We start from the raw sequence: 42,506 nt of genomic DNA on the forward strand, positions 1-42,506 counted from the left end.
TGCGGGAATTCCGACAAACCGTCCTCGACGTCCTGCACCCGGCCGCTGCGGACGATGTTTTCCGGCATCCGCTCGTCCGGCTTCCAGAACGTGGTCTCGTTCACCCAACAAGCTTCCTTCAGGACGCGCTCGCTGAATCCGAAGGCGTGGAACATCTCCATGGTGCGGCATGCGATGCCATCGGCCTGCCCGACCAGCAAGCGATCCGGCTTCTGCTCGACGATGCAGGTCTTGATGTCAGCAAACTGCGCAAGCTGGGCAGCGAGCGTCAGGCCCGCAGGGCCACAGCCGACGATGAGGACATCGACCTCGTCAGGAACGCCCCCCGTTGTGCCCGAAGCCTGAATGCGCGTGGCGGGATCGGCGATTTCAGGGTCGCCCGGCTGAAATCCATTGAGATGGAATTGCATGAGCACCTCTCCCGGAAACGTTCTGTTTGGATATTGCTCAGTATGCTGACTATCAGTATACTTGTCAACGATCCCGGCCGTCCTGCCCCAACGGAGAAATTCGGTGAAAGACAACAACGACATGCCCGGACATCTGGCGCGCCGGTTCCAGCAGATCGCGGTCGCGGTGTTTCTGGCCGAGGTCGGGGATGCCGGCTTCGACCTCACGCCGGTGCAATACGCCGCACTCGCGACCATCAAGGCCAATCCGGGGCTCGACCAGGTGACGCTCGCAGGATTGATCGCCTACGACCGCACCACCATCACCGGCGTGATCGACCGCCTCGTGCAGAAGGGGCTCGCGGAGCGCCGCGCCTCGCCCCGCGACCGTCGTGCCCGCGAGCTCGAGATCACCGACGAAGGCCGCCGCACGCTGCGCAAGATCACGCCGGCCGTCGAATCCGCGCAACGCATCATGCTGCGCGGCCTCAGCGCGAAAGAAAGTGTGGATCTGATGCGGCTGTTGCACAAGGCCATCGCCGCCGGCAACGAGCTCAGCCGCGCCCCGCTGCGCGAAGTGCAGGCCTAACCCCCCGTAATTCTACCGGTCGTTGTCGCAGTGTCGCGAAACCAGGAACTAACCTTCCCCTGTTACGGTCCGCCGCATTCGGCGTTTAACGCGCGATTAACTTTGCCGGTCTGGAGTTTCGGATGTTCAGGTTCCTCATTGCGGCGGCGGCGATCGCGCTCTCGACCGCTCCTGCGCTCGCGAACGGCCATGGCGGCGGCGATGCCCCTCCTCCGCCGAAGCCCGCGACCTCACCGGCGAAAGTCATCCTGACCAAGCAGGGCCCCACGCTCGTCGACCTCAACGGCATGACGCTCTACTATTACGAGCGCGATACCACCGGCAAGACGTCGAACTGCAACGGCAAATGCGTCGAGAGCTGGGTGCCGCTGTCCGCAACGGCCGATGCCAAGGCGATCGGCGATTTCACCGTGATCAACCGTAACGACGGCAGCAAGATGTGGGCATATCGCTATCGCCCGCTCTACACCTCGCCGGCCGACAAGGCGCCGGGCGAGGCCAATGGCAATGCCACGACGCTGCAATGGCGCATTGCCCGTCCCGAGAATTAGGGCGACCTACCCGCGCCAGCTGGGCTGCGCTTCGACTTGCGCGTTCTGTCCGGGCGGCAGCACCACGACCGTTGAATTGAGCTTCACCCGGTCATAGAGATCGATCACGTCCTCGTTGCGCATCCGGATGCATCCGGACGAGATCGCCTGCCCGATATATTCCGGCTGGTTGGTGCCGTGGATGCGGTAGAGCGTGTCCTTGTTGCCAGCATAGAGATAGATGCCGCGCGCACCCAGCGGATTGGCGGGACCACCGGGCACGCGCGCCGGATAGGGTCCGAGCCGCGCCTGAATATCCGCCGTTGGAACCCAGTCCGGCCATTCCGCTAGACGGCCGACCCGCGCGACACCGGAGAACGCCATGGCTTCCTCGCCGACCGCGACGCCGTAGCGGATCGCCTTGCCGTCGGGCAGCACGAAATAGAGATAGCGCGCATCGGTATCGACCAGGATCGTGCCCGGCTGCTCCTTGCGCGGATAATCGACGATATGACGAAGATATTGCTCGGGCACGTTCGCTTGCGCGTAAGGCGTATGCGCCAGCAACTGCCGGTCGCGCGGCGTCATGCTCGCATCTGTCGATGGCGAAAGCGTTGTCTGCATGCAGCCGCCCAATGGAAGCATGGCAACAACGAATAGAACGAATAAGGATCTTGGCACCGCCGGCCCCGATAGCGATAGCAGCACCCCCAGCAACACCAGATGCTGCCAAAATCGTGCTGAAAACAAGGCATTATGGAACACGTACGCGTGTTTTCTGAGGCGGGTTCCATCACCACAAAGGGCGCAAGAGCGTCGCACAGTCTCCATCCCCTCGCCTTGCTTTGGTCAAACCCGGCTGGACTCGTGCGTCATGGCTTGGGCCTCGGGGAATTGGACGGGCTCACCTCAACGGATCTGCTCGCGCGAATGCGGACGGCCAACACTTCAACTACTCAACGCCCGGGCTTCAAACCACCCGGGCTTCAAAGGAGCTGCGATGCTCGCGACGCTGAACTCTCGGCAAATCGTCGATGAGATCGTGAAGGACACGGTCACGAACAACGACCCGCACGACGCGGTGCAGATTTCGCCTGACATTGTGCTGGCCTCGCGCCCTCTCAGCGTCGCGCCCGCGCTCGCGCCTGAGATCACGGCCCGCCCGGAACCCAAAATAGATCCGGCGTTCACGCTGAAGTCCAGAATGAATCCGGAGCCGAAGTTCAGTCCCGTCGCGGAGCCGCAGGCGGCAGCGCCCTCGGTCGACACTGCCGTGCGCGTCGCGGCCGGTGATGGTCTCAGCCGGCAGAAGCGCTCCTCGGCTGGCAAATGGCTGCGCGGCGCGTTCGTCACGATGCTGTTTGCGGGCGGAAGTGCGGCCGCCACTATCGCTTGGGAGAAACACGGCGACACCGCAAGACAGATGCTCGCCGAATGGACGCCGGTATTGGCGTCGCTGCTGCCTTCGACCTCGCAGACGGCACCGGTCGCCGCCGCGCAGGCCGCGCCACCTGCGGACCAGGCCGCAACGGATCAGGCCGCAACGGATCAACCGACAGATCAATCTGCGGCTCCGCCCGCAACCCAGGTTGCAGCAGCGGTGCCCACGGCAACACAATCCGATCCTGCACAATCGGTGCAGTCGATGACGCGCGATCTCGCCGCGATGGCGCAACAGATCGAGCAGCTCAAGGCCAACATCGCCGAGTTGAAGGCCGGGCAGGAGCAGATGGCACGCGAGATGACGAAGCCGCCCGCGCCGAAGCCGGTGGCCGATGCGAAGCCGCGCGTCGATCCGCGCGCGCAAATGTCCGTGCTGCCGCCGCGGCCTGCGACGGCGCCGGTTCGCAAACCGAAGCCGGTCGTGTCGCACACCTACATGCCGGCTTATTCGCCCGCGCCGCTCGCTCCGCCGCCGCCGTCGCAGGCTGCCGCGGTCCCACCGCCAGCTGCACCTGTGACAACGACGCAAGCCGTTGCCGACGACGATGGACCTGTCGTACGCCCGCCAATGCCGCTGCGCTGAACCATCGTCACGCGAGGACACGACGCGTCGCGCCAGCGATGGTGTCCGAGTCGATGTGGCGTGTTGAATCCGGGTGACTACGGGGAAGCGATGCTTCCATCGTTTTCCATCAAGAGAAAAGGCCGTCGGGATCTATGCCGGCGGCCTTCTCTTGCAGCTGCCGGTTCCCGGAGCCCGGTTCTGCTGCAATTCCATGCCTGATGATCACGCCGACATATTTAATAAAATCTTAACACGCTTGAATGCTGCACATCATTTCTGCGCCATAAGCACAGAGATTGCGCGCGCCTTTCATTCGATAAACATCGACTCAGTGGTACCATCAGTCATGTGTTGAAAGCCGAAGCTCAATTCGTCACACCGGGGAATTCGGATGCCTTACTATTCCTTCGATCTCGTGGTTGGTGAAGAGTTCAAGAACCAGGGCGGTATCATCCTCGAAGACATCGAGGTCGCCTCCGATCGCGCCGTCCAACTGGCCACCGAGCTGTCGCAGGTGAAGCCCGAGTTGCAAAGCAAGGGTTGCGCTGTGCGCGTCACCGACCGCGATCACAACGAGGTCTACCGCACGCCGCTCGATCCGGTGCCGGCCTGGCGGCGCTAGCTCGCCGGCCGTCTTCGCGGCCGCACGCTATCCCCATTGCGGAGCGGCGCGGCAGCCGCTAGCCTTCCCGAAAATTCGGGGAGGTACCAAGGATGCGGACTGGTTTTCTAATGACGGCGCTATTGCTGCTGGCGGCGCCGGCCCAGGCGGCCGACCATCCACGTTCGACCTATGTCACCTTGGTCTTGCAGGCCTTCGCCGCCAAGGTCGAATGTCCGGGCACCGATATCGTCTACCAGGATCTGGTGCAGAAGGCGGAGCAGATGCAGCTGCCCGAAGGCACCACCGAGAAGGTCCGCAAGGCGATCGCCTGGATGCACACCGGCGGCAAGTTGGGCGAGAAGCAGGACGACGATCTGATGGCCGAGGTCGCGGTGGCCACCCAGGCGACCGACCTCAACCAACGCCGCCTCGGCATGCCCAGCTGGTGCGAGGCCCAGAAGACCAACCTCGCCGGCCTGATCCGCAGCAAGGGCGGTTAGCGCTCATCGCGCGGCGTTAAGCACGCTGTGCCGGAACTTTTGCTTCGGCCAATAATCGTCACAATCCTCGCCAGCATGCGGCTCTCTTCGAATTCGAACAGGGGAGCCCCATGCGGATCAACCATGTCCTCCTTACCGTCGCGTTTGCCCTCGCAACGGTGACGACCGCGCCCGTGCTGGCGAAGAGTTCCGACGCCCAGAAGGGCGAGGACAAATCGACCTCGTCCTCATCGTGTAGCGCCTATCAGCAGGCGCCGGACGGCTCGTGGGAGCCGCTCCCCTGCAAGGAGACGGGCGAGCGCTCACAGCCGCAGACGCAGCATCGCACGTCGCCGCAGGGCGCCGACCGTGGGGAGCGTTGAACGCGCGAGGGTGTCAGCTCTGGTGCGGACCGCGGATGATCTTCATCGCGTCGGCGATGTGACGCCACTCTTTGGCCTCATCGCCCTCGCCGCGGCCGTCACAAGCCCTGGCCTGTTCGGCGGCCTTCGCGATCGCAGCAAAACCATGCTGTTCCAGCATCTGGCGCGCGACGGTGTGGACCTGGACCTCGGTCATCATGGGCGTTCTCCCGTTTGACGAAACCGCGGTGCATCGCGCCGCCGCGGGTTTTCACAACGATTGAGCCCCTGACCTCGTTCCGCAGCGTTCCCGTCGGCGCGCAAAAGGCGGCCCGCTATGCCCAGCGGACCGCCTTTTCACCCACCCCAAATTTGAAGCGTCGCGGCCGAGGTCCCTAGCCGGCCGCCGCGCGCTTGCGCTCGAAATCGTTGGGCACCTCGATATCGACCTCGAGGGTCGAGACCTCGTCGCCGCGATCGAGCCGGACGATGACCTTGGTCGGGTCCAGCGTGACGTGCCTGGAAACGACCGCGAGGATTTCCTCACGCAGCACACCGAGCAGGTCGGGCTGGCCGCGCAGTCCGCGTTCATGGGCAAGCAGGATCTGCAACCGTTCGCGTGCGACGGGTGCAGAGGCCTTGTTGCCGCGGAGAAGCCGAAGCAGACCCATGCTCATGCGGCCCTCCGTCGCAGCAGGCGGTCCATGAAGCCCTTGCGCTCGGTCGGCACCTGCATCGGCACGGTGTCGCCGCACAGCCGGCGGGCGGCGTCGATATAGGCCCGCGCCGGTGCGCCTTCCGCGTTCGACAGCGTCACGGGCGTGCCGACATTGGAGGCGCGCAGCACGTCCTGGCTCTCGGGGATGATGCCGAGCAAGGGCGTCGCGAGGATTTCGAGGATGTCCTCGATCGTCAGCATCTCGCCGCGCGCGGCGCGCGAGGGATCATAGCGGGTGATGAGGATGTGCTTCTCGACCCGTTCGCCCTTCTCGGCCCGCACCGTCTTGGAATCGAGCATGCCGATGATGCGATCGGAATCGCGCACCGAGGAGACTTCGGGATTGGTGACGATCACGGCTTCGTCAGCAAAGCGCATCGCCATGGAGGCGCCGCGTTCGATGCCGGCCGGGCTGTCGCAGATCACCCAGTCGAAACGGCTGCGCAGATCGTCGATGACCTTGCCCACGCCCTCTTCGGTCAGCGCGTCCTTGTCGCGGGTTTGCGAGGCCGGCAGCAGCCAGAGGTTCTCCAACCGCTTGTCCTTGATCAGGGCCTGCGGCAGCTTTGCGACGCCCTGCACCACGTTGATGAGATCGAACACGACGCGGCGTTCGGCTCCCATCACGAGGTCAAGGTTGCGCAAGCCGACGTCGAAATCGACGACCACGACCTTTTCGCCGCGTTGCGCGAGCGCAGCCCCCAGTGCGGCGGTCGTCGTGGTCTTGCCAACGCCCCCCTTGCCTGACGTCACGACCAGTACCTTGGCCATCTCTGAAATCTCCTTCTGGTCAGTTCAGCGCAGTAATTCGCATGGTGTTGCCCTGGAGCCAGGCCTGAGCCGGCTTGCCGCGCAGGGCCGCGTCGATATCGTCGGCTGTCTGGTAAAAGCCATCGATTGCAAGCAGTTCGGCTTCGATCTTCTGACAATAGATGCGTGCGCTCGTGTGACCGTTCACGCCCGCCATGGCGCGGCCGCGCAGCGCGCCGTAGATGTGAATGGAGCCGCCGGCGACGACCTCGGCGCCGGAGCCGACCGAGCCGAGAATGGTGACGTCGCCTTCGGGGAAGATCACAGTCTGGCCCGACCGAACGGGGCTTTCGAGCAGCAAGGAGGTCGGCTTGGTCTCGACCTTCGCCTCAACCTTCTTGGGAGCGCTCGGTTCGATGACGCAGCTCCGCCCGCCCGAAAGCAGCGGCGGCATCATGGGGGTCAGCCGGCCCTCCTCCACGCCCTCGATCCCGAGCACGCGGATGTTGCGGTCCTGAAGGCTGGTGAGCAGATGGCCGATGCCGGACTGGCTGAGATCGACCGAGGACAGGTCGATCACCACGGGGCGGCCGGCAAAGAAGCCCGGCGAGCGCGCGATGGTGGTGTCGATCTCCTGCAGCCAGTCCTGGATGGGAACCGTCGGCACGAACACGAAGGCCACATAGGAGCGCCCGCGCAGGCGAACCATTTGGCGTTGAGGTTTTACTGCAGCCTCCATAGCGGCCGACTCGTTCCCTGTTATTGAATGGTTAACGATGCCGCCGATATGGTTAATGGCCGGTTAATTTCTCCGTGGGGTTACGTGCCCGTCCCAACTGTCATCGCCCGCGAAAGCGGGCGATCCAGTACTCCGAGACGGTTGTGGGTTAATCGACAGGCCGCGGCGTACTGGATGCCCCGCTTTCGCGGGGCACGACACCGGTGTGTGGGGCGGCGCGACGGCTCTTCGCCCCCTACTTCTTCACCTTGCTCGCGTCCATCTTGATGGCGGGGTCGAGCATCTTGGTCGTGAACGCCGTCGTGACGTCGAACGGCTTCTCCATGCCGAGATAGGTCTGGACCAGCTCGTAGTCCTTCTTCATGCGCTCGCCGTCGATCCAGCCGAGCGCCTTCGTCGTCGTGAATTCGTCCGTCATCAGGAACTTGATGCGCTCCCACTGGCGCTCCTGGTTCTCCTTGTCGAGACCGGAGACCTGATCGAGCAACGCCTTCAGGCAGGGCGCGGCGTCGGCGACGCAAGTCGCGAACGCCTTTTGCGTGACGCGCACGAACTCCTCGACCAGCTTGGGATTCTTCTGCAGATAGCCGCCGTTGACGATCAGCGAATTGCCGTAAGGATTGAGCCCGATGTCCTTCCAGTTGACGTAGCCGAGATCGCTTCCGAATTCGATCACCTTCAAATCGTGCTCGTTGTAGAAGTCGCTGATGATGTCGACGGTATGGCTCTTGAGCGCGGCGATCTTCGCCGTCGGCCCGACATTGACGAAGCCGACGGAGTCGGGTGCAAGCCCTGCAGCCTTGGCGAAAGCCGGCCACATCACGCGCGAGGCGTCCCCGGGCGGATTGCCGATCTTGTGGCCGGCAAAATCCTTCACCCCGTTCACGCCGTAGCTCTTGAGCCAGTAGAAGGTCTGGCCGGTGTTGGCGTAGACGCTCATTACGGCAACAGCGTCAGCGCCCTTGCTCTTCGCCACCAGCATGGTGGCGAGATCGGCGACGCCGAAGGGCGAGCCACCGGAGCCGACCTTTGCGGCGGAGACGCCGGAGCCCTTGCCGACCTCGATGGTCAGATCGATGCCCGCCTTCTCGTACCAGCCTTGCGCCTTGGCGTAATAATAGGGCGAGTGATCGGCCGTCGGCGCCCAGTTCAGGATCAGATTGACCGCTTCGCCCGCGGTCGCGGGCACGACTGGTGATCCGAGCATCAGGGCCACAGCCAGGGCCGAGCCCGCCGCCTGCAAACGCTTCATCGCATCTCTCCTCGTTGCCCGCGACCCGGCTTGTCGCTCTCCCCCTGTGAGGATACCAATGCAACAAGGCCGCCCTCAACTTGTCAACTGTTTGGTTGGAAATGCCCGCAAAACGTTCAGGCGACACCGTGCCGCAGCGGCGCGACCCGGTCGCCACACGCAAGAAGCTGCTCACCGCGGCGCGCGAGGAGTTCGCCCGGCACGGCTTTGCCGGCGCCCGCGTCGACGAGATCGCGGAGCGCGCCGGCGTCAACAAGCAGCTCGTCTACCATTATTTCGGCGACAAGGACGCGCTCTATCTCGCCGTGCTCGAATGGGTTTACGCCGATATCCGCGAGCAGGAACGCCAGCTCAATCTCGAAGGCCTGCCGCCGGAAAAGGCGATCCGGAAACTGATCGAAGCCTCGTTCGATTATCTGGCGACGAACCCCGATTTCATCGTGCTTCTGAACGACGAGAACCGCGGCGGTGCCCGCCACGTCCGCGGCTCGACGCGGCTGGAGGCGATGCATTCACCGCTGGTGAAGAGCGTGTCCCACATCCTTCACGAGGGCGTCCGCGCCGGCATGTTCCGCAAGGGAATCGACCCGATCCAGCTCTATATCTCCATCGCGGGCCTCAGCTATTTTTATCTCTCCAACACACCGACGCTCTCGGCGATCTTCGGCAAGGACCTGTCGAGCCGGGCCGCGCGCCGCGCCCGCCGTCGGCACGTCGCCGATCTCGTGCTGCATTCGCTCCGGCCGTAATCAACCAACTGGTTGAAACTTCCCTCGATGCCGGTTAGGCTTGCGACCAGCGGCAAGGTGGCCGCTGGCAACAGGGAGCAACTGGTGGCAGGAGACGGCGCCCGCAATACGCGCAGCTTTGCGATCGTCCTGATCGTGCACCTCGCCGTGCTCGTGCTCTGGCAGGTCCTGGTCGATGCCTTCCACGTGCCGAAGTTCATCCTGCCCTCGCCGCTCGCGACAATCCAGACGCTGGGAACCGCGAGCTACGCCTGGGGCGCCAATACGCTGGTGACGGCGATCGAGATCCTCGGCGGCTTTGCGCTCGGCGCATTCGTCGGCGTGGCGCTGGCCGTCATCTTCAGCTGGGCGCCGCTGATCAGCCTCGTGCTGCTGCCGCTGTTCGTGACGCTGAACATGATCCCGAAGGTCGCGCTCGGCCCGCTCCTCATCGTCTGGTTCTCCTACGGCATCGTGCCGAACATCCTGATCGCCTTCAGCATCTGCTTCTTCCCGATCCTGCTCACCACCGCGCGGGGCTTGCGCGAGGTCGAGCCGGATCTGCTCGACCTGGTCAAATCGCTGCGCGGCTCGCGCTGGACGCTGTTCCGCAAGATCCAGCTGCCGGGATCGCTGCCTTACATCTTCTCCGGCATGAAAGTCGGCGCCATCCTCGCGGTCGCCGGCGCCATCGTCGGCGAGTTCATCGCCTCCGAGCGCGGGCTCGGCTACCTCATGATCCAGGTGCAGTCATCGCTCGACACGCCCGCGATGGTGATGGCCGTCGTGCTGCTGACGCTGCTCGGCGTCGCGCTTTACGGCTTCGTGCTCGCCCTCGAACGCATATTCGTGGTCGGTGACGCAACACCGACCTGAAACGTCAAAGCCAAGACCAGGGACCACAACCATGCTCCTGACCCGCCAGACACTGCCGAAGACCATCCCTGATATCGCTGCGCTCGACGATCTCCTGTGCCGGCCGACCCAGGCATTGATCGACGACCTCGCCAGGGTCGAGGGCGACATCATGATCCTTGGCGTCGCCGGCAAGATGGGGCCGACGCTGGCGGGGCTTGCCAAAGCCGCAGCGCCCGATCGCCGCGTCATTGGCGTCGCCCGCTTCAGCGACGCCGGCGTCAAGGACTGGCTGCACGGGCGTGGCGTCGAGACCATCAATTGCGACCTGATGGACGAGACCGCGATTCAGACGCTGCCGAAGGCGCCCAATATCGTCTTCATGGCCGGCCGCAAATTCGGCGCGGAGGGCGATCTGTCGCTGACCTGGGCGATGAATGCGCACGTGCCGGCGCTGGTCGCGCAGGCCTTCCCCTCGTCGCGGATCGTGGCGTTCTCGACCGGCTGCATCTATCCCTTCGTCCCCGTCGACGGCAAAGGCTCGCGCGAGGACATGGCGCCGAACCCGCCCGGCGAATACGCCCAATCCTGCGTCGGCCGCGAGCGCATGTTCGAGTTTTTTTCGCGCAAATTCGGAACGCCCGGGCGGCTGTTCCGCCTCAATTACGCGATCGACATGCGCTATGGCGTGCTCCACGACATCGCATCGAAGGTGCTCACGGGCACGCCGATCGACGTCAGCATCGGTCATGTCAATTTCATCTGGCAGGGCGATGCCTCGTCCCAGGCGCTGCGCTGTCTCGCGCATTGCACGACGCCGACCTCGCCGATCAATGTCAGCGGCCACGAGATCTTGGCGGTACGCGACCTCGCAGCACGATTCGGCGCCAGGTTCGGCCGCGCGCCGGTGCTGACAGGAAACGAACAGCCGACGGCGTGGCTGACGGACACGTCCAAGGCCGTCGAGCTGTTCGGCCTGCCGGTCGTCGACACCGAGCAGCTGATCGCCTGGACCGCGGATTGGGTGTCCCGCGCCATGCCGAGCCTCGGCAAGCCCACCAAATACGAGGTGCGCGATGGACGCTACTGACGAGCCGGCCATCATCAAGCTCGGCGTCGACGATGCGATCGCCGGGCTCGTGCTGTCGACGGAAGCACGCTGGAACCAGACCGAGGAGGACTGGCGCATCTTCCTGCACGATGGAATCGTGTTCGGCATCCGTGACGGCAGACGGCTGGTGGCAACCGCGGCCCTGCTGCCCTACTCCAGCAAAAATGCCTGGATCAGCATGGTGCTGGTATCAGGCACCCATCGCCGCCGCGGCCTTGCAACGCGCCTCGTCGATGCCTGCCTGGAAACCGCCCGCAGGAACGGCCTGACGAGCTGGCTCGACGCAACGCCGGATGGTGCTGCCGTCTATGGGCCGCTCGGGTTCACGCCGACCCTGCAATTGCGCCGCCTCAAACTGGTGAAACCCGCGTCAACGTCCGGGCAGGCACCTTCATCCGCGACGCTCGACGCGCTCCGCATGCGTGACCGGCGCGCCACTGGTTTCGGTCGAACCGCCCTGCTCTCCAACTTCGCTCGGCGTCCCGGCTCACGCATCGTCTCCGCGAACGGAGCCATCGCGCTGGTTCGCGACGGACGCACCGCGCGCCATATCGGCCCGCTATTTGCCGACAACACGGCAGCAGCGCTGACCCTGGTGGATGCCATCGCACGATCGGAAACCGGGCCGCTGCTGCTCGACGCCGTCGCGTCGCAAGCCGCGTTCCCTGACGGATTGACCGCGTCGGGCTGGAGCATCGAACGGCCGTTCCAGCGCATGCGGTTCGGACCCGCCATAGCCACGGGTGAGGACATGCCATTCGCCGTCGCCGGCCCTGAATTCGGATAGGACATCATGCACCACAGCCAGATCAACAGCGAGATCCGCAAGCTGATCGCCGACGGCACCGTGCTGCCGGCGCATCCCCTCGCGCTCACCGCCGAACGCCAGCTCGACAAACAGCATCAGCGGGCGCTGACGCGCTATTACGTCGACGCCGGCTCCGGCGGCGTTGCGGTCGGCGTGCACACCACGCAGTTTGCGATCCGCGATGTCGGCCTCTATCGTCCCGTGCTGGAGCTCGCTGCCGAGACGGCGGCGGACTGGACCAAGCGTCCGCTGGCGCTGGTCGCGGGCCTTGCCGGCCCGACCCAGCAGGCCACCGCTGAAGCCCTCACCGCGCGCGACATCGGCTACCACGCAGGGCTCCTCAGTCTCGCTGCGATGAAGAGCGCGTCCGAAGACGAAATCATCGCGCATTGCACAGCGGTCGCGGCCGAGATTCCGCTGGTCGGCTTCTATCTTCAGCCGGCAGTCGGCGGCGTGGTCCTGTCGAGCCGGTTCTGGCAGCGCTTTGCCGCGATCGACAATGTCATCGCGATCAAGATCGCGCCGTTCAACCGCTACAGGACCCTTGATGTTCTGCGCGGCGTCGCGGCGGCTGGCGCGCTCGACCGCGTTGCGCTCTATACCGGCAATGACGACCACATCCTGCTCGATTTGATGCTGCCGTTCGACCTCCGCGACAACGGCATCACCACGCGGACCTACTTCAAGGGGGGTCTGCTCGGCCATTGGTCGGTCTGGACGGCGAGCGCGATCAAGCAATTCGAGCGCTGCAAGGCGGCACGGCACAAGGACAGCGTCCCGGCCGATTTGCTCGCGCTCGATGCCCGCGTCACCGATTGCAACAGCGCGTTCTTCGACGTCGCCAACGATTTTCACGGTTGCATCGCCGGCTGCCATGAGGTGCTGCGACGGCAGGGCCTGATGCAGGGCTTGTGGTGCCTCGATCCGAACGAGGGCATGAGTCCCGGCCAGAAGGACGAGATCGACCGCGTCACTCGCGAGCATTCAGATCTCAGCGACGACGCCTTCGTGGCCGCAAACTTGAACAAATGGCTGGCATGAGCTCAAACCCCTTCATCAGCCTGCAAGGCGTCCGCAAGGTCTATCGTAGCGGCGGCGCCGAATTCCTGGCGGTGTCCGACGTCACCATGGACGTGCAGGAGGGTGAGCTTGTCTCGCTGGTCGGCCCGTCCGGCTGCGGCAAGACCACAGTGATGAAGATCTTGGCCGGCCTGCACGGCGCCGACGGCGGCACGGTGAAGATCGGCAATGCCAAAAGCCCGTTCGATCCGACCCGCGACATCGGCATGGTATTCCAGCAGGCGCTGCTGCTGAAATGGCGGACGATCCTGGACAATGTGTTGCTGCCGGCGGAGATCGTCGGCCTTCCCATGAGGGCCGCGCGCGAACGGGCGCGCGATCTGCTCAATCTGGTGGGTCTTGCCGGCTACGAGCAGAAATATCCGCGAGAGCTGTCCGGCGGCATGCAGCAGCGTACCGCGATCGCGCGCGCCTTCATTCACGACCCGAAACTGATCCTGATGGACGAGCCGTTCGGCGCGCTGGACGCGCTGACGCGCGAGCAGATGAATCTGGAGATGCTGCGGATCTGGCGCGAGAGCGGCAAGACCATCATCTTCATCACGCACTCGATTCAGGAAGCCGTGTTCCTGTCCTCGCACTGCGCCGTGCTGACCGCCGGCCCGGCAAAGATGGCCGATTATTTTCCGATCGACCTGCCCTTCCCGCGGGCTCTGCCGCTCAAGACGACGGACGCGTTCGGCGCCTATGCAAGGCGCATTTACGAGAAGCTGGGTCTGGGCGCGGCTTAATTCACCGCACGATAGATGCTGTAGGGTGGGCAAAGCGAAGCGTGCCCACCATGGCGAGTCATGCAAGCAGTGGTGGGCACGGCGCAAGTGCGCCTTTGCCCACCCTACGGGAGTTTGCGCGATCAGGTCTTGTTGCGCATCTTGCCGAGCAGATAATTATCGTAAAAATTCTCCGCGATCTGCGTGTAGAACAGCAGCTCCTTCATATAGGCGTCGTGGCTTTCCTTGGTGCGCTTGAACAGGTCGCTCTTGGTGGCGAGCTCGTTCAGATGCTCCTGGGTCGCGGCGTAGCAGGCCTCCAGCACCGGCTGCGGAAACGCCTTCAGCTCCGCGCCATTGGCGATCAGCCGCTTCAGCGCCGCCGGATTCACGCTGTCGTATTTCTCGAGCATCCAGGCGCCCGCAGCCGACGCGGCCTGGTTGACGATCGCCTGGTACTGCTTCGGCAGCGACGCCCACTTCTCGTCGTTGACGATCATGTGCAGCATGGCGCCGCCTTCCCACCAGCCGGGGAAGTAGTAGTATTTTGCGACCTTCTGGAAGCCGAGCTTTTCGTCGTCATAGGGTCCGACGAATTCGACCGCGTCGATCGTGCCCTTTTCCAGCGCCGGATAAATGTCGCCGCCCGCGATCTGTTGCGGGACCACGCCGAGCCGCGCCAGCACATGACCGCCCATGCCGGCGATGCGGAATTTGAGACCCTTGAGATCGTCGACCGTCTTGATCTCCTTGCGGAACCAGCCGCCCATCTGGGTGCCGGAATTGCCGCAGAGGATGGCGTGCGCCTTGAATGGCTTCAGCGCCTCGTTGGTGAGGTCGGCGCCGCCGCCGAAATGCCACCAGGACTCCTGATGACGATGGTTCATGCCGAACGGCGCACCGGTCGCGTAGGCCAGCGCCGGCTCCTTGCCGATGTAGAAATAGAGCGGGGTCTGAGCCATGTCGACAGAGGCTGTGCTGACGGCATCGAGCGCCTGCAGGCCCGGGACGAGCTCGCCGGCCGCAAAGGTCTGGATCTGGAATTTGTTATCGGTGGCGTCGGCAACATATTTCGCAAAGGTCTGCGCAGTGCCGTAGATGGTGTCCAGCGATTTCGGGAAGCTGGAGGTCAGGCGCCACTTGATCTCGGGCGCGCCTTGCGCGATCGCAGGTGCAGCAACCAGCGTCGTCGCGCCGGCCACGGCGCCGCCCTTGAGGAACGTACGGCGTTTCATGATGGTCTCTCCCTGAACTATGTTTCAACGTCTCGGCTTGAGCGCGATCTTCGCGAGCTATTGCCGTTCCTATAGCGGAGTTCAAGTTGTGAGCGGTAGCCCGGATGGAGCGCAGCGCAATCCCGGGATCCCCCAAGTATCTACCGCGTCACTCTCAGAGCAGCTTGGCGCTCACGAACAGCGCGCGCACGGCGTTGGTCGCCTGCACCACGAGCATGGCGTTCTCGGCGGCGCCTTCGAGCGCTGCGACCGCGTCTTCATGCAGCGAGCGGAATTCCATCCACTCGACCGATTTGAAGTTGGTGAGGAATTGATAGGCCTGGCCGACGGTCGCAATCGCCAGCGTGTCGCCGTTCAGTTTGATCTTGAACGTCGTGCGCAGCGGGGTCTCGGAACTTTGCGGATCACTCACTTTGCGGATCACTCATGGGCTGCTTCTGCACGATGACGGCTTAACGAAGGGAAAACGGCAGCCCCGCCGTGGCAGGCAAATATCAGGAGCAGATATCAGGACTCGGTGCTCGCGCGCTGCGAGGCGGTCGCCGATGGGCTCAACTTCGGCACCACGACCAGACGGTTGAACTCACCGTTATCGTAGGCCTTCATAAAACGATCGTAGTCCTTGATCGACACGCAGCCGTTGGAGTCGCCACGGGGCCCGAGCATGTAATTGTGGGTGAGCAGGCCGACGCGGCCGAGCGCGCTGGTGCCCTCGGTGGGAGTCAAGCGCAGTGCGCGGACGCCGTGAAACAGTTTTTCGCGGGGCTTCAGGTCGTAGGTCGCGGGCGGGGTCGCGCCAACCATGCGCTGGTCGACGTGCTCCGGGTCGTCCATCAGCGCGCCCATCCCGGAATGCGCTTCCAGCGCGAGGCCGCTCGGCAGGTAAAGCGCCTTGGCCGAGATGTCGTAGACCGCGGTGCGCGAATCGTAACCGAGCGCGGCGAGATCCGGCGCCTTGCCGAACAGGCCGCTGTCGGGCGTCAGCGAGGCCAGCTTGATCTTGTCGGTGAATTTTTCGAAGAAGTTGCGGTTGTCGACCCTGGGGTTGGTCTCGGCATAAGCCTGGCTCGAGGCGATCTGGGCGGAGATGTCGGCCTGGGGCGGGCGCGAGCGCGGCATCGGGATGGCGTCAGCACGCTGCGATTGTCTCGTCTCCTCGGACATATGCCGGTCGTCGTCGGTCAGGGTCGAGCGCCAGTCGTCGCCCTGGAGCTTCTGCGCAAGCATCGCCTTGGCATCGCGCAATTTGAGCTGGACTGCGCTCACCGCGGAGCGCTCCAGCGCCCGCAGGCCAAGCTCGCGGGCGGGCGGATTGCCAGATGCCGAAGCGAAACGATCATCGAACGAAGGGGCATTGGCCGGCGGCAGTGCGGCGGTGACCAGCGAGGCCGAACCGCCGATATCCGCGACCCAGGCGGCAGCGCCCAGTGCCAGCGCGACGGCGGCCAGAGACAGCAATATCGTCTCGGCTCGCCCAATACGGCGGCGCGACAATAGCCTCTCGGCTTGTGCCCGGTCGGAAACCATCAGCTCCCCAAAATCGACCCCCGGGGGACCCACCCCCACCCGGAGACTCTATACCAGCTACCACATTGGGAGCCAAAAGTTAGGCATAATCGGGGCCGGCGGGCGTCTGGCAAGGCTCCGGCAAGCCATTCCGGGGTATCCCAAGGTATCTTATGACCGATCCGTTCGATCTAGAACGCTTTGTCCGGGCCCAGGACCCGGTCTATGGCGACGTTCAGGGGGAGCTGACCCGGGGCCGAAAGCAGAGCCACTGGATGTGGTTCGTCTTCCCGCAGGTCGCCGGCCTCGGCTTCAGCGCCATGTCGCAGCGCTACGCCATCGCCTCCCGCGCGGAGGCCAAGGCCTATCTCGCCCACCCCATCCTCGGTCCGCGCCTGATCGAATGCACCCGCCTCGTGCTTGCCGTCGAAGGCCGGACCATCAACGCGATCCTCGGCGCGCCCGATGATGCCAAATTCCGCTCGTCGATGACGCTGTTCGACGCGGTGTCCGACGAACCCGTTTTCGACCAGGCGCTCGCCCGGTATTTTTCGGGCAAGCGCGATCAGGCAACGCTCGATATCCTCGCGGTCCTCGACCGACAGCCCAAGTGACCGCGGCCACCAGCGTAAACCCGGGATTAACATCGCCTGCCTATTGTCCGTGCAAATTATTTCCCGCGCCAGTTGCCGGACAGACTCATGAAAATCGGTACGCTCCTGACCACCGCGATCGTCTCGCTCTCGACCGTGGGCGGCGGCCTCGCCGTCTACGTCGCCGTAACGAAATACCAGACGATGGAGCGAATCACCGAAGCCCAGGGGCGGCTGGCGATCGTCCGCGCCGTCAGCGACATCCCGCGCTACCTCAATCCCGAGCGCGGCTTTTCCACCAACATCCTCTATGGCCCTCCCGCCGTCGACCCGGCGCTGCTGGCCGAACAGGACAAGCTGCGCAAGCAGACCGATGCCGCCCGCGACAGGATGAACGCGCTGCGCAAGGACCTGCCGGGCCCGTTCGACGACGGCAACACCACCGGCGGCAACATCGACGCCATCAATTCGAAATTCACGTCGCTGCGCGAGGCCATCGACAAGGCGATGTCGGGCCCGCCTGAGGCGCGCAAGGACGCCGCCAAGAAGATCGTCGCCGACAACGCCGTGCTCAACGCCAGCGTGACTGCGCTGCTCAACGAGCAGGTCCGCCGCATGGCGATCCTCAACGGCGACGCCTACCGGCAGGCCAGCTACGCCAACATCGCGATGACGTTGCGCGACGTCGGCGGCTTCAACTCCAGCCTGCACAAGAACCTCGTCGGGGGCAAGAAACCAGCGACCGATACCGAGAAGGCCGAGATCAGCCGCTCGCAGGGCCGCAACGATCAGATCGTGATGTCGCTGCTGGAGCTGCGCGGCAATCCCGCAACGCCGGCGAACATCGCCGCCGCACTGGAGAAATTCAACGCGATCTACATCGAAGAGTTCGGCCGCGAGCTCAAGCTGGTGAAGGAGGGTGCGGTCAGCGGCAAGTACGAACACGACATGGACACCTATTACACCGCCACGCAGCGCGGCCTCGGCACCATCATCGAGGTCCGCGACGCCTTCTACGACAACGCCGAGCACATTCTCGCCGGTGCCTCCACTGCGGCCCACACCAGCTTCACCATCGCTCTCGCGGGCCTTCTCGCCGTGCTGATCGCCAGCGCCGGCCTCATCGTCACGGTCCGCCGCCGCGTCTGCGCCCCGATCGTCAATCTGACAACGCGGATGTCGCGGCTTGCCGACGGCGAGGTCGCGGAAGAGATTCCCGGCGCCGAACGTTCCGACGAAATCGGCGCGATGGCCGCGGCCGTCCGGGTCTTCAAGGACAACATGATCCGGGCCGACAGCCTCGCGGCGGAGAAGCAGGCCGAGAACGACGGCAAGATGCGCCGCGCACAGGCGCTCGACGGGATCACCCGCGCGTTCGAAGCCAAGGTCACCGAGCTCGTCGGCGGACTGTCGCGCGCGTCCTCCACCATGGAAAGCACGGCGCAGTCGATGACCTCGACGGCAGCCCAGACCAACAGCCAGGCCGCGGTCGTCGCCGCCGCCTCACAGCAGACATCGAGCAACGTGCAGACTGTTGCGAGCGCCACCGAAGAGCTGACCTCTTCGATCTCGGAGATCGGCCGTCAAGTGGCCCAATCCACCGAGATCGCCGCCCGCGCCGTCGACAACGCCCGCCGCACCGGCGACACCGCCCGTGCGCTGGCCGAGGGCGCGCAGAAGATCGGCGACGTCGTCACGCTGATCCAGAGCATCGCCGAGCAGACCAATTTGCTGGCGCTCAACGCGACCATCGAGGCTGCCCGCGCCGGCGACGCCGGCCGCGGCTTTGCGGTGGTTGCTGCCGAGGTGAAATCGCTTGCGGGCCAGACCGCCAAGGCCACCACCGAAATCTCCGAGCAAATTTCAGCGATCCAGGCCGCGAGCGACGAGACCGTGACCGCGATCCGCAACGTCGCCGACGTCATCGGCGAAATCGACCAGATCGGCACCGCGATCGCGGCCGCGATCGAGGAACAGGGCTCGGCGACCAAGGAGATCGCCCGCAGCGTCCAGGAGGCCGCGCGCGGCACCCAGGAGGTCAACACCAACATATCAGGCGTGCAGCGCGCCGCTGACGATACCGGCACGGCCGCAAGAGAGGTGCTGGGCGCAGCCGAACAACTCTCGACCCAGTCGCGCGATCTCGCCGGACAGTTCGACCGCTTCCTCGGCGAGGTCAGGTCGGCGTAAGCGCGGCGCGCAGCTTCGTAGCCCGGATGGAGCGCAGCGTAATCCGGGAATCGTGCCGCAAACTACGTCGGCCGCGGATTGCGCTGCGTTCCATCCGGGCTACGGGACCGTCAATAAGGCGGCGCCTTGCGCGCCCGCTGCGCCTTGGCGGCCTCGATCCACCACGCGAGATCGTCGGCGAAGCGCGGGAACGAGCGTTCGAGCGCCTTGCCGCCCTCGCCGATCGGCTCGCCCGCCTCCGATAGCGTCTGTGCGATCGGGCCGACGCCGATGGTGCTCGACACCACCACCATGCCCATCTCCGACAGCGTGCCGTGCCAGGCGGTCGAGGCACGCGCGCCGGACAGGCGGCCGGCCGAGTAGCTCACGATCGCGGCCGGACGCCAGAACCACTCCTCGAGGAAGTGGTCGGTGAGATTTTTCAGGCCCGGCTGGATGCCCCAATTGTACTCGCCGGTGACGAAGACAAAGCCATCGGCGCCGCGGATCTCTCCGGCCAGCTTCTCCAGCGCCTCAGGGGCGGAGCCCTTGGGATATTCCTTGTACATACGATCGAGCATCGGCAGGCCGATCGCCTTGGCGTCGATGAACACGACGTCGTCGCCGCGACCGCGCAGGCGATCGACGACGAAATTCGCAAGGCGTATGCCCATGCGGTCGGAACGGTAGGAACCGTAGAGGACGAGGATGCGATTGCTCATGGCCGGTAGTATAGCACGGATCAGCAGGCCGGCCTCAACGTTTTGACGCGCTAGGTTCGCCGTCCGTGCTCGAGCGTTTGCGACGGTGTCTCGCCGAACTGGTCGCGATAGCTTCTGGAGAAGTCACCGAGATGCCAGAAGCCGAACGCCAGCGCGACGGCCTTGACGCTGTCGGCACCGGCGAGCAGCCGCTGGCGCACCAGCCACAGCCGCCGCAGGCGCAAGTAGCGGTGCAGGCTCATGCCGCGATAGCGGCGGACGACGTCGTGCATGGTGCGAACGGACAAGCCGAGCGTGCGCGCGATCTCGTCGCTGTAGATGGGCTGCGAGAGGTCGTCGGAAAGCAGCGCGCGGATGTCCTGAAAGACCTTGAATTTCCGCTCGTCATTGGGGCGCAGGGTCCATCGCGCAGGAACGATGCTTTCGAAAATTGCGTCCACAGCGCCGAGCAAGGTCTCCCTCATGGCGGCAGCCTTCAGCGGCACGTCGGGTGCATCGACCGGCTCCGAAGCGGCTGCCAGCACCTCCCGAACCACACCGCGGAGCCGGTTCAAGCCCGCGGCGGTCGTTTCGAAGATGTTGAAGCAGAGGGCTGCTTGTGGCCAGCCGCGATCCGTCACCTCCGGCCTGAACACCACCGAGCCGATTTGCCGCGGCACTTCCTCGATGGTGGTGTAAGCCGCGCCGCCGCTGCCGATGACGATGACGGGTCGTGTGCGCTGCGTGCCGTTGAATCGAACCGGCACGTCCAAATCGTCCATCGTGAATCCGATCGCGGTACAATTCTCGACGAGCTGTGCGTCGACGACCCGCGGAAATGCCCGCGTCAAATTCACGTCGCAGCCGGGCAGCGACAGAATGGTCTGCTCGGCCGAAATCCTCCGTACGAAAGGCGTGAACTCGAAGTTCAGGCCTCGTATGGCACTTCGAAATTCATCGACGTCGGTGAAACGAAATACCTTCGGCGCTAGCGTGGGCGCATCATCAGTTCTGTTCATGGCAAATGTGAAACTTCGCGTCGCAACACACGCGCCTCCGGCGACGATGCCGGCCCAACTTCCCCGTTCCGGTGTCCCTTAAGTCTGAAAGAATCACTTCGAACTATGTTGACCAGTTGGCGAGCGTCGAAGTCCAAGGACAAGCCGGCGCATCAAATCTCGCCAATTTTCGATAGCGTTTCCCGTGTGGCCAGCGGTGCACATATACCTAGACGAGCAAAATCCAAATTTCAAATTAACGTTTGTCGAGCGGAATAGAAGCAGTTCGATAGTCCAAATTAATTTTAGGTCAGGCCCCTGCCATGATGGCAAATTCGCCTGCTGATATTCTCGCTGAATTGGAAGAGACGGTCGCAACGTGCCCGGCGGAGCGTTGCGCACGCATTCTCTCCGGCATGGTGCAGTTGCTCACTGGTAGCCGCGGCCAGTGCCGGGAATTGCTCGTCAACGTGGTCGACGGTGTTCTGCTGCGATTGACGGAACGGGTCGAGACCAGCGCACTGGTTCAGCTCAGCACGGCGCTCGCCGAGCTTGACATCGCGCCTCCCGAAACATTGTGGCGTCTCGCCTCGCACGATAATCCGGACGTGGCATGTCCTGTGTTGCTCAAGTCGCGCGCACTTTCCGCGGCAGATCTCGAGGCTGTCATTGACTCCCGTGGCGAGTGGCATCGACGCGCAATCGCCGCCCGCAGCGACATCGCGCCGGCCGTGACCGAGGCGTTGATCAAGCACGGCGGCCCGATCTGCCTTGCCCTGATCAAGAACCCGGGAACGAAATTCTCCGACGCAGCCTATGCAGCGCTGATTGCCATGGCCGACCAGGACGGCGAGATCGCGAAGGCGCTGGTGCTCCGGCCCGGCACGCCCGACCTGGTCGTGCGCAAGCTGCTCTCCGCCCCACCAGCCCGGAAGGCACCGGCCACGCCCAACCCGCTCGCCGCGTCGCCGGTGCCGGAAACGGAGCCGGCTCCGCCAAAGCGGCCTTGCAGGGCCGACTACGCCAGCGCGAGGCCGGAGATTGTCGTCCTCAACCGCATCGGCAAGCTCAACGATTCCACGGTGAACCGTTTTGCGATCCGCGGCGAGACGGCCAACCTATTCACGGCGCTGTCGGTGCTTTCTGGGGCGCCGCTCGAAATCATCGAGCGTGTCGTGAGCGACGACGATTGCGAGGGGCTGGTCATGGCGTGCCGGGCCTCGCGGCTGAACTGGCAGACCACCCTTACCATCCTGAGCAACCGCAGCGGGAAAAGGCTCTCCTATGCCGGGCGCGAGCGCGCGCAACGGATCTTCGAGACGCTGCTTCTGTCCACCAGCCAATGGACAGTGCGATGGGGGGAAATAGCGGCAAGCGCCAACACGAGCGATCCGGCAAATCGCGGCGCGAAGATGGGGGTTAGCCGATGAAGTTCGACGGTCGCAAAGCGCAGCGCGTGAAAATGGATCACAAGCAGCCGGTCAATCTGATGGGCTCGGACGGCACGTGGCGGCGCAGCTGCGTTCTGCTCGACATATCGCAAAGCGGTGCGAAGATCGAAGTCGAGGGCACGCTCGACGTTCTGCGGGCCAAGGAATTCTTCCTGCTGCTGTCGTCGACGGGGCTCGCCTACCGGCGCTGCGAATTGGTCTGGATCGACGGCACCACCGCCGGCGTGCACTTCGTCACCGCAGACGGCAAGAGGAAACCGGCAGCCGCCGCGCAGACTGCCGCTCAGAGCAAATAGGCCCAAGGATTCATCAGCCCATCCACTCAGCATAATTCAGGTCAACCGTGCAGAACGCGCGAATTATATCCCGCCCCGTCAAGGGCGACGGCGGCATCCGAGAGAAGGAAGCGGCACGCCCGTTCGTGCATGTGCTGGCTGATTCTTCAGACAAATTGTCGAGCGTCTGTTCGATGCTCGAGCAGCAGTTTGCCGTCGCAGGCGAACGGCTCGACGCGGAAGCCAAGCTGTCCCAGGTACCGTTCGCGATCGTCATCCGTGCGGAATTGCGTGACGTCCACACCATTGCGGCCATCAAGAGACGAGCCTTAAAGCTCGCGAAGGCAACCAAGCGCATCTTCCTGGTCGAGCACTCCTCTCACATGAGTATCTCGCAGGCCTACGCGCTCGGAGCCACGCTCGTCCTTCCCGGGACGATCGACAAGATCAAGCTGCTGGCAGCGCTGGTTGATCCCGCCGAAGAGGCGCCTGCTTCCTCAGGTCACGCGCCGCAGCCGGACAACGCCGTCGAGACCGCGGCGATTGCCATCGCGTCGATGTTTGCCTCGGCGACATCGGGGCAGCCGATTGACGTCAGCGGCGCCAGGGAAGCCGGCCGCCAGATCGCCGATCGCATCACCCAGCATGGCCTGTCGGAATGGCTCACGACGGTGCGGCGCCATCACGAGGGGACCTATCAGCATTGCCTCCTCGTCACCGGCGTCGCCATCGATTTCGGCCTGAGCCTTGGCGTCGGCAGGTCAGACCTGGAGCGGCTATACACGGCGGCCATGTTCCACGACATCGGCAAGGCCCGGATCCCGCTTGCCATCCTCGACAAGCCCGGCCGTCTCGATCCGGAGGAACGTGCCACAATCGAGACGCACCCGGTGGCGGGCTACGATTTTCTGAAAGACCACGACAATATCTCGCCGGAGATCCTCGATGCCGTGCGGCATCATCACGAATTTCTCGACGGCAGCGGCTACCCGGATGCGCTCTGCGCCGGGAACATCGGCGATATCGTGCGCATCCTGACGATCTCGGACATCTACGCTGCCCTGATCGAGCACCGGCACTACAAGCCAACGATGCCGCGGGCAGAGGCTTATAACATTCTCTGCGGAATGAGTGGAAAGCTGGAAAAGGCACTGCTGACCGCGTTCAGACAGGTCGCACTCACGAGATGAGCGCAGCAACCCGTCTCGACCCCAGCCTAGTGCGCGGCGCGGTGTCTGGTGCGGCGCGGAACGGTCCGGCAGGCCAGCCCTTCGGCCAGCAGCTTCATGTCCTCGTGCCGGCCGCTGCGGATCATCCGGCCGAACTCTTCGGGGGTGAAAGGAAGACTTGGATCATCATCGATCGGACGCCGCACTCGCGGGCCGAAGAACCGTCGAACCAGGCTAGCGAGCCGCCGCATGTCAATTCCCTCGCGCCAGCATCAAACCTTTCAGTCCGCACATTGTTCCTCCCGCACGATCGAGAATGCAAGAGGCCGCCAAGCGGTCCGCACCAAAAAAATTCGGCGAGAGAATAATCTCCTCTGCCTGCGCTACTCGGCGAATCCGACGTAACGCACGAAATCGTCGTTGCCCTCGCGATCGGAGCGAACGGCGTTCGCGGCAAAGTTGTCGTCGGGATAGCCCATCGCGACGCAGGTCATGATCACCTCGTCCTCCGGAATGTTCGCGACCTCGCGCACGATGTCGGAACGCATGATGCCCTGCCCGTTGATCACCGAACCGAGACCGCGGTCCCAGGCCGCGAGCACGATGCCGTAGCAGAGCGCGCCCAGATCGAAATGGCAGACCGCGCCGGGATCGAGCACGCGGTCATAGGTCAAGACCAGCGAGACCGGCGCGTCGAACTGGCGGAAGCCGCGCAGCACCCAGTCCTGCCGCATCGGCTTGTCGTCGCGCGCGATCCCCATCGCGCCGAACAGTTTCTTGGCGACGTCGACTTGCCGCGTCCGGTGCACGCCCTGGTATTCGCCATGGCTGACGATGTCGCGCTTGACTTTGGCGCCGCCAACCATTTCCTCCATGTTGCGTCGGCGCAGCTGTTCCAGCGGCCCGCCTGTGAGCACGTGGACACGCCAAGGCTGGGTGTTCATCGACGACGGCGCACGTTTGGCACTGTCGATGATCGCCTCGATCACCGCGCGCGGCACCGGCTCGTTCCTGAAGCCGCGCACGCTGCGGCGCGACTGGACCAGCGTTTCGAATTCCACCTCAAGACCTCCCTGCCCGTTCATCCCATGGCATCGCAAACCCCGGCATGGCAACTGCGAGCCGTTGCCGATGCGGCGCGCCATATCTATGCTAACCCGCAAGCAAGACCAAGAACCCTGTGAGGATCCCAATATGGCCGCACCGCTCGATCCCGTCATCGCCCAGATCATTCCGCTGCTGCCGATGCGCGATGCCACGACGATGACGCCACAGAGCGCACGCGATTCCTTGCGCGCACTGGCTGCCTCACGCGCGGCCATAGCGCCGCCGCCGGTGGACATCGTCGCGGATATCAAGGTGAAAGGCGGCGCCGGACCGCTCGATGCACGTATCTACCGGGTCGGCACCACGCCGGCGCCGACCGTGGTGTTTTTCCATGGCGGCGGCTGGGTCGCGGGCGACCTCGAGACTCACGACCGGCAGGCACGCAACCTTGCGATCGAGACCGGCGCGGTCGTCGTCTCCGTCGACTACCGTCGCCCGCCCGAAACGCGCTTTCCCGGCGCGTTCGAGGACGCCTTTGCCGCGGTGAGCGACGTGTTTGGCCGCGTCGCGGAATTTGGCGGCGATGCAAAACGCCTCGGCGTTGCCGGCGACAGCGCCGGCGGCAATCTCGCCGCCACCAGCGCGATCGCCTGCCGCGACGCCGGCATCAAGCTCGCCGCACAACTCCTGGTCTATCCCGTGACCGATGTCCTCGGCAGTTATGCGGACGCGCGCGAGAACGCACGCTTCCCCTCGCGCGCCGAGAATGCCGAAGGCTACTTCCTCTCGCGCGCCGTGATGGAGTGGTTCTGCGGCCATTATCTCGCCGATCCCTCGCATGCCACCGACTGGCGCGTTTCGCCGCTACGCGCGGCCTCGCTCGCCGGCGTCGCGCCCGCGATCGTCACCACCGCCTGGTTCGATCCCCTCCGCGACGAGGGCACAGCCTATGCACGCGCGCTGGAAGCCGCCGGCGTGCCGGTGAAGCATCATGAAGGCCCCGGCCTGATCCACGGCTATTTCGGCCTCGGCGACGCCTCCGCGGTGGCGCGAGCCGAAGCACAGCGCGCACGCGCGGACTTCAAGGCGCTTCTCGCGCGCGGCGCCTGAGGGCGACGCCCGGAGCGGCAGGATCGGCTGCCGCGCCGGCCAGCGCTCAGGCTTTGGCTGCGGGCACCTCGAAGAAGCCCGTCGCCTGAACGAGGCGGCCATCGTCGCCGAAGCGGCCAAAACTCTCGCCCGTGACGAACACGCGACCGGCGCCGTCGTACATCGTCCAGCGAAAAAGCCCCTGATCATGGTGCTCGAGGAAGCTGTCATTCCTGAAATGCGCGCCGGGAAACTTGAGCTGGGTTTGACCGATGCGCGCCATCAAGGCGTCGCGTCCCTTAATCTGCGAGCCCGGATCGGTATACACGCAGTCCGCGGCCACGCTTTGCTCAAGCAGCCGACGCCGCTCGTCGTCATCGATGGGTCCCCACGCCGCCTGATAGGTGTTCCAGATCTTCAATCGCGCTTCATCGTTCATCTCGCAGAACCTCTCGTGGCCTCACGCCGCTTCCGTCAAATTGACAATTATTGATACTTTGTCAATATGACTCGACGTTCAGTTCCAACCTTGTGAGGCTCATGGCTCGTTCCAGCATTTCGAAAGAGGCGCTTGCCGTCGAGGCTGCAACGGAGGTCTTCTCCCGCTACGGCCATGCCCGCACGACGATGGGCGACGTCGCCGCCAAGGCGGGAATGTCGCGGCCGGCGCTCTATTTGCTCTTCCCCGACAAGGATGCCGTGTTCGCGGCGGTGATCCAGCGAATGGACGAGCAGAAGCATCGGGAGATCAGGGCCGCAATCGCGCGCCTCGACGGCCTTCACGCCAAGCTGCTCCACGCCTGTAAATCCTGGGGATCGCATGGCTTCGACCTGATCGAGGCGCATCCCGATTCGGCAGATCTGTTCGACCTCCGCTTCCCCGCAGTTCGGAAGGTCTACGACAACTTCCAGTGTCTGGTCGCCGACCTCATCCGCGATCAGGTGAAGGCCGCCGGGATAGCGATCGAGCCGGAGGTGCTGGCGCGATGCCTGGTGTTCGGCATGCGGGGACTGCGCGAAACCGCCAGGAACGGCAAGGAGATGCGGCGGCTGATCGCCGTTCAGGTCACCATGCTCGTCAGAAGCATCGATGACGGCAGTTGAGCTGCGAAGAGCCGCCTATCGCGGCCTTCCCGCCCGTTGCGCGTTGGTGTGCCCCCACGTCTGGTCCCAATCCTGACCGGCGGCATCGACGACGCGGCCGTCGGCTTCGAAGAACTTGTTCGGCACCTGGAAGATCGCCAGGATCAGGGCGCCCTCCGGGCACCAGGCGGCATGCCGGCTGCCCGCCTCGCGCCAGATGAATTCGCCGGCCTTGCAGGCGATCCCCTTGGCCGGCCCCTCGTTGTCGACGAGAGCGCCCTCTATGACATAACTCTGCTCGACGCCGACATGCTCGTGATCGGGCAGCACCGATCCCGGCGCAAAGCGCATCAAGGCCGTCATCAGACCGCTGCTGCGATCGAACAGCAGCGTCTTGGCCTCGCAGCCGGGAAAGCGCGTCTTCTGCCATTCCATGTCTTGCGGCCGAACCAGGTGAGAATGCCGGTCAGAAGCGGCATCCGGCATGTTCGCAATCAGGGTCTCCATCACGATCTCCCTTCGGCTAAACTCGCCCGAAGCTAGCAGGATCGCCCGTCCCGGTCAGCGAGCAGTGCAGCAGACCGTGAGCCCCGTCGAACCCGCGGTCGAAAAATCGCCAGGAAGACCGGACGGCGGCCGCTCATCCAGCTTGATTGCGCCACGATTCCCGGCTCCAATCCGCGCGCCATTTCTGGTTTAGGGAGACAATCATGATGAAGCGGATTTTCCTGGCGGCGATCGTTGCCACGTTTGCAGCGGGTTCGGCCTTCGCGGAGGACACCTGCGAAAGCAAGGCCGTCGGCAAGGACGGCAAGGCCCTGGCTGGCGCCGCCAAGACCTCGTTCATGAAGAAGTGCAAAGCCGAAGCCTGCGCGCCCAAGGCCGTCAGCGCCGAGGGCAAGCCGCTCGCCGGCGCCGCCAAGAACAGCTTTATGAAGAAGTGCGAGATGGGCGCGTAAGGCGCCGCGAATTCGCTGCTGCTTTAGCGAGCAATCGCCAGACGAACTGCCACATGGCCGGGCTTGTCCCGGCCATTCGCGTGTGTGTTTGCGTGTGCCGGCCTCCAGACCAAATCATCCGAAAGCGTCGCCCTAGACAGGAGCTCTCGACTGACCGATCATGTGGCGCTGAGCGAAGCGGGGCGCATCGACAAGGCTTTCTAGGAAAGGGAACGTCAAGATGTGGCAACCTCGAGTGCGTCATCACTTCATCGCGGCAATGAGCTTGCTCTTCTCTCTGCTCATCGGACTTGAAGCCGCGAACGCGCGGGGCCCGGGACTGCCCAACGTCATGGTGCTCGCAACCGGCGGCACGATCGCCGGCAGCGGGGCGAGCAGCACCACCGTGGTCGGTTACACCGCAGCCACGGTGGGCATAGAGACCCTCCTGAATGCCGTCCCCGAACTGAAAACGGTGGCCAACGTCAAGGGCGAGCAGGTTTTCCAGATCGCCAGCGAGAACATGAACAATGACTACTGGCTCAAGCTTGCCAAGCGCGTCAACACGCTGCTCGCGCAGGACGACGTCGACGGCATCGTGATCACGCACGGGACCGACACGATCGAGGAAACCAGCTATTTCCTGGACCTCGTCGTCAAGAGCAAGAAGCCCGTCGTCGTCGTCGGCGCAATGCGACCGTCGACGGCGATCAGCGCGGATGGGCCGATCAACCTCTTCAACGCGGTGATCCTCGCGGGCAGTGACGAGGCCGTCGGCAAGGGCGTGCTGGTTGCTCTCAACGATCAGATCAACGCGGCTCGCGATGTCACCAAGAACAACACCTCGACGGCAGACACCTTCCGTACACCGGAACTCGGCTTTCTCGGCTACATGCAGGGCAACAAGCCGTACTTCTATCGTCAATCGACGCGCCGCCACACGGCGGACTCCGAATTTGACGTCTCCAGCCTCGATGTCCTGCCGCAAGTCGATATCGTCTACGGCTATGCCAACATGAACCGGGTCGCGATCGACGCTTTTGTCGGCGCCGGAGCCAAGGGGATCGTGCATGCCGGCGTCGGCGACGGCAGCCTGGCCAGGCCCGCGGTCGAGCCAGCTCTCGACGAGGCCCGCAAGAAGGGCGTCGTGATCGTTCGCAGCAGCCGCGTCGGCAACGGCATCGTCGCGCGCAACGGCGAGGCCAAGGACGACGAGCACGACTTCGTCGTCTCGGATACGCTCAATCCTCAAAAGGCGCGCATTCTGCTGATGCTGGCGCTGACCAAGACGACCGACACGAAGGAAATCCAGCGGATGTTCTACACCTACTGAGCTAGCCCTACTCTCGCTTGAAACGGTAATCAAAGGCGGCGCCGAGCGGCTTGATCAGCCCGACCGTCGGCGCCGGAAAATGAATCGGCAGGATCAGCGTGTCGGTGTCCGCGACGGAAGCAAAGAACTTTCGCCGCGACACCGCCGACTGCTTCGGATCCCAATCCGGTCTGGCCGACCAGTCCGGCTCGCGGCACTGGATCTGATGATGCATGAGGTCGCCGGCGACCACCGCGCGGCGCCCCTTCGAGAAGATGTTCACGCAGCAATGGCAGGGCGAATGCCCCGGCGTCGGCGTCAGCGTGACGGTGTCGTCGAGCGCGTAGTCGTCATCGACCAGCAGCGCCTGTCCCGCCTCGACGATCGGCAGGCAATTGTCGCGAAACACGGTGCCGGGCGGATTGCTGCCCTTGGCATGCTCGGCCTCCCAAGCCGCATATTCACCCTTGTGGAAGACGTATTTCGCATTCGGAAAATTCGGCACCCAACGACCGTCGCGCAAGGTCGTGTTCCAGCCGGTGTGGTCGATATGCAGATGCGTGCAGAACACGTAGTCGATCTGCTCGAAAGAGATACCGAGCGCGAACAGCTGGTTGCGCCAGCGCGCCTTGCCCGGAAAATCGAACGGCGGCGGATGGCCCTTGTCCTCGCCGGTGCAGGTATCGACCAGGATGGTATAGCGCGGCGTGCGCACCACGAAGGTCTGATAGGTGATCACCATCATGCCGCGCGCGGCGTCGAACACCTCCGGCTCCATCGTCAGCAAATGACGCTTGAATACGCCCTCGTCATAGGCCGGGAAAAAATCCTGCGGCCGCCGCCACGGCCCCTCCCGCTCGATCACCGCGTCGATGGTGATGTCGCCGATGCGCAGCTGCTTCATGCCTGTTTCGCTCCCTTTTTTGAAAGAGCGTAGCGAGAGGCACCAACGCGTCAAGGCGGCGTAGCGGAATGCTAGCTCCGCAACCCCGGCGCTTCCTGCCCCGTGCGCGCGACATATTCGGTGTAGCCACCGCCGAACTGGTGGATGCCCTCGGGCGTCAGCTCCAGCACGCGGTTCGACAGGACGCTGAGAAAATGCCGGTCATGCGAGACGAACAGCATGGTGCCCTCGAAATCCGCCAGCGCCGCGATCAGCATTTCCTTGGTGGCGAGGTCGAGATGGTTGGTCGGCTCGTCCAGCACCAGAAAGTTCGGGGGATCGAACAGCATCTTCGCCATCACGAGGCGCGCCTTCTCGCCGCCCGACAGCACGCGGCAGCGCTTCTCGACGTCGTCGCCGGAGAAGCCGAAGCAGCCGGCGAGCGCGCGCAGAGAGCCCTGCCCCGCGGTCGGAAACGCATATTCGAGTGACTCGAACACCGTCTGCTCGCCGTCGAGCAAATCCATCGCATGCTGCGCGAAATAGCCCATCTTGACGCTGCCGCCGACCGCCACGGTGCCATCGTCCGGCTCGCTCGCGCCCGCGACGAGCTTGAGCAGCGTCGATTTGCCGGCGCCGTTGACGCCCATCACGCACCAGCGCTCCCTGCGGCGGATCATGAAATCGAGCCCGTCATAGATCCGCTTGCTACCGTAGCCCTTGAACACCTTCTTGAGCGCAACGACATCCTCGCCCGAGCGCGGTGCCGGCGGAAAGTCGAACGCCACCGTCTGGCGGCGGCGCGGCGGCTCGACCCGCTCGATCTTGTCGAGCTTCTTCACCCGGCTCTGAACCTGCGCTGCGTGAGAGGCGCGCGCCTTGAACCGCTCGATGAACTTGATCTCCTTGGCGAGCATCGCCTGCTGGCGCTCGAACTGCGCCTGCTGCTGCTTCTCGCTTAGCGCCCGCTGCTGCTCGTAGAACTCATAATTGCCGGCGTAGGTGGTGAGCGAGCCGGAATCGATCTCGACCACTTTCGAGATCACGCGGTTGATGAACTCGCGGTCGTGCGAGGTCATCAGCAGCGTGCCTTCGTAGTCGCGCAAGAACTTCTCCAGCCAGATCAGGCTTTCGAGATCGAGATGGTTGCTCGGCTCGTCGAGCAGCATGACATCGGGACGCATCAGGAGAATACGCGCCAGCGCCACGCGCATCTTCCAGCCGCCGGAGAGCTTGCCGACGTCGCCGTCCATCATCTCCTGGCTGAAGCCGAGGCCGGACAGCGCCTCGCGCGCGCGGCCGTCGAGCGCGTAGCCGTCGAGCTCCTCGAACGCGTGCTGCACCTCGCCGTAGCGCGCGATGATCTCGTCCATCTGGTCGGCCTTATCAGGGTCGGCCATCGCGGTCTCGAGTTCGTGCAGCTCGGCCGCCACCGCACTCACCGGTCCCGCCCCGTCCATGACCTCGGCCACGGCGCTGCGGCCGGCCATCTCGCCGACGTCTTGGTTGAAATAGCCGATGGTGATGCCGCGATCGGTCGAGACCTGCCCCTCATCGGGCGGTTCCTCGCCGGCGATCATCCGGAAGAGCGTGGTCTTGCCTGCGCCGTTCGGGCCGACGAGCCCGATCTTCTCGCCCTTGTTGAGGGCGGCGGACGCTTCGATGAACAGGATCTGGTGGCCGGCTTGCTTGCTGACGTTGTCGAGGCGGATCATGAGGTCTTTTTGGGGGATTGTTGCGTTGCAGCGTCATAGGCCATGCGGGCCCCCAGGGGAAGCCCGGCCGGACCCGGATCAGCCCCGCGCGCCGCCGAATTCGCGCAATTCGACCCGCAGCTTAGGCCTTGTAGACCTCCACGGTCTGCATCATGCCCATCTCCTCATGGTTCATCATGTGGCAGTGGAGCATGTAGACGCCGGTGAAATCGATGAAGCGCGAGCGGAACACGACCTGGCCGCCCTTGCGCTCCACGATCACGGAATCCCGCCATTCCGGCACCGCCAGCGCCTTGCCATTGGCCGAGATCACCTGGAACGGGTTGGTATGGATGTGGAAGACGTGGTCGTCATGCTCATGGGTATTGACGATGGTCCACTCCTCGACCGCGCCCAGCTTGACCCGCTGATCGATGCGGCCGGGGTCGAACTTCTTGCCGTCGACGAAGAACTCGAATTCCTGCCAATGGCCGGCGGCGTCGGCCTCCGGCGCGGTCGCCGACAGCACCACCTTGCGGCGGTTGGTGATCTCGGAGTCCTTGATGGTCGCCAGCGGCGCCGGCGGCAGGGCGCGCGGCAGCTTCATGTCCATCGGCGCACCTGACACCACGACCCGCGCCAAGGGCCCGACCGGCGACGGATGCCCCTGATCGTAGGGCGTAGCGTTGAAGGCGTAGGTGCCGGGGCTGCCTGCCTTCACCAGAATGTCCGCGCGCTGACCGGGCGCAATCAGGACCTGCTTGAGCGGCTGCATGGCGCCGAGCTGGATGCCGTCATAGGCGATCGCTTGCAGATCGTGCTTCTCCAGGTCGAGCAGCATGTCGTCCTGATAGGCGGCATTGAGGATGCGCCAGCGCTGCACCTCGCCGGGCCGCATCTCGATCATTGGCCGGCGTTGGCCGTTGATGGCGAGAAAGCGCGTCGCGGTCTCGGGAAACAGCGTCTCGAAATTCTCGACCATGCCGTTGGAATCGTAGACCACCTGGGTGAGCACCATGAGCCGTTCGCGGGCTGTCGCGATCTCGGGGACGTCGGCGAAATCACCCTCGATGACGACGGCGCCGACCATGCCGGAGGACATCTGGATGTCGGCGCTGCCGTGATGATGCGGGTGATACCAGTAGGTGCCCATGGTGTGATCGGCCGGCAGAGTGATTTCGATGTTGTAGCTGCGGCCTGGCGCCATCGAGCGCATGACGTTGTCGGAAATCCCGCTCGGGCTGGTATGCGCGCCGTGGAAATGGAAATTGGTGTTGTTGAACTGGTGCGGATGGCTGATGTCGGCCGGCAATCCATCGCGGTTCGGCGGCAAATCGTTGATCATCTTGATGCGCAGGGTATCGCCGGGTTTCATGCGCAAGGTCGGGCCGGGGCTGCCGCCCTCATAGGACCTGACATAGAGCCTGACGCCGCCGATCTGGCGATAGGCATAGCCGACGCGCATGGTCGTGCTCAGCACGCCATTGACGGACCGCCGCACCTCGGGCTCGACCAGCGCTTGGTCCATGGCGGGAACGGGCGTTTCAGCGACCATCCCCATGCTCGGCGACATGTCCGCGGTGTGGGACATGCCCGCATGGTCGTGCACGGCGTGCTGGGCATTTGCGGCACCTGCGAACAGCGACAACGCGCCCGCTTTGAGACCGCAATCCAGCAATTGACGGCGCGACAATGTCGTCGTGCCCATGGCGCTGGTGACTGAAGACGCACCGTTCGGATCCTGCTGCATTTGAATTGCGCCCCCTGTTGCCGGACCGTCTTCCGTTCGATTCGACTCTAAAGCAAGCACCAAACCACAATTCGAGGCGCAAGCGCACCACATTCATTGGTTGTAAACCTCCTCAGCCGTTCTATCGTCGCAGGATGCATCGTGACGGATTCGCGCTGGCGCTGACCTATGCCCTCCGGACATCGCATGCTGGCCGCATCCCGATGTTCTCGAAACTCTGTACAAGGATATGATCATGAGGCCTTCGCGACGTGAGTTCGTGAAGTGGTTGTCGGCGGGAGGCATCTCGGTCAGCCTGTCACATCTGGCGTCCGCAGCCGGCGTGCCCTTCGCAGCGCACGAGACGCTGCCTGGACGCGGCAAGTTCAATCCCGCCACGGCGGGCGCCGGCCGGATCGACGGCGTCGCCAAGGTCACCGGTGCGAAGCTTTACGCTTCCGACTTCCGCGCCAATGATCTGCAGGGCTGGCCTCAGGCCACCTCGCACGCCATCCTGGTCCGCGCCAACGACGCCACGCATGTCTATACCGGGCTGGACCTCGCCCGCCTCGGCGGCGCGCTCAAGCCGTCGGTCGTGGTGACTGCCGCCGATCTCGACCGGATCGGGACCCAGGTGCCGGAGTTCTACGCGGGCGACCTGTTCTGTCCGATCGGCAAGACGCCGCTCTATCTGGGACAGCCGGTCGCGCTTTTGATCTTCGAGAAGTTCGACGCCTTCGATCAGGCACGTCTGGCGCTACGCGACGGCACGTTCGTCCAATTCGGCGAGGAGACCGGGCCAGTCGTCGTCCCCGATTACGGGGCCTTCCGCTTCACCCGCGTGGCAGGCCCCTCGCCTGACAAGCCGGATGTCTATTCGCCGCTCCAGGCCGGCTGGGTCTCGCCCAAGAAGGTCCAGAGCGCGGCGCTGCCAGTGTGGTCGCCGCTCGCGAAGGACATGCCCGCGGATTACGCCAAGGCGGCGAAATATGGCGAGCAGATCCGTGCCGAGCTTGCAGCGGATGACGCCTCCATGCTTGTGCTCGACCGCGAGTTCGAGACGCAATCGGTCGACCCGATGTTCCTGGAGCCGGAATGCGGGCTCGCCTGGTACGACGGCAAGGGCGGCAATCTCGAACTGCTGTTGGGCGTCCAGTCGCCCTACGAGGCGGCGGAATCGATCGCGCATCTCTTGGGCAAGGCCCGCGCGCCCTACAAGCCGGCGCACATCAACGCGCAGTTCGCCCATGTCGGCGGCGGCTTTGGTGGCCGCGATCACACGCCTTTCATTCTCTATGTTGCGCTCGCGGCGGTCTGCTTTCCCGGCAAGCCCGTGCGGCTGGCGCATGACCGCTACCAGCAGTTTCAGGCCGGCATCAAGCGCCATTCGATCAAGATGCGCTCGCGCATCGGTATCGATCGCGCGACCGGCAAGATCAAGGCGTTCGCGGCCGATCACGTGCTCGACGGCGGCGGCATCGCCCATTTCTCGGCCAGTGTTGCCGTCGTCGCGGCCACCGGCGCGATCGGCATCTACGACATTCCGAAGGTCGACGTCAGGACTGTCGCGGTGCACTCGCGCGGCGTAAGCGCGGGTTCGATGCGCGGCTACGGCATCCTGCAAGCCATGACGGCGCTGGAGGTCCTGATCGACGAGGCCGCGTCCGAGCTCAAGCACGATCCGATCGAATTCCGGCGGCGCAACGCGCTGCCCCAGAACGGCCGGACCATGACGGGCAATCCCTACATCGTCTCGGTGCGCACGCCCGAAATCCTCGACAAGCTCGAGAAGCACCCGATCTGGCAGCAGCGGGCGCAGTTCAAGCAGACCTCGTCGGATCGGCTGGTCGGCACCGGCGTCGCCTGCGTGACGAAAGACTATGGCTCCGGCGCGGACGGCTCGCTCGGCCGTGTCGAGCTTGGACCTGACGGCAAGATCGTGATCTTCTGCGATCATGTCGAGATGGGCAACGGCATCGGGACGGCGCTGGCCAACCGCGTCGCCGGCCATCTCGGCGCCATCGCCGACGAGGTCTCGGTCGCCCGCGTCGACAGCTATGACGTGCTCGGGCTGGTCACGTCGGGCGATCCCTCCACCATGGACCAGAAGACCCAGGATGCCGCGGAGAAAAACCCGCGCTGGGTGCCCGCGATCAGCTCGCCGACAAGCTCCTCGATCGGCGCCCATGTCGGCACCCATTCCGCCGCGGAAGCCGCCCGCGTCATTTTCCGCTTCGGACTATGGCCCTCGGCGCTCGAGCTGTGGCGCATCGCAAAGACTGATCCGCGCGCGGGACAATGGGCCAGCGCAAGCTGGAAGAACGGCCAGCTCACCATGCCCGGCCTCGAACCGCTCGCCCTCTCCGTGCTCTCGGCAACAGCTCATTCGCGCGGCTTCGTCACCGGTGCGGTTGCGCACAGCTTCTCGCGCTGGGCGTGGTCGCGGGCACGCTTCCCGCTGTCCGGCGAGCAATACCGCGCCGATATCGACGCACTGGCGATCCGCAAAGGCAACGGCAAGTTCGAGCGGATCAACCGCACCAGCGTCAAGTTTCCGCCGACCGACAACAACCGGATCGGCACCGCCTACACCTCGATGTGCGGCACGGTCGTTCGCGTCGAGATCGAGCGCGCAACCGGCGCGCTTCGCATCGCCAAGGCCTATAGCGTGCTCGAATGCGGCACCGCGCTCGTGCCCGAGGTGGTGATGGGCCAGGCCCAGGGCGGCTTCGCCATGGGCGTCGGCTACGCGCTGCTCGAAACCCTGCCCCCGTTCGAAGGCGGGCCGGGCAACGGCGAATGGAATCTCGGGCGCTATCTGGTCGCACGCGGCTCCGACCTGCCGCTCCGCGATCTCGAGATCGAGATGCTGAAGCCGCAAACGGCAGACGAAGCACCGAAGGGCATGGCGGAGGTCGTGATGATCCCGATCGTGCCGGCGCTGATCAACGCCATCCACGACGCCACCGGCCATCGCTTCCGCGCGCTGCCGGTCACCGCAAGCCTATTGAAGGGAGTGCTCGCGTGACGACCCTCAGCCTCACCATCAACGGCCAGAAGCACGGTCCGATGGACGTCCGCGACGATCTCTCGATGAATGATTTTCTGCGCGAGATGCTGGGCATGACCGGCACCAAGTTCGGCTGCGGCGCCGCGCAATGCCTGAGCTGCGCTGTCATCGTCGATGCGCCCGACGGCACCAGCACCACCAGCCCGACCTGCGTCGCGCCCGCCGTGAATTTCGACGGAAAGTCGATCCGCACCGTCGAGGGCCACGCGAAGGACGGCGAGCTCTCGACCCTGCAAAAGGCGTTCATCGCGCATTTCGCCTTTCAGTGCGGCTATTGCACCGCCGGCTTCCTCAACGAGGGCCAGGTGCTGCTCGAACGTCTCTCGCGCACGCCGGTCGCGCGCGAGGCGCTGGAGCAGACCATCGCGGATGCGCTCGACGGTCATCTCTGTCGCTGCACCGGCTACGTCAAATATCACGAGGCGGTGCGAGACGTGATCCTCGCCGACTCGAAGCGCTACCTCATGGCCACCAAGTGACACGCATGATGATCTCCGACGTGCGGTTCAAGATGATTGCCGTGGTCGCCGCCCTCGCCGGCAGTCTCAGTGCGGGCTACGCGGCGTCGGAGACGGCAAGCCACGCCCTCGCCTCACCCGAGAGCTTTGCTTCGATCGGCGACACAGAGAAGCGTTCGGCCGCAATCTTCACCGAGCTCGGCAAGGTGCTGACGCATCCGCGCTGCACCAATTGTCATCCGGCCGGCGACAGGCCGCACCAGGGCGACAATGCCCGCCTGCATCAGCCACCCGTCACGCGCGGCGCCGACGGCCACGGCCTCGAGGCGATGCGCTGCAACAGCTGCCACCAGAAGGCCAATTTCGAGCCCGGCCGCATGCCCGGCCATCCCGACTGGCATCTGGCCCCGCGCGAGATGGCCTGGGAGGGCAAGACTGTCGCCGAGATCTGCGAGCAGATCAGGGATCCTGCGCGCAATGGCGGCCGCAAGGTGGAAGACCTGATCGACCATATCGGCAAGGACACCCTCGTCGGCTGGGCCTGGAAGCCCGGCTTCGGCCGCTCGCCCGTGCCGGGCACGCAACAGCAGGCCGGCACGCTGGTGGAAGCCTGGGCCAAGACGGGAGCGGCGTGTCCGGCGCCGTGAGCGGGTGCTCACAAAATCGATTTGGGTGAATAGCCGCAAGTTGGGAGCGGACATGGTCAGCCCACCTTAGAGAGTCGGCTATGGGCCAGAAGCTGACGTTTAGGCGCAACACCGTCCAGTTTGTAGGACCTCAGATGAGGTGGAAGGTAATTGCGATTAAGAAGAACACGACCAGTCCGATGCCAACCATCTTGAAGATGTAGGCATCCTCGACATCTCGCCCAAGCCATTCGAAATCTGGCCCCCACAGGACGGTTGCGACAAACCCTAGAACGAACGTAGTGATCACCAGCATCGCGTAAATGGTGCCCATTAATGAGCTTTCATTGGCCTGCCCGATTTCGCGGGATCATATCAACGACGGTCCGTCGCGGCGATGACACCAAATACGCCGATAAACAACCCGGCAAAAATCGAAACGAGTAATACCAAACAGTCCGCTGTGACGGCAGTAAATTCCGAACCTAGAACGCGACTTAATAGAAGCAGCAGCAGCAGAAAAAATCCCAAGCAGAGCACCGGCAAAAGCGCACGCCGCCGCGCCGCGAGCCGCTGAGTAGCGCTGGCCACCCGAAAGTCCTGCAACAAGTTCCAGAACCGACGAGACGATACGTGGGCACTCAGGGCTCCTACGATCAAGCAGGCAGTGAGGAAGTACATCAGGCATTGCCTCGCGCTGAAAAACGCGAAGAGGCGTTTACCCAAAGTCCGATGTTGATGGCGATCTGGAGGGTGGCCATTATGAGGAATGCGCTGACGACTGCCGACAGAGACCGCCCATCAACGGCATATTGCTTGTAAAGGTTCTGACTGGAAAAGGCCATCAGGCCAACGCTATACGCTGCATATGCCACGGAAAATGCGCGCCAGAATTTGCGCGGCAAAAAGTCAATCTCAAATGCCATAAGTACAAGACCGGCCGCCGATAGCGCGCTCATCATCAGGTGGATAAGTCCTGTCGAAGTGTAAGGTTCTGAGTCCGCAAAACTCCAACCCGTGAGCACGACAATTAGCAGTGCAAAGAGCTTCCAACCCACGCCGACTTCTCCCGCCTTTACCGCGACCTTGGGTAGAAGGAGCGGGTGAATTTCTCGCTTACGTGTTTGGTTTAGCTTTGGTTGCGGCGATTGCTTAAAAGCTTCAGATCCGATGAACCGGGCACGAAGTGAGCGCTAGTTTGAGTCCGCTAATGGAATGGTCCGGCCGTGCTCCGGCCCTGCCAGTACGAGAAGCTGGCAAGGGGCGCCCAAGACAAGGAGCACGCCATGTCTCAGAAACTCGACGCTTCGCCCGCCGTCATCGGCATCGATATCGGCAAGAACTCGTTCCACATCATTGGCCAGCATCAGCGCGGCGGCATCGTGCTGCGGCAGAAGTGGTCGCGCGGCCAGGTGGAAACGCGGCTCGCCAACCTGCCGCCGTGCTTGATCGGCATGGAGGCCTGCGTCGGCGCGCATCACCTCAGTCGCAAGCTGCAAACGCTTGGCCACGACGCCCGCTTGATGCCGGCGAAATACGTGCGCCCCTATTCGAAGGGACAGAAGAATGACTTCCGAGATGCGGAAGCCATCGCCGAGGCGGTCCAACGCCGACCATGAAGTTCGTCGCAACCAAGACCGCCGACCAGCTCGACCTGCAGGCGCTGCACCGCGTGCGCGAGCGATTAGTCGGTCAGCGCACCGGCGTCATCAATCAGATCCGTGCGTTCCTGCTGGAGCGGGGCATCGCCGTGCGGCAAGGCCTGCGCTCCCTGCGGTCCGAGTTGCCGGGTATCCTCGCGACGCGCACCGATGTGCTCTCGCCTCGCATGTTGCGCATCATCGAGGATCTGGCGGGTGACTGGCGCCGGCTGGATGAGCGTATCGAGGACCTCTCCAGCGAAATCGAGGCATTGGCCCGTCAAGACAAAGGCTGCGAGCGACTGATGACGGTGCCCGGCATTGGCCCGATCATCTCGATCGCGATGGTGGCTGCGATCGGCACTGGAGACGTGTTCTCGAAAGGCCGCGACTTCGGCGCCTGGCTTGGACTGGTGCCGAAGCAGATATCGACCGGCGACCGCACGATCCTCGGCAAGATATCAAGGCGCGGCAATCGCTACCTGCGCGCGCTGTTTGTGCAGGCCGCGTGGGTTGTGCTGGTCAAGGTCAAGGGTTGGGAGCCTATGGCCTCAAATCTTGGATCGAAGCCGCCAAGAAACGATTGCACCACAACGTGCTGGCGATTGCGCTCGCCAACAAGCTCGCCCGGATCGCCTGGGCGGTTCTCAACAAGGGACGCGCCTTCGAGTGCGTCAACACGGAGGAGACGGCGTCCCGAGCTGCCTGATCCTCGCACCGTGCTCGGGGCCGTCAAGGCGCGGCCTGACCGCGGTAGAGCAAGACGTCAGGACAGCACGACGGCCGGCCTTGACGGCCCTTGCGCGCGGCGCGTCTGCGCGCGCAGGCCGGGACAAAGGAACGACCGCCAGGCACGAACTAAGGAACAGCACGAGGTGAGGTGCGATCGATGACGTAACCAACATCCCTTACCCGCCGAGGTCTGCGAGAGGAATGAGACAACGATGGAGGATCGGTCTTCCCGGCGCATGCGAACACTGGTGACCCGAATGGCCCGTTCGAGGCCTGTCCGCTAATTAGCTCGAATGCGCGCTGATATCCATGATGGCCCGGAGCACAACACGCTCCAATCAGAGGCCGGATACATTGATGCAAGACCGCATCTGCCAGGTTGACGAAACCTCTTGCAACGCGCGGCCGGGTCAATCGCGTTGGTTTCGAGCTCAGCCGCAAACTTCCGGTCCGCCTTGAGAACCGACATGACGAGCCGCCCCTCGGACGGCGGCGATGGGCCAGAAGCAGTCATCAGCTCCCGCAGACTGACGCCTGCCTGGCTCCACGCTGTCGCCCACTCAGGACGAGTGCCACCCTCAGGCTGAATCAGACGGCCCTGTGGGGCCGTCTGATTCAGCCTTAGAGCGGATGACCTATTGGCAGAGATGCCGCAGACCGTCAGCACCCTTGAAATAGGTGCCGGGCTTACAGACGATGCCGTTGCGGGCAGCATACGCATTCCAGTTGCCGTGCCAGCCCATCTCGCCGGACATGGCGTAGGAATTGCCCCAGCTGCCGACGGTAGCGTCGGCCGCCGCCGGCTGGCGATACGCCGTTCGCCGAGTTGATTGCCGATATCGATAACCTCCGGTGGGAGTACTCCCGGTTCCTAAACCCGTGCAGCTGGCGAATTCAGCTTGGCATTCGTCCGGATTGGAGAGGGCCGCCTGCGCCAGTGCAGCAGAGCTGGACAGGGCGGATGCCGCAACAACGACCGCGCCAAGAACTTTCAGATTTATCATGGCTTCCTCCTTGCGCTTGAACCGTGGCCCAATGCCACGTCTCGTAGTAGTCGGTCGGCCTTTGCGAGCCTGTGCTACTTCGGTAAAACTCGCACCGCCAAGATTGGGACTGCCTTGGGTCAAAATGCGAAGAACTCAACTTTGAGCAAATCCAATCGGCTTCAATTCATCTTCTCACGCAGCTTCCGGATGATTTCGCGAAGGTCATTCGCGTACTCCTCAACGATCCGGCGCGCCTCCTCCAAGCGCGTTGGTTTGGGCTCGGGCTTATCGGATCCGGACGGCTTGTTCATCACAGAGCCTTGAACCTGGATCGCGGCAATCCATTGAGCTAAATCAATGGGCTCATCGCTTTAGCTCCTCTCAGTAAATAGTCGCGGTCATCGGTGTGGAGGGACTGTGTATCTCTCATCGTCGCCAGCACGGCCCGTCGCATTTTGGTATCAGGGTTGTGCCGGTCCTTGCGGATCGAAATCGGCAAGCCGCCGCCTGTCGTTTAACATGATCTCTCGCTGATCGTGGTCTAGGAACGTAAGGACGCCCGCTTTACGCAAGCTAGATAGCGCGCGAGAAACCGTTTCGAGCGTCAAGCCGAGATAGTCCGCAATGTCGAGACGAGTCATGGGGAGCGACATCTTGTCTGCTCCCGTGCGGAAATCCATCTCAAGTAAGAAGGCGGCGACCCTTTCTACCGCGGTCTTGCGGCCCAGAAGCAGCATATGGTTTTCTGCGTGCTCCAGGTTGCGGGTGATCATGCTGAGTAGGTTGTGCGAGACGACCGCGTCTTTTGCGGCTACCAATTGAAGGCTTTCTCGCTTAATCAGGCGCACGACGGTTTCGACGACCGCCTCTGCGGTAAATCGATGCTCATCGCCGTTTTCAAGCCCGAAGATATCGCCCACTAAGTGAAAGGCGCCGATTTGACGCCGACCGTCCGAGAGCAACTTGTAACTTCGCACCGCACCATGCTTGACTTGATAGACATACACAGCGGGCTCTTTTTCGCCGAAGATTTCAGTGCCTTTTCGGTATGTAAACTCACCGAGGCCGATAATTCGGTTGAATGCACTCGTCAAACCGAATTCATCGAGCGTATTGGGCTGAGGTCGTCGATCCGTTGGGATACGCACAAACATGGCCAGTTCCCCTTCCGCATCAATTCTTTTTCCGTATCAATTCTTTGAATAATCCTCTCTCGCCCGCTGGTCGTTCGACGAGCGACCATATTCATTGGATATCCCTCAGGTCATTGTACCAAGGTACAATGTCAGGTTGCTGGCGCCACCGCCGGGCGAATGTAAGCGCGAATTTCCCTGCACCTTTTGCTTTTGAGTGCTCTGATGCATGAGGTGTCCACCAAAATAGGTGGACACCTTGTGATGGCAGACGAAG

The 42,506-nt window shown here is 63.8% G+C and carries 48 protein-coding genes and 1 pseudogene (1 of these 49 cut by a window edge); 25 read left to right on the forward strand and 24 right to left on the reverse strand.

All coding sequences use genetic code 11. The annotated features are described in order from the left end of the window. Positions 1-410, reverse strand: partial view of an FAD-binding monooxygenase gene (locus ABIB90_RS11245; RefSeq protein ID WP_354167459.1) — the beginning only. 1,513 nt of this gene lie to the left of the window's left edge; 410 of the gene's 1,923 nt are visible here — the first part of the coding sequence; it begins with the start codon at positions 408-410; the stop codon falls past the left edge of the window. A 103-nt stretch (positions 411-513) separates the two neighbouring features. Between ABIB90_RS11245 and ABIB90_RS11250 the strand changes: the two genes are divergently transcribed. Together ABIB90_RS11250 and ABIB90_RS11255 are read left to right on the forward strand one after the other, a co-directional pair. Beyond that, on the forward strand, positions 514-978 hold the full coding sequence (locus ABIB90_RS11250) for a MarR family winged helix-turn-helix transcriptional regulator (RefSeq protein ID WP_354167456.1): 465 nt from the start codon (positions 514-516) through the stop codon (positions 976-978). A gap of 122 nt (positions 979-1,100) precedes the next feature. Then, entirely contained in the window at positions 1,101-1,529 is a 429-nt protein-coding gene (locus tag ABIB90_RS11255; protein ID WP_354167453.1) for a COG4315 family predicted lipoprotein, read from the forward strand. Between the two features lie 6 nt (positions 1,530-1,535). Here ABIB90_RS11255 and ABIB90_RS11260 read toward each other — a convergent pair whose 3' ends face one another. Further along, positions 1,536-2,153: a L,D-transpeptidase gene (locus tag ABIB90_RS11260; RefSeq protein WP_198288227.1), complete on the reverse strand. Its 618-nt coding sequence runs from the start codon at positions 2,151-2,153 to the stop codon at positions 1,536-1,538. Between the two features lie 355 nt (positions 2,154-2,508). Here ABIB90_RS11260 and ABIB90_RS11265 point away from each other — a divergent pair, with 355 nt between their 5' ends. The 4 genes from ABIB90_RS11265 to ABIB90_RS11280 all read left to right on the forward strand — a co-directional run bounded on the left by ABIB90_RS11265 (position 2,509) and on the right by ABIB90_RS11280 (position 4,982). Further along, positions 2,509-3,534, forward strand: coding sequence for a hypothetical protein (locus ABIB90_RS11265; protein WP_007591726.1), 1,026 nt, complete (start codon positions 2,509-2,511; stop codon positions 3,532-3,534). A 373-nt stretch (positions 3,535-3,907) separates the two neighbouring features. Then, positions 3,908-4,138 (forward strand): DUF6894 family protein, encoded by a 231-nt coding sequence (locus ABIB90_RS11270; protein ID WP_354167448.1) that lies wholly within the window; start codon positions 3,908-3,910, stop codon positions 4,136-4,138. A gap of 92 nt (positions 4,139-4,230) precedes the next feature. Further along, positions 4,231-4,620 carry a hypothetical protein gene (locus ABIB90_RS11275; protein ID WP_007591729.1) on the forward strand — a complete coding sequence of 130 codons (390 nt, stop codon included), beginning with the start codon at positions 4,231-4,233 and terminating at the stop codon, positions 4,618-4,620. Positions 4,621-4,730: 110 nt separating this feature from the next. Continuing rightward, positions 4,731-4,982, forward strand: a complete 252-nt coding sequence (locus ABIB90_RS11280) for a hypothetical protein (RefSeq protein ID WP_354167445.1) — start codon at positions 4,731-4,733, stop codon at positions 4,980-4,982. A 13-nt stretch (positions 4,983-4,995) separates the two neighbouring features. On the opposite strand, the gene ABIB90_RS11285 is transcribed toward ABIB90_RS11280, so the two are convergent. The 5 genes from ABIB90_RS11285 to ABIB90_RS11305 all read right to left on the reverse strand — a co-directional run bounded on the left by ABIB90_RS11285 (position 4,996) and on the right by ABIB90_RS11305 (position 8,420). Then, complete coding sequence (locus ABIB90_RS11285) at positions 4,996-5,181, reverse strand: hypothetical protein (protein ID WP_354167442.1); 186 nt, start codon at positions 5,179-5,181, stop codon at positions 4,996-4,998. A 175-nt stretch (positions 5,182-5,356) separates the two neighbouring features. Then, on the reverse strand, positions 5,357-5,638 hold the full coding sequence (minE, locus tag ABIB90_RS11290) for a cell division topological specificity factor MinE (RefSeq protein ID WP_007591739.1): 282 nt from the start codon (positions 5,636-5,638) through the stop codon (positions 5,357-5,359). Further along, positions 5,635-6,450 carry a septum site-determining protein MinD gene (gene minD, locus ABIB90_RS11295; protein ID WP_007591740.1) on the reverse strand — a complete coding sequence of 272 codons (816 nt, stop codon included), beginning with the start codon at positions 6,448-6,450 and terminating at the stop codon, positions 5,635-5,637. The genes minE and minD overlap by 4 nt, the downstream gene beginning before the upstream one ends. A gap of 19 nt (positions 6,451-6,469) precedes the next feature. After that, complete coding sequence (gene minC / locus ABIB90_RS11300; RefSeq protein ID WP_007591741.1) at positions 6,470-7,168, reverse strand: septum site-determining protein MinC; 699 nt, start codon at positions 7,166-7,168, stop codon at positions 6,470-6,472. Between the two features lie 235 nt (positions 7,169-7,403). Beyond that, on the reverse strand, positions 7,404-8,420 hold the full coding sequence (locus ABIB90_RS11305) for an ABC transporter substrate-binding protein (protein ID WP_354167437.1): 1,017 nt from the start codon (positions 8,418-8,420) through the stop codon (positions 7,404-7,406). A 101-nt stretch (positions 8,421-8,521) separates the two neighbouring features. Here ABIB90_RS11305 and ABIB90_RS11310 point away from each other — a divergent pair, with 101 nt between their 5' ends. From ABIB90_RS11310 to ABIB90_RS11335, 6 genes are all read left to right on the forward strand, one after another. Continuing rightward, complete coding sequence (locus tag ABIB90_RS11310) at positions 8,522-9,169, forward strand: TetR/AcrR family transcriptional regulator (protein WP_007591743.1); 648 nt, start codon at positions 8,522-8,524, stop codon at positions 9,167-9,169. Positions 9,170-9,253: 84 nt separating this feature from the next. Next, positions 9,254-10,024 carry an ABC transporter permease gene (locus ABIB90_RS11315; protein ID WP_035994923.1) on the forward strand — a complete coding sequence of 257 codons (771 nt, stop codon included), beginning with the start codon at positions 9,254-9,256 and terminating at the stop codon, positions 10,022-10,024. Positions 10,025-10,055: 31 nt separating this feature from the next. Continuing rightward, on the forward strand, positions 10,056-11,093 hold the full coding sequence (locus ABIB90_RS11320; RefSeq protein ID WP_007591746.1) for an NAD-dependent epimerase/dehydratase family protein: 1,038 nt from the start codon (positions 10,056-10,058) through the stop codon (positions 11,091-11,093). After that, positions 11,080-11,901 (forward strand): GNAT family N-acetyltransferase, encoded by an 822-nt coding sequence (locus tag ABIB90_RS11325; protein ID WP_354167432.1) that lies wholly within the window; start codon positions 11,080-11,082, stop codon positions 11,899-11,901. Before ABIB90_RS11320 ends, ABIB90_RS11325 begins: the two co-directional genes overlap by 14 nt. A gap of 6 nt (positions 11,902-11,907) precedes the next feature. After that, positions 11,908-12,963: a dihydrodipicolinate synthase family protein gene (locus tag ABIB90_RS11330; RefSeq protein ID WP_354167429.1), complete on the forward strand. Its 1,056-nt coding sequence runs from the start codon at positions 11,908-11,910 to the stop codon at positions 12,961-12,963. Beyond that, on the forward strand, positions 12,951-13,733 hold the full coding sequence (locus tag ABIB90_RS11335; protein WP_354167426.1) for an ABC transporter ATP-binding protein: 783 nt from the start codon (positions 12,951-12,953) through the stop codon (positions 13,731-13,733). Before ABIB90_RS11330 ends, ABIB90_RS11335 begins: the two co-directional genes overlap by 13 nt. 122 nt (positions 13,734-13,855) lie before the next feature. Here the strand turns inward: ABIB90_RS11335 and ABIB90_RS11340 are convergent, their stop codons facing one another. From ABIB90_RS11340 to ABIB90_RS11350, 3 genes are all read right to left on the reverse strand, one after another. Further along, positions 13,856-14,947: a TRAP transporter substrate-binding protein gene (locus ABIB90_RS11340; RefSeq protein ID WP_354167423.1), complete on the reverse strand. Its 1,092-nt coding sequence runs from the start codon at positions 14,945-14,947 to the stop codon at positions 13,856-13,858. A gap of 154 nt (positions 14,948-15,101) precedes the next feature. Then, entirely contained in the window at positions 15,102-15,359 is a 258-nt protein-coding gene (locus tag ABIB90_RS11345; RefSeq protein ID WP_007609546.1) for a hypothetical protein, read from the reverse strand. A gap of 95 nt (positions 15,360-15,454) precedes the next feature. After that, positions 15,455-16,405 (reverse strand): DUF2778 domain-containing protein, encoded by a 951-nt coding sequence (locus tag ABIB90_RS11350; protein ID WP_354167419.1) that lies wholly within the window; start codon positions 16,403-16,405, stop codon positions 15,455-15,457. A gap of 221 nt (positions 16,406-16,626) precedes the next feature. Here ABIB90_RS11350 and ABIB90_RS11355 point away from each other — a divergent pair, with 221 nt between their 5' ends. Both ABIB90_RS11355 and ABIB90_RS11360 read left to right on the forward strand, forming a co-directional pair. Next, on the forward strand, positions 16,627-17,067 hold the full coding sequence (locus ABIB90_RS11355) for a DUF1810 domain-containing protein (RefSeq protein WP_007591762.1): 441 nt from the start codon (positions 16,627-16,629) through the stop codon (positions 17,065-17,067). An 87-nt stretch (positions 17,068-17,154) separates the two neighbouring features. Further along, positions 17,155-19,236, forward strand: coding sequence for a methyl-accepting chemotaxis protein (locus tag ABIB90_RS11360; RefSeq protein WP_354167416.1), 2,082 nt, complete (start codon positions 17,155-17,157; stop codon positions 19,234-19,236). Positions 19,237-19,346: 110 nt separating this feature from the next. Here ABIB90_RS11360 and ABIB90_RS11365 read toward each other — a convergent pair whose 3' ends face one another. Then, the gene (locus ABIB90_RS11365; protein ID WP_354167413.1) at positions 19,347-19,937 is read right to left on the reverse strand and encodes an NADPH-dependent FMN reductase; all 591 of its coding nucleotides are present in this window, start codon (positions 19,935-19,937) and stop codon (positions 19,347-19,349) included. A 50-nt stretch (positions 19,938-19,987) separates the two neighbouring features. Continuing rightward, positions 19,988-20,935, reverse strand: a complete 948-nt coding sequence (locus tag ABIB90_RS11370; protein ID WP_354167410.1) for an AraC family transcriptional regulator — start codon at positions 20,933-20,935, stop codon at positions 19,988-19,990. Positions 20,936-21,237: 302 nt separating this feature from the next. On the opposite strand from ABIB90_RS11370, the gene ABIB90_RS11375 reads away from it, so the two are divergent. The 3 genes from ABIB90_RS11375 to ABIB90_RS11385 are packed head-to-tail and all read left to right on the forward strand — an operon-like array spanning position 21,238 to position 23,830. Further along, positions 21,238-22,344, forward strand: coding sequence for a DUF2336 domain-containing protein (locus ABIB90_RS11375; RefSeq protein ID WP_354167407.1), 1,107 nt, complete (start codon positions 21,238-21,240; stop codon positions 22,342-22,344). Beyond that, on the forward strand, positions 22,341-22,661 hold the full coding sequence (locus ABIB90_RS11380; protein ID WP_007591767.1) for a PilZ domain-containing protein: 321 nt from the start codon (positions 22,341-22,343) through the stop codon (positions 22,659-22,661). The genes ABIB90_RS11375 and ABIB90_RS11380 overlap by 4 nt, the downstream gene beginning before the upstream one ends. A gap of 47 nt (positions 22,662-22,708) precedes the next feature. Further along, the gene (locus ABIB90_RS11385) at positions 22,709-23,830 is read left to right on the forward strand and encodes an HD-GYP domain-containing protein (protein ID WP_354167404.1); all 1,122 of its coding nucleotides are present in this window, start codon (positions 22,709-22,711) and stop codon (positions 23,828-23,830) included. A 26-nt stretch (positions 23,831-23,856) separates the two neighbouring features. On the opposite strand, the gene ABIB90_RS11390 is transcribed toward ABIB90_RS11385, so the two are convergent. After that, the gene (locus ABIB90_RS11390; protein WP_007591770.1) at positions 23,857-24,060 is read right to left on the reverse strand and encodes a hypothetical protein; all 204 of its coding nucleotides are present in this window, start codon (positions 24,058-24,060) and stop codon (positions 23,857-23,859) included. A gap of 132 nt (positions 24,061-24,192) precedes the next feature. Continuing rightward, entirely contained in the window at positions 24,193-24,870 is a 678-nt protein-coding gene (locus tag ABIB90_RS11395) for a nitroreductase (protein ID WP_354167401.1), read from the reverse strand. 133 nt (positions 24,871-25,003) lie between these two features. Here ABIB90_RS11395 and ABIB90_RS11400 point away from each other — a divergent pair, with 133 nt between their 5' ends. Further along, positions 25,004-25,966, forward strand: a complete 963-nt coding sequence (locus ABIB90_RS11400) for an alpha/beta hydrolase (RefSeq protein ID WP_354167398.1) — start codon at positions 25,004-25,006, stop codon at positions 25,964-25,966. A 46-nt stretch (positions 25,967-26,012) separates the two neighbouring features. On the opposite strand, the gene ABIB90_RS11405 is transcribed toward ABIB90_RS11400, so the two are convergent. Then, positions 26,013-26,384, reverse strand: coding sequence for a nuclear transport factor 2 family protein (locus ABIB90_RS11405; RefSeq protein ID WP_354167395.1), 372 nt, complete (start codon positions 26,382-26,384; stop codon positions 26,013-26,015). Positions 26,385-26,485: 101 nt separating this feature from the next. Between ABIB90_RS11405 and ABIB90_RS11410 the strand changes: the two genes are divergently transcribed. After that, on the forward strand, positions 26,486-27,049 hold the full coding sequence (locus ABIB90_RS11410; RefSeq protein ID WP_007591783.1) for a TetR/AcrR family transcriptional regulator: 564 nt from the start codon (positions 26,486-26,488) through the stop codon (positions 27,047-27,049). Between the two features lie 15 nt (positions 27,050-27,064). Here ABIB90_RS11410 and ABIB90_RS11415 read toward each other — a convergent pair whose 3' ends face one another. Then, the gene (locus tag ABIB90_RS11415; protein ID WP_354167392.1) at positions 27,065-27,535 is read right to left on the reverse strand and encodes a cupin domain-containing protein; all 471 of its coding nucleotides are present in this window, start codon (positions 27,533-27,535) and stop codon (positions 27,065-27,067) included. A gap of 203 nt (positions 27,536-27,738) precedes the next feature. On the opposite strand from ABIB90_RS11415, the gene ABIB90_RS11420 reads away from it, so the two are divergent. Both ABIB90_RS11420 and ABIB90_RS11425 read left to right on the forward strand, forming a co-directional pair. Next, on the forward strand, positions 27,739-27,987 hold the full coding sequence (locus ABIB90_RS11420) for a hypothetical protein (RefSeq protein ID WP_007591786.1): 249 nt from the start codon (positions 27,739-27,741) through the stop codon (positions 27,985-27,987). 220 nt (positions 27,988-28,207) lie between these two features. Further along, on the forward strand, positions 28,208-29,299 hold the full coding sequence (locus tag ABIB90_RS11425) for a type II asparaginase (RefSeq protein WP_354167389.1): 1,092 nt from the start codon (positions 28,208-28,210) through the stop codon (positions 29,297-29,299). A 7-nt stretch (positions 29,300-29,306) separates the two neighbouring features. On the opposite strand, the gene ABIB90_RS11430 is transcribed toward ABIB90_RS11425, so the two are convergent. The 3 genes from ABIB90_RS11430 to ABIB90_RS11440 form a co-directional block, all read right to left on the reverse strand. Continuing rightward, positions 29,307-30,182: an MBL fold metallo-hydrolase gene (locus ABIB90_RS11430; protein ID WP_354167386.1), complete on the reverse strand. Its 876-nt coding sequence runs from the start codon at positions 30,180-30,182 to the stop codon at positions 29,307-29,309. Positions 30,183-30,253: 71 nt separating this feature from the next. Next, positions 30,254-31,876 (reverse strand): ABC-F family ATP-binding cassette domain-containing protein, encoded by a 1,623-nt coding sequence (locus ABIB90_RS11435; RefSeq protein ID WP_354167384.1) that lies wholly within the window; start codon positions 31,874-31,876, stop codon positions 30,254-30,256. Between the two features lie 121 nt (positions 31,877-31,997). Beyond that, positions 31,998-33,605 (reverse strand): multicopper oxidase family protein, encoded by a 1,608-nt coding sequence (locus ABIB90_RS11440; protein ID WP_354167381.1) that lies wholly within the window; start codon positions 33,603-33,605, stop codon positions 31,998-32,000. A gap of 235 nt (positions 33,606-33,840) precedes the next feature. Here ABIB90_RS11440 and ABIB90_RS11445 point away from each other — a divergent pair, with 235 nt between their 5' ends. The 3 genes from ABIB90_RS11445 to ABIB90_RS11455 are packed head-to-tail and all read left to right on the forward strand — an operon-like array spanning position 33,841 to position 37,759. Then, positions 33,841-36,612 (forward strand): xanthine dehydrogenase family protein molybdopterin-binding subunit, encoded by a 2,772-nt coding sequence (locus tag ABIB90_RS11445; RefSeq protein ID WP_354167378.1) that lies wholly within the window; start codon positions 33,841-33,843, stop codon positions 36,610-36,612. Next, the gene (locus tag ABIB90_RS11450; protein ID WP_007591800.1) at positions 36,609-37,133 is read left to right on the forward strand and encodes a (2Fe-2S)-binding protein; all 525 of its coding nucleotides are present in this window, start codon (positions 36,609-36,611) and stop codon (positions 37,131-37,133) included. The genes ABIB90_RS11445 and ABIB90_RS11450 overlap by 4 nt, the downstream gene beginning before the upstream one ends. Positions 37,134-37,141: 8 nt before the next feature. Beyond that, on the forward strand, positions 37,142-37,759 hold the full coding sequence (locus ABIB90_RS11455) for an Isoquinoline 1-oxidoreductase subunit (protein WP_354167778.1): 618 nt from the start codon (positions 37,142-37,144) through the stop codon (positions 37,757-37,759). 130 nt (positions 37,760-37,889) lie between these two features. Here ABIB90_RS11455 and ABIB90_RS11460 read toward each other — a convergent pair whose 3' ends face one another. From ABIB90_RS11460 to ABIB90_RS11470, 3 genes are read right to left on the reverse strand one after another with little or no spacing between them, the layout of a single operon-like run. After that, positions 37,890-38,072, reverse strand: coding sequence for a hypothetical protein (locus tag ABIB90_RS11460; RefSeq protein WP_247503627.1), 183 nt, complete (start codon positions 38,070-38,072; stop codon positions 37,890-37,892). A 41-nt stretch (positions 38,073-38,113) separates the two neighbouring features. Then, positions 38,114-38,419: a hypothetical protein gene (locus ABIB90_RS11465; protein WP_354163367.1), complete on the reverse strand. Its 306-nt coding sequence runs from the start codon at positions 38,417-38,419 to the stop codon at positions 38,114-38,116. Continuing rightward, on the reverse strand, positions 38,419-38,796 hold the full coding sequence (locus tag ABIB90_RS11470; RefSeq protein WP_275169727.1) for a hypothetical protein: 378 nt from the start codon (positions 38,794-38,796) through the stop codon (positions 38,419-38,421). Before ABIB90_RS11470 ends, ABIB90_RS11465 begins: the two co-directional genes overlap by 1 nt. A 228-nt stretch (positions 38,797-39,024) precedes the next feature. Between ABIB90_RS11470 and ABIB90_RS11475 the strand changes: the two are divergent. Next, positions 39,025-40,087: pseudogene (locus ABIB90_RS11475) on the forward strand (IS110 family RNA-guided transposase). Positions 40,088-40,745: 658 nt separating this feature from the next. On the opposite strand, the gene ABIB90_RS11480 reads toward ABIB90_RS11475, so the two are convergent. Both ABIB90_RS11480 and ABIB90_RS11485 read right to left on the reverse strand, forming a co-directional pair. After that, positions 40,746-41,114: a hypothetical protein gene (locus ABIB90_RS11480; protein ID WP_007591810.1), complete on the reverse strand. Its 369-nt coding sequence runs from the start codon at positions 41,112-41,114 to the stop codon at positions 40,746-40,748. A 443-nt stretch (positions 41,115-41,557) separates the two neighbouring features. Continuing rightward, positions 41,558-42,250 (reverse strand): helix-turn-helix domain-containing protein, encoded by a 693-nt coding sequence (locus ABIB90_RS11485; protein ID WP_354163370.1) that lies wholly within the window; start codon positions 42,248-42,250, stop codon positions 41,558-41,560. Positions 42,251-42,506 lie beyond the last annotated feature (256 nt).

The organism is Bradyrhizobium sp. JR4.1, assembly GCF_040548605.1.
Lineage (GTDB): Bacteria > Pseudomonadota > Alphaproteobacteria > Rhizobiales > Xanthobacteraceae > Bradyrhizobium > Bradyrhizobium canariense.

What these genes read in the sequence shown, in the direction of transcription:
- ABIB90_RS11370 (WP_354167410.1), bottom strand. Translation starts at nt 20,935, where the DNA reads ATGAACAGAACTGATGATGCGCCCACGCTAGCGCCGAAGGTATTTCGT.
- ABIB90_RS11335 (WP_354167426.1), top strand. Translation starts at nt 12,951, where the DNA reads ATGGCTGGCATGAGCTCAAACCCCTTCATCAGCCTGCAAGGCGTCCGC.
- ABIB90_RS11420 (WP_007591786.1), top strand. Translation starts at nt 27,739, where the DNA reads ATGATGAAGCGGATTTTCCTGGCGGCGATCGTTGCCACGTTTGCAGCG.
- ABIB90_RS11405 (WP_354167395.1), bottom strand. Translation starts at nt 26,384, where the DNA reads ATGAACGATGAAGCGCGATTGAAGATCTGGAACACCTATCAGGCGGCG.
- ABIB90_RS11380 (WP_007591767.1), top strand. Translation starts at nt 22,341, where the DNA reads ATGAAGTTCGACGGTCGCAAAGCGCAGCGCGTGAAAATGGATCACAAG.
- ABIB90_RS11320 (WP_007591746.1), top strand. Translation starts at nt 10,056, where the DNA reads ATGCTCCTGACCCGCCAGACACTGCCGAAGACCATCCCTGATATCGCT.
- ABIB90_RS11275 (WP_007591729.1), top strand. Translation starts at nt 4,231, where the DNA reads ATGCGGACTGGTTTTCTAATGACGGCGCTATTGCTGCTGGCGGCGCCG.
- ABIB90_RS11285 (WP_354167442.1), bottom strand. Translation starts at nt 5,181, where the DNA reads ATGATGACCGAGGTCCAGGTCCACACCGTCGCGCGCCAGATGCTGGAA.
- ABIB90_RS11415 (WP_354167392.1), bottom strand. Translation starts at nt 27,535, where the DNA reads ATGGAGACCCTGATTGCGAACATGCCGGATGCCGCTTCTGACCGGCAT.
- ABIB90_RS11480 (WP_007591810.1), bottom strand. Translation starts at nt 41,114, where the DNA reads ATGATAAATCTGAAAGTTCTTGGCGCGGTCGTTGTTGCGGCATCCGCC.
- ABIB90_RS11270 (WP_354167448.1), top strand. Translation starts at nt 3,908, where the DNA reads ATGCCTTACTATTCCTTCGATCTCGTGGTTGGTGAAGAGTTCAAGAAC.
- ABIB90_RS11465 (WP_354163367.1), bottom strand. Translation starts at nt 38,419, where the DNA reads ATGTACTTCCTCACTGCCTGCTTGATCGTAGGAGCCCTGAGTGCCCAC.
- ABIB90_RS11255 (WP_354167453.1), top strand. Translation starts at nt 1,101, where the DNA reads ATGTTCAGGTTCCTCATTGCGGCGGCGGCGATCGCGCTCTCGACCGCT.
- ABIB90_RS11355 (WP_007591762.1), top strand. Translation starts at nt 16,627, where the DNA reads ATGACCGATCCGTTCGATCTAGAACGCTTTGTCCGGGCCCAGGACCCG.
- ABIB90_RS11430 (WP_354167386.1), bottom strand. Translation starts at nt 30,182, where the DNA reads ATGAAGCAGCTGCGCATCGGCGACATCACCATCGACGCGGTGATCGAG.
- ABIB90_RS11265 (WP_007591726.1), top strand. Translation starts at nt 2,509, where the DNA reads ATGCTCGCGACGCTGAACTCTCGGCAAATCGTCGATGAGATCGTGAAG.
- ABIB90_RS11390 (WP_007591770.1), bottom strand. Translation starts at nt 24,060, where the DNA reads ATGCGGCGGCTCGCTAGCCTGGTTCGACGGTTCTTCGGCCCGCGAGTG.
- ABIB90_RS11485 (WP_354163370.1), bottom strand. Translation starts at nt 42,250, where the DNA reads ATGTTTGTGCGTATCCCAACGGATCGACGACCTCAGCCCAATACGCTC.
- ABIB90_RS11455 (WP_354167778.1), top strand. Translation starts at nt 37,142, where the DNA reads ATGATCTCCGACGTGCGGTTCAAGATGATTGCCGTGGTCGCCGCCCTC.
- ABIB90_RS11375 (WP_354167407.1), top strand. Translation starts at nt 21,238, where the DNA reads ATGATGGCAAATTCGCCTGCTGATATTCTCGCTGAATTGGAAGAGACG.
- ABIB90_RS11460 (WP_247503627.1), bottom strand. Translation starts at nt 38,072, where the DNA reads ATGGGCACCATTTACGCGATGCTGGTGATCACTACGTTCGTTCTAGGG.
- ABIB90_RS11280 (WP_354167445.1), top strand. Translation starts at nt 4,731, where the DNA reads ATGCGGATCAACCATGTCCTCCTTACCGTCGCGTTTGCCCTCGCAACG.
- ABIB90_RS11360 (WP_354167416.1), top strand. Translation starts at nt 17,155, where the DNA reads ATGAAAATCGGTACGCTCCTGACCACCGCGATCGTCTCGCTCTCGACC.
- ABIB90_RS11325 (WP_354167432.1), top strand. Translation starts at nt 11,080, where the DNA reads ATGGACGCTACTGACGAGCCGGCCATCATCAAGCTCGGCGTCGACGAT.
- ABIB90_RS11440 (WP_354167381.1), bottom strand. Translation starts at nt 33,605, where the DNA reads ATGCAGCAGGATCCGAACGGTGCGTCTTCAGTCACCAGCGCCATGGGC.
- ABIB90_RS11365 (WP_354167413.1), bottom strand. Translation starts at nt 19,937, where the DNA reads ATGAGCAATCGCATCCTCGTCCTCTACGGTTCCTACCGTTCCGACCGC.
- ABIB90_RS11310 (WP_007591743.1), top strand. Translation starts at nt 8,522, where the DNA reads ATGCCCGCAAAACGTTCAGGCGACACCGTGCCGCAGCGGCGCGACCCG.
- ABIB90_RS11330 (WP_354167429.1), top strand. Translation starts at nt 11,908, where the DNA reads ATGCACCACAGCCAGATCAACAGCGAGATCCGCAAGCTGATCGCCGAC.
- ABIB90_RS11400 (WP_354167398.1), top strand. Translation starts at nt 25,004, where the DNA reads ATGGCCGCACCGCTCGATCCCGTCATCGCCCAGATCATTCCGCTGCTG.
- ABIB90_RS11340 (WP_354167423.1), bottom strand. Translation starts at nt 14,947, where the DNA reads ATGAAACGCCGTACGTTCCTCAAGGGCGGCGCCGTGGCCGGCGCGACG.
- minD (WP_007591740.1), bottom strand. Translation starts at nt 6,450, where the DNA reads ATGGCCAAGGTACTGGTCGTGACGTCAGGCAAGGGGGGCGTTGGCAAG.
- ABIB90_RS11435 (WP_354167384.1), bottom strand. Translation starts at nt 31,876, where the DNA reads ATGATCCGCCTCGACAACGTCAGCAAGCAAGCCGGCCACCAGATCCTG.
- ABIB90_RS11260 (WP_198288227.1), bottom strand. Translation starts at nt 2,153, where the DNA reads ATGCTTCCATTGGGCGGCTGCATGCAGACAACGCTTTCGCCATCGACA.
- minE (WP_007591739.1), bottom strand. Translation starts at nt 5,638, where the DNA reads ATGAGCATGGGTCTGCTTCGGCTTCTCCGCGGCAACAAGGCCTCTGCA.
- ABIB90_RS11410 (WP_007591783.1), top strand. Translation starts at nt 26,486, where the DNA reads ATGGCTCGTTCCAGCATTTCGAAAGAGGCGCTTGCCGTCGAGGCTGCA.
- minC (WP_007591741.1), bottom strand. Translation starts at nt 7,168, where the DNA reads ATGGAGGCTGCAGTAAAACCTCAACGCCAAATGGTTCGCCTGCGCGGG.
- ABIB90_RS11305 (WP_354167437.1), bottom strand. Translation starts at nt 8,420, where the DNA reads ATGAAGCGTTTGCAGGCGGCGGGCTCGGCCCTGGCTGTGGCCCTGATG.
- ABIB90_RS11425 (WP_354167389.1), top strand. Translation starts at nt 28,208, where the DNA reads ATGTGGCAACCTCGAGTGCGTCATCACTTCATCGCGGCAATGAGCTTG.
- ABIB90_RS11445 (WP_354167378.1), top strand. Translation starts at nt 33,841, where the DNA reads ATGAGGCCTTCGCGACGTGAGTTCGTGAAGTGGTTGTCGGCGGGAGGC.